The following is a 57,388-nucleotide window of genomic DNA, read 5'->3' on the forward strand; positions in this document are numbered from 1 at the left end:
GCCGGCCGCGCCGAGGTGGGCGACCGCCAGCTCGCAGGCCAGCGCGGCCGCCTCCGCCGGCCGCACGTCGTCGCGTATCCGTGCGGCGAGTAATCGCAACGCGGCCTGGGGGCCCGGCTCGGGGCGCTCCTCCACCGCGGCATGGGTCTCCACCGTGTCACCATCGCTTCCCCCCCGTCGCCTGTGCGTGTCTCCGTTCCCCGGGCTCAGGGTCCCGGCACGCCCCACCGGACTCCGTCTCCGGGCGCCGGCTCGTACGGCAGCCGGGCCCTCACCCGGTAGCCGCCGACGGCCGTCGGGCCCGCGTCGAGTACGCCGCCGTACATGGCGGCGCGTTCGCGCATGCCGACGAGTCCGTGGCCGCCGCCCGTCCGCGCACGCCGGTCGGGTGCGGCGCGGCCGTCGTCGGTCACCTCGATCCGTACGTCCTTCCCGTCGGCCTCGACGTCGACGCGGCACGTCGCCACCCCGGCGTGCTTGACGACGTTGGTCAGCGACTCCTGCGCGATGCGGTAGACCGACAGGCCCACGCCCGCGGGCACGTCGCCGAGCCCGCTGGTCGTCAGCTCCACCGCGACGCCCGCCTCCCGTACCCGGTCGGCGAGCGCGCCGAGGCCGCCGACGCTCGGCGTCGGGCCGAGGTCGGAGGAGTCCGGGAAGGGGTCGGTGTCGACCCGCAGCAGCCGCAGCATGCTGCGCAGTTCGGCCAGCGCCTCACGGCTGACGGACTCGATGGCCCGCAGCGCGTCGGCGACCTCGGCGGGCCGCTCGGCGGCCACGTGGTTGGCGACCGACGCCTTCACGGCGATGAGGCCGATGCTGTGGGTCACGACGTCGTGCAGTTCGCGGGCCACGCGCAGCCGTTCGCCGGCGACGGCCCGCAGCGCCAGCTCCTCCGCCGCCCGGGCCGCGGCCAGCCGCCGGTCCCGTATCAGGCGGCCGGCGATCCAGGCGGCGGCGGGCAGCAGCGCGGCGAAGCCGAGTGTCCGCGGGTGCGCGGGTGCGTCGCCCGGGAGCGCGGCGGCTCCCAGGCACAGCGGGCCGCCGGCGAGCGCTGCGGCCACGACGCCGGCGGGCACGTCGCGGCGCGGCCGGGTGAGCGCCACCGGGTAGAGGGTGTACGCGACGGCCGCGAACCCCGCCGCGCCCCAGCCGAGCGGCCATGCCGTCACCGCGACCGCCAGGCTCGCGCAGCAGGCGGGCAGCGGGTATAAGCGGCGCAGCGCGGGCGCGACGGCCGTGGCCGCGGCGACGGTGGCGACGAGCCAGACCGGTGCGTGCCCGCGTCCGGGCAGCGGCGCGAGCGCGGTGAGCACCGTCAGGCCCGCGAACCCGGTGGCGGCGATCAGATCCGGCGGCACCACCCGGCCGCGCCGCCGCGGTCGGTGGTGCCGTGCTGTGTCCCCGTCGCTTCCGTCGCTGCGCACGGGAGGACCATAGGGGGCACCGGGTGCCATGCGCCTCCTCCCCAAGTAGGTCATCCTCACGCACGATAGGCGCGGCAGCACGGTCGGTGACGTTGCCGGGCCTTGACAGTGCTCGCACCGAACCGTCAGCATTTCCGTTATCCAGAATGAGATTTCCGAAGTACGAAAGGGCCGCGCATCGCTCATGGGCTTCGGCAACCAGCGCTTCACCGTGAACCTCTCGATCCTGTTCACCGAGCTTCCGCTGCTCGAACGACCGGCCGCGGCGGCCGCCGCCGGGTTCGACGCGGTCGAGATGTGGTGGCCCTGGCCCGACGCGCCCGTCCCCGACCCTGCGGAGCTGGACGCCCTGCGGAAGGCTCTGGACGAGGCCGGTACCCGGCTGACCGGGCTCAACTTCTACGCCGGCCGGTTGCCGGGACCCGACCGCGGCGCGCTCTCCGTACCCGGCGCGGAGTCCGAGCGGTTCCGCGCCAACCTCGACGTGGCCGCCGGCTTTGCCGCCGCCACCGGCTGCACCGCGCTCAACGCCCTCTACGGCAACCGCGTCGAGGGCGTCACCGCCGCCGAACAGGACCTGCTGGCACTGCAGAACCTGGTGCGCGCCGCCCGCGCGGCCGACCGGGCCGGGGCGGTCCTGCTGATCGAGGCGCTCAACGCACCCGAGTCCCCGCACTACCCGCTGCTCGACGCGGCGGCGGCGGTCGCGGTGGCCGACAGGGTCGACGCCGCCTCCGGCCTCGGCAACGCCCGCTTCCTGATGGATCTTTACCACCTCTCGATGAACGGCGCGGACCTGGAGCAGGTCATCGACGACCACGCGGCCCGCACCGGCCACGTCCAGATCGCCGACAACCCCGGCCGCGGCGCCCCCGGCACCGGCACGCTGCCGCTGGCCGCGCTGCTGGACCGGCTTGCCGCGGCCGGGTACGACGGTCACGTGGGCCTGGAGTACAAGCCGGGCGACCGGCCGAGCGCCGAGACCTTCGGCTGGCTCCCCCGCTGACCCCCGTCCCCCCGTCCCCCCGTCCCCTGCCGTCCGTCGTCGGTCATCCCCCGAACGCGCCGTCCGCCCGGCCCCGCGCACTGCGGCCAGACCAGAAAGGCACGACCCCATGACCACCGATTCCCCTGCCCCCGGCGCCGGCCGGCCCGCGATCGCCTGGATCGGCCTCGGCATCATGGGCTCGCCCATGTCCGAGAACCTGATCGCGGCGGGCTACCAGGTCACCGGCTACACCCGGGAGCAGGACAAGCTCGACCGGCTGGCCGAGGCCGGCGGCACGGCCGCGGGCTCGATCGCCGAGGCCGTCGCCGACGCGGACGTGATCATCACGATGGTCCCCGCGTCGCCCCAGGTCGAAGCCGTCGCGTACGGGCCCGAAGGCATCCTGGCGCACGCCCGGCGCGGCGCGCTGCTCATCGACATGTCCTCGATCACCCCCCAGACCTCCGTGGACCTGGCGAAGAACGCGGCCGAACGCGGGATCCGGGTGCTCGACGCCCCGGTCTCGGGCGGCGAGGCTGGGGCGGTCGAGGCGGTGCTGTCCCTCATGGTCGGCGGCGAGCGGGACGACTTCGAGCGGGCCCGGCCCCTCTTCGAGGCGCTGGGCAGGACGATCGTGCACTGCGGCCCGCACGGCGCCGGCCAGACGGTCAAGGCCGCCAACCAGCTGATCGTCGCGGCCAACATCCAGGCCTGCGCCGAGGCCGTGGTCTTCCTGGAGAAGTCCGGCGTGGACCTGCGGGCGGCGCTCGAGGTCCTCGGCGGCGGCCTGGCCGGCTCCACCGTGCTGGCCCGCAAGAAGGACAACTTCCTCAACCGCGATTTCCGGCCCGGTTTCCGCATCGACCTGCACCACAAGGACATGGGCATCGTCACCGACGCCGCCCGGAACGTCGGCGCGGCGCTGCCGGTCGGCGCGGTCGTCGCCCAACTCGTCGCCGCCCTGCGCGCGCAGGGCGACGGCGGCCTGGACCACTCCGCGCTGCTGCGCGGCGTGGAGCGTCTCTCCGGCGGCGGGGTCTGACCCGTACGGCACGAAGACGGCGAGCGGAGGCCCCCGTCCCCGGGACGGGGGCCTCCTGGTGACGGGGGCGGCGACGGCGGCGACGGCGACGGCCTGGAAATCCTCCTTCGTGAGGATCTCCACCGCCGTCTCGGAAGTGTGATTTCGCTCTTCGGAAGCAACCCAGAAGCGGGGCGAGTCGGCGTCAAGAGCCGGATGCGTGAGGGATGCTGGAGTGCGGAACCCACCACGCGGCCCCGAACCAGGAGCATGTCCCATGCCAGAGAGCGTGCCGGTGCGCTGCCCGGCCTGCCGGCGCGAGCACGCGTACACCCCGGGCACGTTCCCCTGCGCCTGCGGCGCCCCGCTGACGCTGCCGCTGCTGCGCGGCGGGGTGCCGGTGGAGCTGAAGCACCGCACGTGGCGCGACTCATGGGTGACCGTGTGCTGTCCCGTCTGCGACCGGCGCGACGAGTGGCCGCGGCCGGAACTGTCGTGCGACTGCGGCGCGGTGGTACGGCTGCCGGTGGCCGCCGCGCGGTCCCGCCGCCCCCGCCCTTCGCCACCCGCACCGCCGGCCCCGCCCGCACCGGCGACCGCGCCGGCCGCGCCCGGCCCTCCCCGCCCGGCGGCGGCGCCCCGGCGGCCGGCGTTCCGGCCGGTGACGATCCGCAACACCGGCGACGCGGTCACGGCCGCCGCGCAGTACCTGCGCTGGCTGGGCTTCACCGACCTGGTGAAGAACGAGGACCGGCCCGCCTCCGGCGTCGACGTGCGCGGCGCGGGCGTGGTCGCCCACGTCGACCCGACCACGACGCCCACGGCGCTGCGGGACGTCGAGTGTGTGTGGCTCAGCGGCATGAACGCCTCGGCGCTCGCCGTCTTCTTCTCCCTCGCCGGCTACACCCGCGAAGCCCGCACCCGGGCCGACGAACTGCGCCTGCCGCTCTATGTGATGGACCTCACGGGCACCCCGCAGCCGGTCAACGACCCGGGGGACGAGCTGATCCGCACGGGCGCCGCGCCGCGGGGCTGAGGGAACGGCCCGCGGCGGGCGACCAAAGTATGCGGCCGGGCCGCCGCGGTCGTCCGAAGGTCTCGGCGCCGCCCGCGCGGGTCCGGCCGCGGGCGGGCGGACGTAGATTGGCCGGTATGCCCCGTGCCGCCCCCGAGCCCCGCGCCGGCAGCTCCCGGCGGGCCCGGCTCACCGACGCCGGCCTCGTCCTCCTCGCCGGGGCCTTCTCGTTGCTGTCCGCCGACTCGACGCTGCCCCAGGACGGCCAGGGTGTTTCGGGGAACGTGCTCGTCGCCGAGGCCGTGGCCGCCGGCGCGGCCTGCCTGGCGCTGCCGCTGCGCCACCGGTGGCCCGTGCCCCTCGCGGTGACGATGCTCGTCGCCGACTCCTTCGGCCACTTCTTCATCGGCCCGACGCTGGTGGCTCTCTTCACCGTCGCGGCCCACCGCCCGCTGCGTACCACCGGCTGGATCGCGGCCCTCGTCCTCGTCCGGCTCGTCGGATTCCTCGCCACCACCCCGGACCCGGAGGATCCGCGGACGACCGCGGGGGTGGCGTACTTCTCCCTGGTCACGGCGGCCATGGCCTGGGGACTCTACCGGCGCTCGCGCCACCAGCTCATCGCCTCGCTGCGGGAGCGCGCCGAGCAGGCGGAGGCCGACGCGGCTCTGCGCGCGGAGCAGGCGCAGCGGCGGGCGCGGGAGGAGATCGCGCGGGAGATGCACGATGTGCTGGCGCACCGGCTGTCGCTGCTGAGCGTGCACGCGGGGGCGCTGGAGTTCCATCCGGGCGCCCCGCCCGCGGAGGTCGCCCGCGCGGCGGGGGTGATCCGGGACAGCGCGCACGAGGCGCTGCAGGATCTGCGGGACGTGATCGGCGTGCTGCGCGCCCCCACGGGTGCGGGCTCCGGTCCGGCCGCCGGGCGCCCGCAGCCGACGCTGCGGGACGTGGACCGGCTGGTGGCCGAGGCCCGTGAGTCGGGCATGCGCATCGCGTACGCGGCGGACGCCGCCGCACCGGAGTCGGTCGCGGCGGCGACCGGGCGCACCGCCTACCGCATCGTGCAGGAGGGGCTGACGAACGCCCGCAAGCACGCGGCGGGCACGGAGGTGACGGTGACGCTGACCGGTGGCCCGGAGTCGGGGCTGACGGTGGAGGTGAGCAACGCGCTGCCGCCCGGAAGCGGGGAAACGGGGCCGGACGGGCGCGGCGCACGCGCCGCGACGGCCGGACAGCCGTGGCCGGGCCCGGGTGCCGCCGCGTACGGCGGGCGCGGGGCGAGCGGCCGGCGCCCGGCCCCGCCCCGGAACGGCCGGCCCCCGGCCGGCGGACAACCGGCCGGACGACGGGGCCCCGAGGCCGGCGGGAGCAGCCGGCCGGCCGGGGACGGCACGCCCGGCGCCGGCCGGCCCGCGGTGTCCGCCCTCGCGGCGAAACCGCGGAGCGCGGGCGGCCACGCAGACGCGCCGGGCGCGGTGCCGGGGCCCGGCGACCCGGTCGGCGGCTCCGGCCCCATTCCCGGGGCCGGTCAAGGGCTCGTCGGGCTCGCCGAGCGCGCCGCGCTGGCCGGGGGACGACTCGCGCACACGGCCGGGGCGGACGGTTTCCGCCTGCGCGCCTGGCTTCCCTGGGACCGCCCGGCCCCTGCGGAGTGAGGCCCCGGCCCGGCGGGGCCGGTCCCGACGGCACACGGCACCGTCGCTACCCCGGACGGTGATGCGGCGCCCGGCGCGGGCGATCCCCGGGGAGGAGCCGTCCCCGCGGGGGCCCGGCCGGTCGGGCCCGGCAATGCGGCGGGGACCCGTACGGACTCCCCCACAGCGCGCGGCTCGCGCGTGCGGTACCCGGGGACGCGGGCACCATGTGCCGGACAGGGCCTAGGGTGGGCGCGTGCCCGACCAGACCGCCGATCCCGCCGCCCGCATCAGCGTCCTTCTCGTCGACGACGACCCCCTGGTCCGGTCCGGGCTGCGGCTCATGCTCGGCGGGGCCGGCGACATCGACGTCGTGGGCGAGGCGGCGGACGGCAGCGAGGTGGCGGCGCTCGTGGCCGCGCACGAGCCCGGCGTCGTGCTCATGGACATCCGCATGCCGCGGGTCGACGGCCTCGCCGCCACGGAGGCGCTGCGGCGGCGCGCGGAGCCGCCGGAGGTGCTGGTGCTGACGACGTTCCACACCGACGCGCACGTGCTGCGCGCCCTGCGCGCGGGCGCCGCGGGGTTCGTGCTCAAGGACACCCCGCCGCGGGAGATCGTCGCCGCCGTACGCAAGGTCGCCGCCGGCGAGCCCGCGCTGTCGCCGGCGGTGCTCCAGCAGCTCATCGCCCAGGTCTCCGGTGCCGACACCGGCGGGCCGGGGGCGGCCCGGGAACGCGCCCGCGACCGCCTCGCCGCGCTCGGTGAACGGGAGCGGGAGGTCGCCCTCGCGGTCGGCCGCGGCCTGTCGAACGCGGAGATCGCCGCCGAGCTGTACATGAGCGTGCCCACCGTGAAGACCCATGTGTCGCGGATCCTCACCAAGCTCGACCTCAACAACCGCGTGCAGATCGCCCTTCTCGTCCACGACGCCGGGGAGTCGGCCCGGGAATCCTGAGCCGGCCACGGTGTTGTACGGATCATGGACATCCCTCTCTCCGTGCTGGACCGGTCGCTGCGGCGCAAGGGCCAGGACCCGGCGGACGCGCTGCGCGGCACCGTGCGCTTCGCGCGGCGGGCGGAGGGGTTCGGCTTCCGCCGCTTCTGGGTCTCCGAGCATCACAGCGTCCCGGGCGTCGCCGGCTCCGCGCCGACCGTGCTCGCCGCCGCCGTCGCCGCGGCCACGTCCACCATCCGGGTCGGCACCGGCGGCGTGATGCTGCCCAACCACCGGCCGCTGGTGGTCGCCGAGCAGTTCGGGGTGCTGGGGTCGCTGTTCCCGGAGCGGATCGACATGGGCCTCGGCCGCTCGCTGGGGTTCACCGACGGCATCCGGCGGGCGCTGGGCCACGGCGTGGCGGACGCGGAGGACTTCGGGGCGGCGCTGGCGGAGCTGCTGGGGTGGTTCGCGGGCGCGCAGCCGTCGTATCCGGGAGTGCACGCCGTACCCGCGGAGGGGCTGCGCGTGCCGGCATACGTGCTGGCGGTCGACGGCGGCGCCGACATCGCCGCCGCATACGGGCTGCCGCTGGTGATCGGCGCGGGCCGGCGCCCGGAGAAGATGCTGCGGGCCGTCGAGCGCTACCGCGAGGCGTTCACGCCCTCGGCGCAGGAGGCCCGGCCGTACGTGATCGTGGCGCTCGCCGCCGCGGTGGCCGACTCCGCCGACCGGGCCGCCGACCTGCTGCTGCCGGAGGCGTGGGCGACGGTCTGGTCGCGCACCCGCGGGGAGTTCCCGCCACTGGAGCACGCGGCGGAGATACGGGCCCGCACGCTCACCGAACGCGAGGCCCGCTATCTGGACGAGGCCCGCATGTCGCAGGTGTCCGGCACCGGCGCACAGGTCGCCGCCGCCCTCGGCGACCTGGTCGCCCGCAGCGGCGCCGACGAACTGCTGGTCTCCCTGCACACCCCTGACGAGGACGCCAGGCTGGAGTCCTTCCGGCGGCTGGCGGAGCTGAAGATTCCGGCGCCCGCGGCGGGTTGACGCCGGGTTCGCCTCAGAGTTCCACCGCTTCGCCCGGCCGCGGCAGCCGCAGCCGGTGCCCGAGGCCCGCCGCCTCGAAGGCGGCCACCAGCGAGTCGGCGCCCTGCGTGAAGTGCCCCCAGTGCTCGAAGTGCAGCGGCACCACGTCGTGCGCCCCGAGCGCCGCCGCCGCGGCGGCGGCGTGTTCGCTGGTCAGCGTGGCGTGCGCGGAGCCGAGCAGCGGGGTTTGCGCGGCGCCGGCGAAGAGCACGGCGATGTCCACCGGGCCGAGCCGGGCGGCGATCGTACGGACCACGTCGAGCGAGGCGTTGTCGCCGCTGACGTAGACCGTGGGCAGCGCCTCGCCGGTGAGCACGAAGCCGGTGACCTCGCCCGTCACGTGCTCGCTGCCCGGCGGGCCGGGCAGCGCGGGCACGGCGGTGACGCGGACGGGCCCGATCTCGTACGACTCCCACGCCGGCAACGCCCGCACCGGCCCGCCCAGCCGCTCCGCCGCGGACCCCGTGGACAGCACCAGCGGTGCCGCGGCGGCACACGCGCGCCCGGCCCGGTCGAAGTTGTCGGGGTGCTGGTCGTGCGAGAGCAGCACCGCGTCGACCGGGCCGAGGTCGGCCGCCGCCAGCGCCGGGCCCGCGGTCTTCACCAGCCGCCGGCCGCCGGCGAGGTACTCGCCGGGCGGGTCGAACGTCGGGTCCGTCAGCAGCCGGACCCCACCGAGCCGGAGCAGCGCGGTGGGGCCGCCGACGTAGTGCAAGATCGTCATGGCAGTGCCAAGGACCCGCGGGCCACCGCTATTCCGCAGCACTGAACTGCTCCCGCAGCTCGACCTTCCGCACCTTCCCGCTGACGGTCATCGGGAACTCCTCCATGATCTGCACATGCCGCGGGATCTTGTAGTGCGCGAGCCGGTTCTCGCAGTAATGGGCGAGTTCGCGCCGGGAGAGCCCGTGCTGCGGATCGCTGAGGATCACGCAGGCGAGGATCTCCTCGCCGTACTTCTCGTCCGGCACGCCCACCACCTGCACGTCGGCGATCTTGGGGTGGGTGTGCAGGAACTCCTCGATCTCGCGCGGGTAGACGTTCTCACCGCCCCTTATGATCATGTCCTTGATCCGGCCGACGATCTCCACGCAGCCGTCCGCGCGCATCCGCGCGAGGTCGCCGGTGTGCATCCAGCGGCCGGCGTCGATCACCTCGGCGGTGCGCTCGGGCTGCTCCCAGTAGCCCTGCATGACGCTGTAGCCGCGGGTGCACAGCTCGCCCGTGGCACCGCGGGGCATGGTCACGCCGGTGACGGGATCGACGACCTTGACCTCGATGTGCGGCAGAACGCGGCCGACGGTGGCGGTGCGGCGCTCCAGGTCGTCCTCGCGCCGGGTCTGCGTGGCGACGGGGGAGGTCTCGGTCATGCCGTAGCAGATCGTCACCTCCGCCATGTGCATCTCGCTGACCACCCGCTTCATCACCTCGACCGGGCACGGCGAGCCGGCCATGATGCCGGTGCGCAGCGACGTCAGGTCGTACAGGGCGAAGTCGGGCAGGGCCAGTTCGGCGACGAACATGGTGGGCACCCCGTACAGGGAGGTGCAGCGCTCCTGTTCGACGGCCGCGAGGGTGGCGGCGGGATCGAAGGAGGGGCCCGGGATGACCATGCACGCGGCGTGGCTGGTGGCCGCGAGATTGCCCATCACCATGCCGAAGCAGTGGTAGTACGGGACGGGGATGCAGACGCGGTCCTGCTCGGTGTAGCCCAGCGTCTCGCCCACGAAGAAGCCGTTGTTGAGGATGCTGTGGTGGGAGAGGGTCGCGCCCTTGGCGAAGCCGGTGGTGCCGGAGGTGTACTGGATGTTGACCGGGTCGTCGCAGGACAGCAGCGCCTCACGCTCACGGACCCGCTCCGGGGGCACCGTGCGGCCGGCCTCGATCAGCCGGCCCCAGCCCGCGTCACCGATGTAGAAGACGTTGCGCAGGGCCGGGCAACTGCCGCGTACCTGCTCGACCATCCGGCGGTAGTCGCTGGACTTGTGCGTCAGCGAGGCGACGAGCAGGGAGATGCCGGCCTGGTTGAGGACGTACTCCAGCTCGTGCACCCGGTAGGCGGGGTTGATGGTGACCATCACCGCGCCGATGCGGGCCGAGGCGTACTGCACGAGCACCCACTCCGGGCAGTTGACCGCCCAGATGCCGATCCGCTCGCCCTTGGCGACACCGCGGGCGAGCAGCCCGCGTGCCACCTCGTCGACGGCGGCGCCGAACTCCGCGTAGGTCCAGCGGCGCCCGGAGGGCACGTCGACCAGGGCCTCGCGGTCGGGGTGGGCGGCGATGGCGCGGTCCAGGTTGGCACCGATGGTGTCACCCAGCAGCGCTGTGGTGCCCGTGCCGCCGGTGTAGGACGGCTCTGCGGTCATGTGTGGTCCTCCTCGCGGTACTCGTCGGCGGATCCGGCCGCGGTCGCCTCGCGCAGTTGCACGCGGCGGATCTTGCCGGAGACGGTCTTGGGCAGATCGGCGAACTCCAGCCGCCGGACGCGCTTGTACGGGGCGAGCACCGCGCGGGAGTGGGCGAAGATCGCCTTCGCCGCGGCGGGGCCGGGCTGCCAGCCGGCGGCGAGCACGACGTACGCCTTGGGCACGGCGAGCCGCAGCGGGTCGGGGGCGGGCACGACGGCGGCCTCGGCGACCGCCTCGTGCTCCAGCAGCGCGCTCTCCAGTTCGAAAGGACTGATCTTGTAGTCGCTGGCCTTGAAGACATCGTCGCTGCGGCCGATGTACGTGACGTAGCCCTCGGCGTCGCGGGCGCCGATGTCGCCGGTGCGGTAGTAGCCGTCGGCCATGGCCTCGGCGGTGCGCGCCGGGTCGCCCTCGTAGCCCGTCATCAGGCCCACGGGGCGTGCGGTCAGGTCGAGGCAGATCTCGCCCTCGTCGGCGGGCTTGCCGCTGACGGGGTCCAGGAGCACGACGTCGTATCCGGGAGTGGGACGGCCCATGGAACCCAGCTTGACGGGCTGCCCGGGGGAATTGGCGATCTGCACCGCCGTTTCGGTCTGGCCGAAGCCGTCGCGGATGGTCAGGTTCCAGGCCCGCCGGACGGCCTCGATGACCTCCGGATTGAGGGGCTCACCTGCGGCGACGACTTCACGCGGCGGGGTGGTGAGACCGCTCAGGTCGGATTGGACGAGCATCCGCCAGACGGTGGGCGGGGCGCAGAAAGTTGTCACCCCTCCGCGGTCCATGGCGGCGAGCAGCGCGCCGGCGTCGAAGCGCGTGTAGTTGTACAGGAAGACGGTCGCCTCGGCGTTCCACGGCGCGAAGAGGTTGGACCAGGCGTGCTTGGCCCAGCCGGGTGAGGAGATGTTCAGGTGGACGTCGCCCGGGCGGATGCCGATCCAGTACATCGTCGCCAGATGGCCTACGGGGTACGAGACATGGGTGTGCTCGACGAGCTTGGGGAGGGCGGTGGTGCCGGAGGTGAAGTACAGCATCAGGGTGTCGTCGGCGGCCGTCGGGCCGTCGGGGGTGAAGTCCGCCGGGGCCTCGTAGGCGTCCTCGTACGCGAGCCATCCCGCCCCGCTTCCGCCCACGGAGATGCGGGTGTAGTCGCCGGGCACGTCGGCGAACTTGCCCTCGTCGGCGGCCCGTACGAGCACGTGGCGGGCCCGGCCGCGCTCGATGCGGTCGGTGAGGTCCGCCGGGCCGAGGAGCGGCGTGGCGGGGATGACGACGGCGCGGAGCTTCATCGCGGCGAGCGCGGTCTCCCACAACTCGGCCTGGTTGCCGAGCATGACGACGATCCGGTCACCGGCGCGCACGCCCCGCGCGCGCAGCCAGTTCGCCACCCGGTTCGACCGCTCGCTCATGCGAGTGAAGCTCAACCGGGTCTCGCTGCCGTCCTCCTCCACGATGTGGAGGGCCGTGCGCTCGTTGCCCGCGGCGATGGCGTCGAACCAGTCGAGTGCCCAGTTGAAGCGCTCCGGCCTGGGCCAGGAGAAGCCGGCGCGGGCGGCCTCGTAGTCCTCTCTCCGCCGCAGCAGAAAGTCCCGTGCGGACCGGAAGTCCGCGGTCGGATTCGATGCCGTCACATGTCCTCCTCGTACGGCGGCGGCTCGCTAGCATCGTGCTGCGAGTGACGTACGCCTCACTACCCCCATACGGGGGTGCCCTCCCGCCGGCCCGGGCCGGCGGTCCCCGTCGGCTTCAGGGAGCGAGCGACAATGCCGGAGACCGTGGACGCAGCGGAGGTGCGCGGCGCGCTGGCGCGGCTGCGCCGGGGCGGCGGCGTGCCCGTCGCGTTCGGCGGGCTGCTCACGGACGGCGGCCGAAAGCTGCGGATCAGCGAGCTGAGCGGGACGGTGACACTGTCCCTGCAGGGACTCGGGGTGGCCACGGGCAACGGCCTCGGCGGCAAGGCCATCGCCTTCTCCCGGCCCTGCGCGGTCACCGACTACACCACGTCCCGCGCCATCAGCCACGAGTACGACGGCCCGGTGGGCGCCGAGGGGCTGCGCTCGGTGCTGGCGGTGCCCGTCGTCGTACGCGGCCGGGTCCGTGCCGTGCTCTACGGCGCCCTGCGCGACTCCCTGCCGCTGGGCGACCGGACACTGACCGCGGCGGTGGAGACGGCGCGCCATCTGGAGCAGACCCTCGCGGTGCGCGACGAGGCCCGCCGGCTGCTCGCCGTCGCCACGCCCACGGCGCAGCGGGCGGCGGACCCCGCGGCCTGGGAGAACGTCCGCACCGCGCACCGCGACCTGCGCACGCTGGTGCCGCGTATAACCGACGAAGGGCTCCGCGCGGAACTGCTGTCGCTCTGCGACCGGCTGGCCGCCGCGGCCGTCACCGTCGCCCCGCCCGCCACGGCCGGACCGGACCGGGCCGTCCTGGCGCCGCGGGAACTGGACGTGCTGGCGTGCGTGGCGACCGGTGCGACGAACGCCGCTGCGGGCGAGCGGCTGGGGCTGCGGCCGGAGACGGTGAAGAGCTACCTGCGCTCGGCGATGCGCAAGCTCGGCGCGCACACCCGGCTGGAGGCGGTCACCTCCGCACGCCGGGCGGGGCTGCTCCCGTAGCCGCGGACGTCCTGCCGGGGGCGCCGTCACCGGTGCGCGACGACGTTGACCACCTGCCCGTTGGGGTCGCGGACGAAGAACCGCCGCACACCCCACTCCTCCTCGCTCAGCGGGTGCACGATCTCCGCACCCGCGGCACGCATCGTCTCGTAAGCCCCGTCGACGTCCGTGACCTCGATGCTCATGTCCGGCTCCACCGGCGCGGAGGCGTCCCGGTCCATGAAGATCAACTGCGCGGTGGGGTTGCCGGGCGCGGCCAGCGCCATCACCCACCCCAGGTTCATCACCTCCTCGAAGCCGAGCTGCCGGTAGAACTCGCGGCTGGCCTCGAAGGACTCGGTCTTGATGTCGGGTACGACCCTCCTGATGCCCATGCCGCGGAGGCTACCCGCCGCCGGTGACAACGCCACCGCGCGCGGGCGGGGCGCGCGCGTCGCCGGACGCGCGCCGGGAGCGCCGGGGGGCGTCGGGGGCGCACATGTCCGGCATGCCGCGCACCGCCGCGCAGGCGCGGCCGTCCGCGCGCGTCCGGGGGCGCATGGCAGCACGCACCTCCCCGAGGGAGACGTCACGGCGGGCACGCGGGAAAATGGAACCGTGGCAGAACATCCCCACCTGACCTGGATCGCGGACGGGCGCGCGCGGACCGCCCGCTGGTACGCCGCGGGCGGCACCCCGCCGCCGCGGCGAGTGGTGCCCGCGGACGACCGGATGTGCGCCGATATCGCGTACCGGCTGGTGTGCGAGGGCACGGCGGTCCTGTGGCAGGGCGACTACCACGGCGGACGCCAGCTCCTCGCCGCGCTCGGCCGCCGCATCGACCGCCGCTCGGCCCGCCGGGGCCGGCGGCCGGCCGCGCCGGCGGGCGGCCGGGCGACCGGCCCGGCGGACGCCTTTCACCGGCACCGGCAGGCCCAGGGCCACCGGGCCCGCGTCCTCGGCATGCTGCTCGTCCCCCTCGAACCGGGCCCGAAGGGCCCGGCCGTGCCGCTGCGGCGGGCGCCCGACGTGGGCGGGGCGGTGGCCGGGGCGTACGGTCCGGTGACCGAGCCCGGTGCGGTGGCGCTGCGCGAACTGCTCGGCGCGGTGGGAGCGCACGAGTGGCGCCGCAAGGGCGTGGACATACCGGCGCTGGGCGCCCGGGTGCACCCGCACTACGGGGTGTTCTCCCCGGTGCGCGGCGAGTACGTCGACCTGGTGGCCGAGGCGCCGCTGCCGTCGAAGTCGCTCGCGTTCGACGTGGGCACCGGGACCGGGGTGCTCGCGGCGGTGCTGGCGCGCCGCGGGGTGGAGCGGGTGGTCGCCACGGACACGGACCCGCGCGCGCTGGCGTGCGCGCGCGACAACGTCGGGCGGCTGGGGCTGGCCGAGCAGGTGGAGGTGGTGGAGGGGAACCTCTTCCCGCCGGGGCAGGCGCCGCTGATCGTCTGCAACCCGCCCTGGCTGCCCGCCAAGCCGACCTCCGCGCTGGAGCACGCCGTCTACGACCCCGGCGGCGGGATGCTCCGCGGCTTTCTCACCGGTCTCGCGGCCCGTCTGGAGCCGGGCGGCGAGGGCTGGCTCGTCCTGTCCGACCTGGCCGAGCACCTGGGCCTGCGCAGCCGCGCGGAGCTGCTGGCGGAGATCGAGGCGGCGGGCCTGCGGGTGGCGGCCCGGCACGACACGCGTCCGCGCCATCGCCGGGCGACCGACCCGTCCGACCCGCTGCACGCGGCGCGGGCGGCGGAGGTGACGTCGCTGTGGCGGCTGACGGCGGCGGCATGAGGCGCACGCCGGCCGCGAACGGGCCGCCGTGCCGGGTCGCCTGGCATACGGACCGACGGCCCCGGGCGTGCGGGCGGCCCTGAGGTGAACGGATGGCGCACGCCGGGCGCGGTGGCCTGGAATCAGGGCTCCTGTCCGGAATGTGGACCCTGTGCGCCCCTTCCGGCCACCGCCCCGGCCAGGCTGACCAGCCGCTGTTCCAGGTGGTTCCCGTGGGGTCGTCTCGCATGACGGAACGCAGGTGCCGCCGGGGGCGGGGCCCCGTACCGTCATCATGTGGACACCTCCGGACACGCCCTCACGCCCCGTCAGCACGCTCAGTTGTACGTTCCCGTGCGGGACGGAGGGAGCGGAGTGCGGCTGCGGATGTTCCGCACGCCGCTGGGCACGCGCACGGCGGTGGCCTTCACCAGCCGGGCGGCGTTGGTCCGCGCGCTCGGTCCCGAGCACAAGTGGGTCCGCATCGGGGAGCCGGCGCTGCGCGCGCTGACCGCGCCGCTGGGCATATTCCGGATCACCGTCGACCCCCTGCTCACCGCACGCCGGCCCTACGTCCACCACCACGCGGATCCGCGGCCGGAATGCACGCCGCGGTCCCCGGCTCCCCCGCAGCCGGCGGCCCGCTGACGGGCCCTCGTCTCCGCCCCGCGCGCCGCGTCGCCCCGTAGCTCCTGACGGCCGCCCGCGCCGGCATCTCCGGTACCCCCGCCGCCTCCGCTCGGTCTGCGTCCGCTCGCCGCGCGTCGGCGGCACGTACGTCTCCAGGTCCGTCGTCGCCGGACCACGGCACCGGTAAGGGAGTCGGCGCCGCGGTCGAGCAGCAGTCGCCGGGCCGGGAGAGCACGGATGAGGCAGCGGGTGGGGAGGGTGGCGGGTCCGCAGGTCGTCGTCATGCCGGCCACGCCACGGGCCGTTGCGAACAGTTCCTGTCCTCAGGACGGGGACACCGACGGGCTGAGAGGATCGGGCGGGTACGGAGACGACAGGGGACGACGGTGGCGACGCTCGACGGACGACGCGGGAGCGCCGGCGGCGGAGGCGGGGACGCGCAGGCGGCGTCCGGCCGCGACGCCCGCGCGGACGCGGGGAGCGCCCGGCGCGGGAACACGGCCGGTGCCGCGGACCGGACGGACTCGCGAGGAAGCGGTGACCTGCGGGCGCCTGCGGAGCGCAACGGTCACGCGGCTGCCGCGGCCCCACCGCACACCGCCGCCGGGGCCCCCGGCACGGACGGCGGCACCGGCGGCCGGGCGGCCGGCGTTGCCCGGCCCGCCGGGGATACGGCCGCACCCGTGGAGACCGGAGATCCGCACGGCGCGACGGAGTCCGCGGGGCCCGCCGATGCCAAGGACACCGAGGACCCCGCCCCCGCGCGACGCGGTGACGTCCCCGTCCGGCGGCGGGCGACGCGTCGCCTGCGCGTCGTGCTCGGCGTCACCGGAGGGCTGCCCCTGCTCGTCGTCTCCTGCGTACTCGCGTTCCGGGCCGGCGGCGGTGACGGTGTGACGCCCCTGCCGCAGCTTGCCGCCTTTCTGCCCTGGCTGCTCGTGCCCGGCGGTACCGGGCTGCTGCTCATGGCGCTCGCCCGCAGTCGCGCCGGCATCGTGTGGGCGCTCGTCGTGCTCGGCGCGACCGCGTGGTTCGTACGGCCCTACGAGTCCGCCGCCGATCCGCCGTCCTCGCCGCCCGTGGCCGAGTTCCGGCTCCTCACCGCCAATCTCAGGTTCGGCGACGCCACCCCCGCCCTGCGGGACGCGCTGCTCAGGTACGAGCCGGACGTCGCGCTGGTGCAGGAGTGCGACGCGCGCTGCGTCGATGCCCTGCGCGCTCCGGCGCTGCGGGCCGCGTACCCGTACCGCGTCGTCGACGCCGGCGATCCCGCCGAGGGCTCCGCCGTTCTCAGCAGGTACCCGCTGACCGAGGAGCCCGGCGTGCGCGGCACGTTGTCGATGCCCGCGGCCACCGCGCGGATCGCCGGTGAGCGGGTGCTGCTGCAGGTCGTGCATCCGATGCCGCCGACGCCCGGGTCCATGGACGCCTGGCGCACCGAACTCGGGCGCCTCCGCGACGCCGCCGCCGCGCGCGGCATCGTGCCCACCGTCTTCGGGGGCGACTTCAACGCCTCGCAGGACCACGAGGCGTTCCGCGACATCCTCGACACGGGCCTGCGCGACAGCGCGATGCTGCTCGGCCGCTCCCGCACCCCCACCTGGCCCGCGTCGACGGCGCCCCTCTTCGGCGCCCAGATCGACCACGTCCTGGTGAGCGACCGGCTGAGCCCGGCGGGCATCGCGTTCCCGGAGCTGGCCGGCACCGACCACCGCGCGGTGCTCGTGGAACTGCAGGTGCGCTGAGCCGTGGCCGGCACCGGTCCGCGTGGACCGTGACGCCCGGGCCACGGGGGCGCCTTCCCTACGGCCCGACGGCCCGACCGGTTCAGGCCACGTCCCCCATCCGACCCGGCGCCCGTGGCTCCGGGTGGATCGGCGTGTGCGCCCCCGTCAGCGGCACCCCCGTGCCGCCCCGGCGGGCCGCGACGATCTCGCCGGCGATGGAGACCGCGACCTCTTCCGGGGAGCGGGCGCCGAGGTCGAGGCCGATCGGCGAGCGCAGCCGGGCGAGTTCGAGGTCGGTCACGCCCGCCTCGCGCAACCGCCGCTTGCGGTCCAGGTGCGTACGGCGCGAACCCATCGCGCCGACGTAGGCCACGGGCAGCCGCAGCGCGGCCGTCAGCAGCGGGACGTCGAACTTGGCGTCGTGCGTGAGCACGCAGAGCACCGTGCGCCCGTCCAGCTCCCCCGCGGCCAGCGCGTCGGCCAGGTATTCGTGCGGCCAGCGCACCGCCACCTCGTCCGCCTCCGGGAACCGGCGGGCGGTGGCGAAGACCGGGCGGGCGTCGCAGAGGGTGACGTGGTAGCCGAGGAACTTGCCCATGCGCACGAGCGCGTGGGCGAAGTCGATCGCGCCGAAGACCACCATCCGCGGCGCCGGCACGCTCACCTCCACCAGCAGCGTCACCGGCTCCCCACAGCGCGCGCCCTCGGCGCCGACCTCCACCGTGTCCGTACGCCCGGCGTCGAGCAGGGCGGTGGCCTCGGCGGCGGCGGTGCGCTCCAGCGCGGCGCCGTCCCAGTCGGGCAGGTCCGGCAGCGGGCCCGCGAAGCGGCCCTCGTACGTGCCGTCGGGGCGCACCAGCAGCGCCTGGCCGAGCAGCGCGTCCGGGCCCCGGACCACCCGGGCGACCGCCGCCGTCCCGCCGTCGGCGGCGGCGGTCAGCGCGGCACGGAGCACGCCTCCGGCCGGGACCGGCGTGACGAGGATGTCGATCTCGCCGCCGCAGGTGAGGCCCACCGCGAAGGCGTCCTCGTCGGAGTAGCCGAACCTCTCCAGCACCACCTCACCGGTCTCGACGACCTCCCGGCACAGCTCGTACACCGCGCCCTCGACGCACCCGCCAGACACGCTGCCGACCGCCGTGCCCTCGGCGTCCACCGCCAGCGCGGCGCCCGGGCCGCGCGGCGCGGAGCCGCTGGTGCCCACGACGGTGGCGACGGCGAAGGGTCGGTCCTCCGCGCACCACCGGACGAGGTCGGCAGCGATGTCCAGCATGCTGATCAGCTCCTCCCAAGGCCGCTGGTCCTATTTGACACCCCTCCGCTGCTCGATCGGGTGAAGCGCGAAGAAGACGATGAAGACGGCGGTCAGAACCCACGGGAAGGGACCCGGTTCACGCCACTTCTCCTGCGCGGCCCCGATCGCCGTGTACGAGACGACGCCGGCGGCGACGTCCGCCGTGAGGGAGTACGCGAACGGCATCAGCACGACCGTGAGGAGGACCGGCACGGCCACGCCCCGGTCCGCCCAGTCCACGTGCCGGGCGTTCGCCGTCCTCATGGCGCCGACGACGACAGCGTGGTGGCCGCGGCGGCCAGCGCCGTGGCGGTGATCGGACCGGACGGGTCACGTAGGTGGCCCGCCGCGTCCTCGCCGCCCGGGGTCAGCGGGTTGAGCATCAGGTGCAGGCCATCGCCATGAATCGGTGAGGTGTTCCGGCCGTACCGGAGCCTTGGTCAGGGCCAGGCCGGTGGCCTGGCGGATGGCGGCGAGCACCGCCGGGGTCGCCGAGAGCGTCGACGCCTCGCCCACGCCCCGCAGGCCGTACGGGGCGTGCGGATCGGCCAGTTCGAGCACGTCGACGGGGATGGCCGGGGTGTCGAGGATCGTCGGGATCAGATAGTCGGTGAACGAGGGGTTGCGCACCCGCGCCGTCACCGGGTCGATCACGATCTCCTCCATCACCGCCATGCCCAGGCCCTGGGTGGTGCCGCCCTGGATCTGCCCGACGACGGACAGCGGGTTGAGCGCCTTGCCGACGTCCTGGGCGCAGGCCAGCTCGACGACCTTGACCAGGCCGAGTTCGGTGTCGACCTCGACGACCGCGCGGTGCGCGGCGAAGGAGTACTGCACGTGCCCGAAGCCCTGCCCCGTCTCGATGTCGAAGGGCTCGGTGGGCCGGTGCCGGAAGGGCAGTTCGACGTCGACGGGCTGCTCGCCGTCGAGCACCTCGGCCAGATCGGCGAGGACCTCACCACCGTCCGTGACGACCTTGCCGCCCTCCAGCAGCAGTTCGGCCGTCCCCCACGCGGGATGGTGCGTGCCGAGCTTGCGCCGGCCGAGGGTGAGGACCTGCTCGCGCACGGCCCGGCAGGCGTTCCGTACCGCGCCGCCGGTCATGTAGGTCTGCCGGGAGGCCGAGGTCGAGCCGGCGGAGCCGACCCGGGTGTCGGCCGGGGCGATGACCACCTGGGCGACGCCCAGTTCGGTGCGGGCGATCTGTGCCTGTACGGTGACGCCGCCCTGGCCGACCTCCGCCGCCGCGGTGTGCACGGTGACCACCGGCTCCCCGGCGACGGTCTCCAGCCGCACCCGGGCGGTGGAGAAGTCGTCGAAGCCCTCGGAGAAGCCGACGTTCTTGATGCCGACCGCGTAGCCGACGCCGCGTACGACGCCCTCGCCGTGCGTGGTGTTGGACAGCCCGCCCGGCAGCGCCCGCACGTCCGTGCCGGCACCGGCGCTCTCCCACTGCCGCTCCGGCGGCAGCGGCCGTGCCTGCACGCGGCGCAGGATCTCCGCCACCGGGGCGGGGGAGTCGACCTGCTGCCCGGTGGGCAGCCGCGAGCCCTGCGACATGGCGTTCACCTGCCGGAACGCCACCGGGTCCATGCCGACGGCCGCCGCGAGCCGGTCCATCTGCGCCTCGTACGCGAAGCATGCCTGGACCGCGCCGAAGCCGCGCATCGCCCCGCAGGGCGGGTTGTTGGTGTAGAGACCGATCGCCTCGATCTCGACGTCCTCGACGACGTACGGGCCCACGGACAGCGACGCGGCGTTGCCGACGACGGCCGGGGTGGACGAGGCGTACGCGCCGCCGTCGAGGACGATGCGGCAGCGGGCGTGGGTGATCCGGCCGTCCGCGGTGACGCCGTGCTCGTAGCGGATCCTGGCGGGGTGGCGGTGCACGTGGCCGAAGAAGGACTCGAAGCGGTCGTAGACCATCTTCACCGGCCTGCCGGTGCGCAGCGCCAGCAGGCAGGCGTGGATCTGCATCGACAGATCCTCGCGCCCTCCGAAGGCGCCGCCCACGCCGGAGAGCGTCATGCGCACCTTCTCCTCCGGCAGCCCGAGCACGGGCGCGATCTGCCGCCGGTCGGCGTGCAGCCACTGGGTGGCGACGTACAGGTCGACGCCGCCGTCGTCCGCGGGCACCGCGAGGCCGGACTCCGGGCCCAGGAACGCCTGGTCCTGCATGCCGAACTCGTACTCGCCGGTGACGATGTGGTCGGCCCGGCGGGCCGCGGCGGCGACGTCACCGCGGACGATCGGCTGGCGGTGGACGACGTTGGGGTGCGGTACGTGCCGCGCGTGGGCGTCGGCGCGATCGGGGTGGAGCACCGGCGCGCCGGGGGCGAGCGCCGACTCCTCGTCGGTGACGAGCGGCAGCTCCCGCCACTCGACGCGGATCTTCGCCGCGGCCCGGCGGGCGGTCTCGGGGTGGTCGGCCGCGACCAGCGCGACCGGCTCGCCGTGGTGGCGCACCCGGCCGGCGGCGAGCGCGGGGGTGTCGGCGATCTCCAGGCCGTAGTTCTTCTGCGCGGCGGGCAGGTCGTCGTGGGTGAGCACGGCGTAGACCCCGGCCTGGGCGAGGGCGGCGGAGGTGTCGACCGAGACGATCTCGGCATGCGCGTGCGGGGAGCGCAGCGTGTGGCCCCAGATCATGTCTTCGTGCCACAGGTCGGAGGAGTAGGCGAACTCCCCGGTGACCTTCAGCGTGCCGTCCGGGCGCAGCTCGGACTCGCCGATGCCTCCGGCGGTCCCGGAGCCCCGGCCGAGGGCGGCCGGGAGACGGGTGACGTCGGACATCAGGCCCCCTCGCCCCGGCGGGCGGCGGCGAGCCGGACCGCGTCGAGGATCTTCTCGTAGCCCGTGCAGCGGCACAGGTTGCCGGACAGGGCCTCGCGGATGTCGGCGTCCGACGGCGCCGCCGGCCAGGGGCAGCGCTGGAGCAGGTCGTCCGCGGCGACCAGCAGACCCGGGGTGCAGAAGCCGCACTGCACGGCGCCGGCGTCCACGAACGCCTGCTGGACCGTGGACAGGCCGTCCTCGGCCAGGCCCTCCACCGTGACGACCTCGCGGCCCTCGGCCTGCCCGGCGGCGACCAGGCAGGCGCAGACCGGCACGCCGTCCAGACGTACCGTGCAGGAGCCGCACTCGCCCTGCTCGCAGGCGTTCTTCGAGCCCGGCAGGCCCATCCGCTCGCGCAGCACATAGAGCAGGCTCTCGCCCTCCCAGACGTCGTCGGCCTGCTCTTCGCGGCCGTTGACGGTGAACGTCACCCGCATCACGCGGCTCCTTTCCCCGAGGTGGGTCCTGCCGTGCCCCGGCGGTACGACTCCCAGGTCCAGCCGAGCGTGCGGCGCGCCATCACGCCGACCGCGTGGCGGCGGTAGCCCGCGCTGCCGCGCACGTCGTCGATGGGGTTGCAGGCACCGGCCGCCAGCTCGGCGAACTGCCGGGCGAGGGCGGGCGGCAGGGTCCGGCCGCTGTCCCAGTGGCCGCCCTCGGCCAGCGCCGCATTCAGGAACTCCTCGGCGGCGGTGGCGCGCACGGGCGTGGGCGCGGCCGAGCCGATTCCGGTGCGCACGGTGCGGGTGTCGGGGTGCAGCGCGATGCCGAACGCGCACACGGCGATGACCATCGCGTTGCGGGTGCCGACCTTGGAGAACTCCTGGGGTCCGGTGGCCTTCTTGATGTGCACCCACTTGATCAGCTCGTCGGGCGCGAGCGCGTTGCGCTTGACGCCGGTGAAGAACTCCTCGACGGGGATCCGCCTGCTGCCCCGTACGGACTCCACCTCGACCTCCGCGCCCGCGGCCAGCAGCGCCGGGTGCGCGTCGCCCGCCGGGGAGGCGGTGCCGAGGTTGCCGCCGACGCCGCCGCGGTTGCGGATCTGCGGGGACGCCACGGTGTGTGCCGCCCGCGCCAGACCCGGCAGCGCCCCGCCCAGCTCCGCCATGATGCGCGTGTACGGCACGGAGGCTCCCAGCCGCACGCTCCCGTCGGCCGTCTCCCACTCCCGCAGCTCCGCGATGCGGTTGAGGTCGAGCAGGTACTCCGGGCGGCGGTGGTCGAAGTTGATCTCGACCATGAGATCCGTGCCGCCCGCGATGGGTACGGCCGTGGGATGCTCGGCCTTGGCGGCGAGCGCTTCCGCCCAGCCGGCGGGGCGCAGGAATTCCATGGGTCCTCTCGGCCTTCCCTCGAACGTGCGGGTGCGTTCTTGAGCTGTTGACGGAACCTGGCCCAAGTACACAGAAACGCCGCCGTCCGGGTGCAGTCACGGAAAACATGAAGCAAGGGGCAGGCCAGAACCCGCTTCTTGTAGATTCCGACGAAGTGCGGGGCATCCTTCCCCTGCGGGACTCCCCACGACGACCGCCCGGCGTCCTCCGCGCAGGGGCGGACGCACCGACGCACGAACCGACAGCAAGGGAACGCTCATGAGGTTGCGGGCACTCCTGGATTCCGAGGCGCTGGGCCTCACGCTGCTCGGCGGCGAGGACGAGCTGGACCGCCCGGTGCGGGGCGTGATGACCACCGACCTGACGGACCCGAGCCGCTATCTGTCGGGCGGTGAGCTGGTGCTCACCGGGCTCGCGTGGCGGCACGGCCCGCAGGACTCGGAGCCCTTCGTACGGATCCTGGCCGCGGCCGGCGTCGCCGGGCTCGCTGCGGGCGAGGCGGAGCTGGCGGGGGCGGGGGTGCCGGAGGACCTGGTGCGCGCGTGCGCACGGCACCGGCTGCCGCTGTTCGCGGTGGACGAGGACGTCGCGTTCGCCACCCTCACCGAGCACGTCGTACGGCAGGTCTCCGGTGAGCGGGCCGGCGATCTGGCGGCCGTGGTGGAGCGGCACCGCAGGCTGATGGCGTCCGGGCCCGCGGGCAGCGGCCCCGACGTCGTGCTCGACCTCCTCGGCTCCGATCTTGACCTGCGCGCCTGGGTGCTCTCCCCCACCGGCCGGCAGATCGCCGGCACCGCCTCCGGCGCGGCCGGGGGCCGGCTGCCCGCGCAGGTGCGGGCTCATCTGGCGGGCGAGCACCTCGGGGCGCTGCGCGGCGGCAGGCCGGGGCCGCACCGGGTCACGCTGCCGGCGACGGGGGGAGCCGTGACGTACTCGCTGTTCCCCGTCGGCGGCGGGCGGGACCTGCGCGAGACCGTGCTGTCCGACTGGCTGCTGGCCGTGGAGGCGGACGCCGGGGAGTGGCCGCCGGAGCGGCTGGATCTGGTGCACGGCGTCGCGCAGTTGATCGCCGTCGAGCGGGAACGGCGGGACGCCGCACGGTCGGTGCGGCGGCGGCTGGCGCAGGAGGTGCTGGAGCTGGTGCAGGCCGGAGCGCAGCCCGGGGAGATCGCCGCGCGGCTGCGGGTGGCGGCGCCGGTGCTGCTGCCGGGGGCCGGGGCGGCGCCGCGGTGGCAGGTGGTGGTGGCGCGGGTCGAGTGGGAGGTCCCGCCCGGGCGGCCGGGGATCGCAGGCGGGCCGGTGGCGCAGGCGATGCTGGAGGAACTGCTCGCGGGCGGGGACCGGGACCCGGCCGGCCGGATCGCGGTCGCGCACACCGGCGACGAGGCGGTGGCGCTGCTCCCGCTGCCGGCGCTCACGGCGCGCACGGGGGCGGACGGTGCACCGGAGGCCGGAGGTGCGGACCTTGGCACCGCGGCCGTACGCCCCCGCAAGGGCGCCGCCGAGAACGCCGGGCCCGGCCGCGCGCGCGAGGACGGCCGGGGGACGGCCGCGGACGACGGCGGGCTGCGTGCCGCGGCGCTGCTGGCGGCCGTACGGGAGCCGCTGGCCCGCGGACTCGGCGACGACGGCCGCCTCACGCTCGGCGTCAGCGCCGCTGTGGACTCCTCGGAAGGGCTGCGCGGCGCCCTGGAGGAGGCCCGGCACGCGCGCCGGGTCGCCGCCGCCCGGCCGGGCAGCGTGTGCGCCGCGGGCCACGAGGAGCTGGCCTCGCACGTGCTGCTGCTGCCCTTCGTCCCCGACGACGTACGCCGCGCGTTCACCGCCCGGCTGCTGGACCCGCTGCGCGCCTACGACACCCGCCACCGGGCCGGACTGGTGGAGACACTGGAGGCGTTCCTCGCCTGCGACGGCTCCTGGACCCGCTGCGCGGCCCGCCTCCACCTGCACGTCAACACCCTGCGCTACCGGGTGGGCCGGATCGAGCAGCTCACCGGCCGCGACCTGGCGCGGCTGGAGGACAAGCTGGACTTCTTCCTCGCGCTGCGCATGCGCTGAACCCGACGGCGGCAGCCGCCCCCCATCGAGGTAAATCGAAGACGTGTGCGTGCGCCGTCACGGCCCTGCCTCGGGCAATCGGTTGGCCAAGATCTTGTGAAGTCGTTCACGCGAGCCCTTGGCCCAGGGCAGACTTCGTGCTGAGATGCGACTCACAGTGGGCTGCGTTGTTCCTTGGCTCGACGGCGCGTTGGGGAGGCAAAAGTGGCGGATACCGCCATGGCACGGCCGGAATCGGTGATGTCGGAGGATCCGCTGGAGCGGGCGATCTGGCGGCTGCGCTCGCGCGGCTGCTGGAACGACGCCGCGGCGCTTCTCGACGACGCCGCCAGGACCGACGCCGAGGCGGCGTGGCGGCGCGCGGTGCTCCTCGTCGAGCAGTGCATGTTCACGGCGGCCGGCTGGGAACGTGCCGAGGACGCGGTGCGCAATGCGGAGGCGGTGTCGACGGACGGGGAGAACCGCGGCGTCACAGCGTGCGAGCGGGGCTATCTCGCGTACGCCTCCACCCTGTTCCAGGAGCGCGACCGCTCCGACGAGGCCCGGGCGGCGCTCGGCCGGGCCGCCGCCCTGCTGGCGCCGACGTCGCCGCACCGGCCGATGCTGGACTTCCGGCGCGGTCTCGTCGCCCAGCATCTGACGAAGAACGCGACCGCGGCGCTGGCGGCCTTCCGCCGTGCCCACGCGGGCGCGCTGGAGCAGGGCGACCTGCTGCTGACGTCGTTCACCTGGCGCCATCTGGCCTCGCTCGCACACGACGCCGGTGACCTCGCGGAGGCGCGGCACGGCTTCCGCGAGTCGCTGCGGCTGCGCGAGGAAGTGGGCTATCTGATCGGGACGGCGCCGGCGCTGATGGCGCTGGCCGACGTCGAGCCGGAGCCCGAGGCGGGCCGGCTGCGGGCGGAGGCGACGCGGCTGGTGCGGCTGCTGGACGGGGTGCCGACGTGGCTGGCGGAGCAGTTGGGCGAGGAGCCACGGCGGGTTCCCGCGGCGGAGGGCTGAGCGGCAGGGGCAGGTTCGCAGTTCGGAGAACAGTCGTTTTCCGGCCGTCTTCCGCCGCCTGTACGGGTGGCTACGCGCCCGCCGCCGCGGCCCGCTCACGGTGCAGGGCGACGCCCGCGACGACCAGCGCGATGCCCGCCGCCTCGGCGGCGCCCGGCACCTGACCGAGGACGGCCACGCCCATCAGCGCGGCGGTCGCCGGCAGCAGCGACAGCATCAGTGCGAAGGTCGCCCGCGGCACCCGCGCCATGGCGAGCTGGTCGCACACGTACGGGATCACCGACGAGCACACCCCCACCCCGAACGCCGCCGCCAGCAGCACCGGCGATGTCACGACCGCCGCCGCGTCCTTGACCCCGACGGGCGCCGCGGCCACCGCTGCCACCAGCATCGCGACCCCGAGCCCGGCCACGCCGGACACGCCGCCGTCCGCCGCGAGCCGGTGGCCGAGGACGACGTAGAGCACGAACAGCGCGCAGTTGCCGAACGCCAGCGCGAGACCGAGCGGCTCCGCGACCAGATGCACGTCGGTCAGCAGCGCGACACCGGCGAGCACCAGCGCCAGCGCGGCGAGGTTCCGCCGGGTCCGTACCCCCGCCGCGGCCAGCGCCACGGGCCCCAGGAACTCCACCGCCCCGACCGTCCCCAGCGGCAACCGCTCCAGGGCGAGATAGAACGTGCAGTTCATGGTGGCGAGCACGGCGCCCATCGCCACCAGCAGCCGCCGCCGGCGGGGCGTCGCGGCCCGCCAGTCGCGCCACGGCCGTCGCCACAGGGCGAAGACCAGCGCCGCGGAGGCGATCCGCAGCCAGGCGACGCCGAGGACGTCGACGCGGGCGAAGAGCAGGACGGCGCACGCCGGACCGAGGTAGTGGAAGACCGCGGAGGAGACGAGGAACGCCGGCGGCGGCACACGCTCGGCGGCCAGGGCGAGTCGGCCGGCGGAGGCGCCGGCGGGGCTGCGGGACAGGGAGTCGGCCACGGAGAAATCGTCGCAACGCCCGCCTCCGCGGGCCATGACGAACCGGAAAGCCGAAGTGCCGATCGCTTTTCGCTTCGAACTACGAAACGGGCCGCATCCGTGCGAAAGTGAATCGATGGATGCACTGGACCGCTCGATCCTCACCGAACTCGACGCCGACCCCCGGCTCTCGATGGCCGGGCTGGCCCGGCGCACGGGCGTCTCCGTGCCCACCGCCCGGGAGCGGGTGCGGCGGCTGGAGGAGTCCGGGGTGATCCGCGGCTACCGTCTCGACATCGACCCGGCCGCCCTGGGCTACCCCGTGGCGGCGTTCGTCCGGGTGCGGCCGGGACCGGGGCAGTTGCCGCGAATCGCCGCGCTGGCGCGGAGCCTGCCGCAGGTCAGCGAGTGCCACCGGATCACCGGCGAGGACTGCTTCCTGCTCAAGGTGCACGCGACGGACCTCGACACCTTCGAGGAGGTGCTCGACCGTTTCCTGCTGCACGGCCAGACGACGACGTCGATCGTCCAGTCCACGGCGGTGCCGCCGCGGACGCCGGGGCTGCACGCGTACGCGGACGAGGACGGCGGCGGGACCTGAGGCGGGACCCGGGGGCGGAGCGGGGGGCCGGGTCCCGCAGCGTCTAGGGTTGCCGGCCGTGGACCTCGATGCCGTACGCACCTTCGTCGCCGCCGCCGACACCGGCCAGTTCCGGGAGGCGGCGGCCGAGCTGATGCTCACCCAGCAGGCCGTCTCCAAGCGCATCGCCGGGCTGGAGAAGAGCCTCGGGGTGCGGCTGTTCACCCGTACCGCGCGCGGGGCGAAGCTCACCATCGACGGCCAGGCGTTCCTGCCCCACGCCCGCGCCCTGCTCCGGGCCGCGGAGCGCGCCGCGGCCTCCGTCATGCCGGGGAGCCGGGCACTGCGCATCGACGTGGTCGGGCGGCGCGTCGCCACGGCCGGGCTGCTGCGCGACTTCCATCGCGCGCACCCCGAGGTCGAGCTGGACGTCGTCACCATCTACGGCGGCGCCCCGGCGGTGGCCGCCGTGTGCGACGGCGAGATCGACGCGACGTTCCGCGCCCTGCCCCCGCCCGGCCGCCGGCTGCCCGAGGACGTCGTCACCGAGCCCGTGCTCTACGAGCCGCTGCAACTCGTCATCGGACCCGCGCACGAGTTCGCCGGCGCCCGCTCCGTCACCCCCGCCCAGCTCGCCGGGCGCCGGATCTGGATGCCGGGCAACGCGCCGGGCACCGAGTGGGCCGCGTACTACGACGAGCTGGCCGCCCGCTTCGGCGTCGAGATCGACGCGGTCGGCCCCGACTTCGGCGTCGAGAGCCTGCTGGACACGATCGCCGAGTCCGCCACGGTGGGGACCTTCCTCAGCGAACGGACGCCGCTGGTCTGGCCCGTCGACCACGACCTGTGCCGCATCCCGCTGCTCGACCCGACCCCGGTCTACCCGCATCTGCTGCACTGGCACGCCGGCAACACCCACCCCGCGCTCACCCTGCTGCGCGACCATCTCGCCGCCCGCCGCGCGCGGCACGCGCCCGAGGACGTCGCCGGGACATGGGCGCCGGCCTGGTCCCGCTGAGAAAGCAGGACGGCCGCGGGCACGCGGGCATCACCTCGCCGGGACGCGCACCGGACCGCGGTCGCGGAGGCCGCCCCGGGCGGGAACGGCACCGGGTCCGGGCGCGGCTCCCCGGGGACGGCCGCGCCCGCGGATCACCGCCCGCCGGGAGCCGCTCCTAGCCGCCGGGTGTGAAGCGCACGGCGTCCGCGACCACGTAGCCGTCGGTGGCGTCGTTGCGTATCCGCACGCCCGCCGCCGTCCCCGCCGCGAACGTGTGCCGCCCCAGCACCACCCACTGCCCGCCGCCCGAGCGCTGGTCGACGGTGTACGTCCGGCTCCCCCCGGCGTGCTCCACGTCCACCGGCACGTTGGACGCCCGGTTGGCGTCGGCGGTCCACCACACCGCGACGTCCCACTCGCCGGCGTCCGGCAGCTCCGGCCGGAAGCGCATCCAGGCCGTGCCCTTGCCGGTGTTGTCGTCGTGCACGTAGTCCGAGCCGTAGTAGTTCGAGATCGAGGTGCTGCTCAGCCAGGTGCCCGCGGAGGTGACGCCGGTGGCGGAGACGTTGTCGACGACGATCTCGCCCGGCTCGGTCGGCGGCCACTGCAGCAACTGCCCGTCTGCGCGCAGCCGCGCCTGCAGCGCGGCGACGGGCACCTCCTGCACCACGCCGCCGCGGTCGAGCGCCATGCGCGCGGCGGTCGCCGCGGACTGCGCGAGGATCATGAAGACCGGTTCCATCCGGATCGACCCGTAGGCGATGTGCGAGGCGGAGAGCGCGACCGGCACCAGCAGGTTGGTGCACTGCGAGCGCTTCGGCGTCAGCGAGCGGTAGCTGATGCCGTACGGCGCCCGCACCCCGACCTGCACGTCGCCCTCGTTGCGCGCGACGCCGTCCACGACGAGGCGGCGGCAGTTGTGCGAGTCCATCGTGTACGAGGCGAGCCCGACGGAGTCGGTGGCGCTCACCGTGCCGCGGCAGTCGTGCTCGGTCATGACGTATGCGGAGACCATGCGGCGCGCCTCGCGGATGTACAGCAGCGGCGGCCAGCCGCCGGAGCCGGTGAACTCGTCGCGCGGCAGGCCCCACGCGGCCGTCTGGGCGCGCACGGACTCCGGCAGCCGCGGGTCGTTGGCCAGGAACCACATCAGGCCCTGCTGGTAGTCGACGTGTTCCGCGTGGATGCGGGCGCGCTCGGCGTGGGTGCCGGTCGGGTAGCCGTGGTTGAAGCCGATGTTGTCGGTGGAGAACGCGCCGTTGTTGTTGGAATCGGTCTTGCCACCGCCCATCTGGTGGGTGGTGTAGAACGGGCCGCGCCAGCCGGCCTGGACGTAGCGCAGGAGCAGTTCGTAGCGCATCGGGTCGTAGCCGGACGGCTTCGGGAAGGGGATGCGGTCCTCGGCCTGGGTCAGGCACATGCGGAAGCAGTACGCCTGGATCGCGTCGTCGGCGGTGCCGTCCGGCGCGAGCTCGCCGGCCGAGACGCCGGGCAGCAGGCCGCTGGCGGGGCTGCCGGGGGTGACGTAGGGGTCGACGGGGTGGACGAACTGGTGCTTGTCGCGGTGCTGGACGCCGTTGAGCGTTTCGTCGTACGCGGCGTTGCCCTCGCGTCCGGTGGTGAAGTCGACCCCGGCGCGCGCCATCAGGTCGCCTTCGTAGGTCGCGTCCAGGAACACCCCGCCCGCGTACGCCCGGCCGTCGTCGGTGACGAGCGCGCGGATGCGACCGCCGCGGCGGTCGACGGAGCGCAGCCGGGCGTCCGTGACCACGGGCACGTCGTGCTCGGCGAGCAGGTCGGCGAAGACCTCGGAGGCGACGTGCGGTTCGAAGGTGTAGCGGGCCGGGGAGTCGTCGGTGACGGGCGTGCCGTGGTACTTGGCGTACACCCGGCGGTAGAACTCCAGCGCCAGGCCGCCGATGGCGGAGGTGTTGCCGGTGTCGGTGGCTCCGAGGCCGCTGGTGGTGAGGCCGCCGAGGTGCCGGGTGGGCTCCAGCACCACGGCGGTGCCGCCCATCCGGCGCATCTGCACGGCGGCGATCAGGCCGGCGGAGGTGCCGCCGTAGACCACCAGGTCGGCCCGGGCGGGACCGCGGCCCGCGGCGGCGTACGCCCCCGGGCCCAGGGCGGGCAGCGCGAGACCCGCGCCGCCCGCAGCGAGCAAACCACGTCTAGAAAGCGCTTTCTCTGCCATGGTTCCGGAGTGTGCCCGCGCCCCGGTGGGACGTCAACGCATCCGTACGCCCGGATCCCAGTCGGCCGGCAGCGCCGCCGGCACGGCGAACCCGGGGCCCCCGACGGAGACGAATGCCCCGTCGCGCGCGGACCGCTCGACCGCCGCCATGGTCTCCAGCACGTGCTGCGCCAGCTCGCCGGAGGCACGGTGCGGCTCGCCTGCGGCCAGCGCACGGGCCATGTCGAGCGCGCCCATGCCGCGCCCGGCGGTCGCGCCGACCGCCTCGATCTCCGTCCACTCCGCCGAACCCGTCGGGCGCAGCCGCAGGGTGCCGTCGAAGTGGTTGGGGTCGGGCAGCGCGAGGGTGGCCTCGGTGCCGGTGATCTCCACGAAGCCCTGCCGGTTCAGCGGGGAGTCGAAGCTGACCACCAGCGACGCGGTCTGGCCGGAGGCGTAGTCGACGAGCGCCGCGACATGCGTGGGCACCTCGACCGGGAACTCGGTTCCGGCCTTCGGGCCGGAGCCGATCACCCGCTTGTCGCGCCCCCGGCGGGCCACCGCCGCGACCCGCTCGGCCGGGCCGAAGAGCGTCGCCAGACACGTCAGGTAGTACGGGCCCATGTCGAACAGCGGCCCGCCGCCGCGGCGGAAGTAGAACTCGGGGCTGGGGTGCCACGACTCCGGGCCGGGGGTCTGCATCAGCGCGAGGCCGCTCAGCGGCGTGCCTATCGCCCCCTCGTCGACCAGCCGGCGCGCCGTCTGCAGCCCGGCGCCGAGGAACGTGTCCGGGGCGCAGCCGAGGCGTACACCGGCCCCGGCGGCGCGGGCGACCAGTTCGGCGCCCGAGGCGGGGTCGAGGGTCAGCGGCTTTTCGTTCCACACGTGCTTGCCGGCGTCTATCACCGCGGTGGCCACCTCGTGGTGGGCGGCGGGGACGGTGAGGTTGACGACCAGGTCGACGCCGGGGTGGGCCAGGGCGTCCTCGGTGGTGCCGTGCGCCGGTACGCCGTAGGCGGCGGCCTGCGCGGCGGCGCGCCCGGTGTCGAGGTCCGCGCAGAACAGCACGCGCAGGTCGGGAAAGGCGGTGAGGTTCGTCAGGTACTGGTCGCTGATCGTGCCGCAGCCGACCACGGCGACGCCGAGGGGCTCCCCGGAGGTCATCGGCGCTTCCCTTCCAGCCAGTCGTGGCTCTCGCGGACGGCGGTGAGCATGTCGGTGGCGCAGCGGTCGAGTTCGACGATGTGCCGGCGGGCGTGCGCACCGGCGGCGAGCACCGCCTCGACGGGCATCCGGCCGGCGCCGACCGCGGTCATCGGGTCGTCCTTGGTGACGGGCCCGTCCTTGATGTGCAGGTGCGTGACACGGTCGCCGAGGCGGCCGAGCAGCGCGGGCACGTCCTGGCCGCCGACCGCCGCCCAGTAGGTGTCCACCTCGAACTGCACCGGGGCGTCGAGTCCGGCGAGCAGGTCGGCCAGCACCTCCAGCGCGGGAGCGCCGCCGACGTGCTGGGCCAGCTCGAACTCGTGGTTGTGGTAGCCGAGCGCGAGGCCGTGTCCGGCGGCGCCCTTCGCGGCCTCGGCCAGTTCGCCGGCGACGGCGCGCACCCCGTCGGCGTCGGCGAACCGCTCCGGCGGCAGATACGGCACGAAGACGGTGTCGGCGCCGACCGTGCGTGCGCCCTTGAACGCGGCCTCGGCCTGCTCGGGCCCGGCCAGCACGTGTGCGTGGACGGAGCCGGCCGCGAGGCCCGCCGCGTCGAGGTCCGCCCGCAGCGCTTCGGGGTCGGTCAGCACGTCGTGGCACTCGACCTCGCGATAGCCGAAGCCGGCCAGCGCGGCGAACGTGCCGGGGCGGTCGGCGGCGATCTCGTCGCGAACGGTGTAGAGCTGCACGCCCAGGGACGGGCTCATGGTCTCCTCCGTCTTTTCGACAATTTTTCGCTCGCCGGATGACGCTAGAAGCCATGCCGATCCCCGTCAACACTCTTGACAGGGTCGGATGTCGACAGCCAGGCTGGCCGAAGTTTTCGAAAAGGACACCATCCATGCCGCCCGAACAAGCCACCCTCAGCGACATCGCCGCCCGCGCCGGCGTCTCGGTGTCGACCGTCTCCAAGGTCCTGCACGCCCGCACCGACGTGGCCCCCGCGACCCGTGAGCGGGTCGCCCGGCTGCTCGCCGACCACGGCTACCGGCCGTCCCGCGGCGCCGGCGTCGTGGACCTCGTCATCGGCAGCCTCAACAGCCCGTGGGCGGACGCGCTGGTCACCGGCGCGGTCGAGGCCGGCGCGGAGGCCGACTGCCGGATCGTCATCGACAGCGTGCCCGACAGCGCCGACGTCCTGCGGCACACCCTGGAGCGCATCATGGCGCGCGGCAGCGACGGCGTCCTGCTCGTCCACCAGGTGCCGGCGCCCGAGACCCGCGCGAAGCTGGCCGCCAAGCGCATCCCGCTGGTCGTCATCGACCCGCCGGCCGAGCCGGGTGCGGGCGTCCGCTCCGTGGGCTGCACGAACTGGCAGGGCGGCCTCGCCGCCACCCGCCACCTCATCGAGCTGGGCCATCGCCGCATCGCCACGATCACCGGGCCGCAGGCGACCTGGTCCGCCCGCGCCCGGTTCGACGGCTACCGCGCCGCGCTGCTGGAGGCCGGGCTGCCGGTCGAAGGGGCGCTGGTCCACCATGCCGACTTCTTCGCGGCCGACGGCCGCGCCGGGGCGCTGGCGCTGCTCGACCTGCCCGAGCCGCCGACGGCGATGGTCGCGGCGAACGACGGGCAGGCGTTCGGCGTGCTCCAGGCGCTGGCCGAACGGGGGCTGCGGGCGCCGGCGGACGTGAGCGTCACCGGCTTCGACGACACCCCGGTCGCCGCGTGGGCGGCGCCGCCGCTGACCACCGTCGTCCAGCCGCTGGAGGCGATGGCGGCCACGGCGTTCCGGCTCCTCCGGCTGCACGGGGAGGGCGGGGCGGCGCAGCCCGAGCAGGTGGAGCTGGCGACCACGCTGACGGTGCGCGCGTCCACGGGTCCGCCGCCGGCCCGCTGAGCACGGGGACGCGCCCCGCCTCCGGAGACGTTCCGTACGCTCGGACACCGGCGTTCCGTACACGCCCCACCCCTTGCCCGGCGTCCCCTCCCCCGGCATCCGCACCGCCGTCACGACCGACTGGAGCATCCCGATGGCCCTGTTCGACCTGCCCCTGGCCGAGCTGCGCGACTACCGCCCCGAGCGCGAGGAGCCCGCCGACTTCGATGACTTCTGGAGCCGGACCCTCGCCGAGGCCGAGGGCGCGGCGAGCGGCGCGGCGGCGGAGTTCCGGCCGTACCCCACGGGCCTGACGGCCGTCGACGTGTACGACGTGTCGTTCGCCGGCTGGGGCGGCCACCGGATCTCCGCCTGGCTCGTCCTGCCGCGCGGCGCCGGAGGGCCCGTGCCGTGCGTCATGCACTACATCGGCTACGGCGGCGGGCGCGGGCTGCCGCACGACCACCTGTTCTGGCCCGCCTCCGGCCGCGCGGTCTTCGTCGTCGACACCCGCGGCCAGGGCGCCGCCCACCGCGACAACGCCGGATCCACCCCCGACCCGTACGGCACCGGCAACGCGCAGACGCCCGGCTTCATGACGCGCGGCGTGCTCGACCCGGAGGAGTACTACTACCGCCGCGTCTTCACCGACGCCGTACGCGCCGTGGACGCCGCCGCCGCGCACCCGGCGGTGGACGGCGAGCGGATCGCGGTCAGCGGCGGCAGCCAGGGCGGCGCGATCGCCACCGCGGTCGCAGGGCTGCACCCGGCGGTGCGGGCGGCGATGATCGACGTGCCGTTCCTCAACCACTTCCGCCGGGCGGTGACCCTCACCGACAAGCACCCGTACCAGGAGCTGGTCCTGTTCCTGGCGACCCAGCGGGGCGCGGACGAGCGGGTGTTCCGGACACTGTCGTACTTCGACGGGCTCAACTTCGCGGCCAGGGCGCGGATCCCGGCTCTGTACTCGGTCGCGCTGATGGACGAGGTGTGCCCGCCGTCGACGGTCTTCGCCTCGTACAACCACTGGGCCGGGCCGAAGGACATCGAGGTCTACCGGTGGAACGGCCACGAGGGCGGCGGCAACGACCACCGGGTGACCTCGCTGGCCTGGCTGCAGGTGTAGGAGCAGCGGGCGTACGGCGCGGCGCCCGCGGCCGTACGCCCCTCAGGGCCGCTCCGGGGCGTCCAGCAGCTCGTGCAGCACCGTCTCGGCCGCCGCCGTGTCCCCCGACGCAAGCGCGTCGACCAGCGCCTGCCGCCGCGCCTGCGGCGGCACCGGGGGCCGCGCCCTGTCCCGCAGTTCGCCCGCGACGCGCACCAACTGGCGGTTGCCGGAGAGCGCCACCAGCGCCTCGTGGAACTCCGCGTCGTCCGTCACCAGCCGGCTCAGCGCCACCCAGCGCTCCGGCGGCAGCCCGGCCGCCAGCCGGTGCAGCAGCGGCACCAGGAGCAGCGCACGCACCTCCGCCAGCTCGGCCAGGTCGCGCGCGCTGGGCGCGAGAACCCGGAAGCCGCGGTTCGGCAGTATCTCCACCGCACCCTCCGCGGCAAGTTGCTGCATGGCCTCGCGCACCGGGGTCGCCGAGACACCGAACCGCTCGCCGAGCGCGGGCGCGGAGTACACCTCGCCGGGCCGCAGTTCACCGTCGTGCACCGCGGCGCGCAGCGCGTCGAGCACCTGGCCGCGTACGGACTGCCTGCGCACCCGTGCCGGGTCCCGGGCCCGGCCCGGTGCCGCCGGCGTGTGCGGCGCCTGCTCCACAGTTTCTCCCGATCCACGACGGAGTGACGCCCGCCGGGCGACGCTCGCGCCCCACGGTAACCCCTCGCCCCTTGCCTGTTCCCCGATCAATCGGGTTAAGGTTAGGCTTACCTCAACCCGTCGACGGGTCGAGGTACCGTCACGTCCCGCCGAGCCCAGGGTGGTCACCGCACCGATGTCCGCACCCGCAGTGCCCCAGCCGCTGGACACCGCCGACGCTCCGCCGGCCCGGTACACCGGCACCCCGGTCACCGCGGCGTACGCACGGCTCACCGAGGTGCTGCCCTTCCTGGCCGTCACCGAACTCGGCCCCGCGGACCCGCTGCCCACCGGCCCCGGCTGGGTGGCCGCCGCCGACCTCGCCGCCGGCGGCCCCGCGCTCGACGACTTCCTCGCCTGGGACGCCGAGCAGGTCCGCCGCACGTACGGGCAGGAGGCCCGCCCCGACGTGGTCGCCAGCTTCGGCCTGCACCGCTACGCCTGGTCGGCCTGCCTGCTGGTCACCCTCCCCTGGTTCCTGCTGCGCCGCGTCCCCCGCGTCCCGCTGGACGCCGTGGCGGTGCACTGCAACGACGACGGCAGCCGCACCCGCGTCGCCGTCCGGGGCGGCGCGTTCGCCTGCCTGCCCGACGACCCCGCCGCCGGCCTGCCCGGCGCCCGCGTCGTCCCCGGCGAGGAGGCGCTGCGCGCCGAGGTGCGGTCGGCCGTGGCCGGGCATCTGGAGCCGGTGCTCGATGCGTTCGGGCCGCGGATGCGCCGCGGGCCGCGGGCGCTGTGGGGGACGGCGACGGACGAGATCGTCGAGGGTCTGTGGTATCTGGGCAACCTGCTGGGCGAGGAGGAGCGGGCGATGGCCGAGGCCGCGCTGCTCCTGCCGGGCACGGGAGCGGCCACGGCCCCGTACGCCGGCGGGGCGTCCTTCCGTACCCTCACCGGTCCCGAGGGGCAGCCCCTGGCCACCCGGGACCGGGCGAGCTGCTGCATGTACTACACGCTGCGCCCCGAGGACACCTGCGTCACCTGCCCGCGCACCTGCGACACGGAGCGCGTCGCCCGTCTCGTCGCAACCTCTTAGCACGGAAGCCACCCCTTTGAGTGGCTGCTTTCGTTTCCTCCGGAAACACACGGGATTTCCGCGAGTATCAGTGCCCGAGTCACCCGTCATCCGGCGAGGCAAGGGACTGCCATGGAATTCAACGGGATACCGCTGAGCTGGGCGCTCCCGGCCGCCGTGCTGCTGCTCGGCGTGCTCGCGGCCGTCGCCGTCGTGGTGCGCGGCAGGCAGAGGGCCGACGAGCCCGCGGACTCCCGGGAGGCCGGCGAGCAGCGCCGCCGCCGCAGGGAGGCGATGTACGGCACGCTCGCGTACCTCCTGCTCTTCTGCTGCGCCGCGGTCGCCGCCGCACTCTCCTTTCACGGCCTGGTCGGTTTCGGCCGGCAGAACCTGGGCCTGTCCGACGGCTGGGAGTACCTGGTTCCCTTCGGGCTCGACGGCGCCGCGATGTTCTGCTCGGTCATCGCCGTGCGCGAGGCCAGCAACGGCGACGCGGCGCTCGGCTCCCGCCTGCTGGTGTGGACGTTCGCGGGCGCGGCGGCCTGGTTCAACTGGGTGCACGCGCCCCGCGGTACGGGCCACGCGGGCGCGCCGCAGTTCTTCGCGGGCATGTCGCTGTCGGCCGCGGTGCTCTTCGACCGGGCGCTGAAGCAGACCCGCCGGGCGGCGCTGCGCGAGCAGGGGCTCGTGCCGCGCCCGCTGCCGCAGATCCGGTTCGTCCGCTGGCTGCGGGCGCCGCGGGAGACGTTCCGGGCGTGGTCGCTGATGCTGCTCGAAGGCGTTCGCACACTGGACGACGCGGTCGACGAGGTGCGCCGGGACAGCAGGGACGAGGCTCGCCGGCGGGCGGAGGAGCGCGAGCACGCCCGGCTGGAGCGGGCCCGGCTCAAGGCCCTCGGCAAGCACCAGCGCGGGCTGGCCCCCGGTGAGCTGACCACGGCCCGCGCCGAGCCGTCGGTGGCGCTGCCACCGGAGCCGGTCACGGAGCCGGCGCACTTCCCGCCGCGGTCGCGTCCGGCGCGGGAGGGCAGACCCCCGGGCGGCGGCCGGCGGCCGGGCGGCCCGCCTCCCGCGAAGCCCGGCGCGGCGCCCGGGGGCCGGGACGAGGAGCTGTCGGCTCCGCTGGACACCCTGGAGCAGAGGCTCACGGCCATGGAGAACCAGCTCCGCTGACGGGGCTCCTCGGACGATCGAGGTGGTGGTGCCTCTTGCCCGGTCGGCCACGGGCAGGTTAGGCAGATCACAGCGACGACTGTGAGGAGCCGCGATGCACGACGACCGACTGCTGGCAGAGGGCCGGCTGGACCGCGCGCTGCGCCAGTTCATCCGCCCCGCCCAGTACACCGAGCGCGTCCCCCTGGAGCTGTCGGTGTGGCACCGCCCCGGCGAGCCGGTGCCGGCGGACGAGGCGCTGAAGGTCCCCCCGGAGGAGTACGAGCCCTTCGCCGTCGGCACCCCCTGGGGGCCGCCGTGGTCGACCAGTTGGTTCCGGTTGACCGGCACCGTGCCGGCGGCCTGGGCGGGACGCCGCGTCGAGGCGGTCATCGACCCCGGCTTCGGCACCGAGATGCCCGGCTTCCAGGCCGAAGGGCTCGTCTACGACGCGGCCGGGGCACCCGTCAAGGGCGTACACCCGCGCAACCGGCATGTGCCGATCGCGTCCCCCGCGGCCGGCGGCGAGCCCGTCCGGCTGCTGCTGGAGGCCGCCGCGAACCCCGCGGTCCTCCAGGACTTCACGCCCACCCTCCTCGGCGAGCTGCGCACCGCGGGTGACGCCCCGCTGTACACCTTCCGCTCCGCCGACCTCGCCGTGCTGAACGAGGAGGTGTGGCACCTGATCCTCGACATCGAGGTGCTGTCGGAGCTGATGCACGAGCTGCCGGTGGACCGCGGCCGCCGGCACGACATCCTGCACACGCTGGACCGCATGCTCGACGTACTCGACCTGCACGACGTGCCCGGCACGGCCGCGACCGCCCGCGAGGTGCTGGCCCCGGCGCTGGCGCAGCCCGCGTCGGCCAGCGCCCACCGGGCGTACGCCACCGGCCACGCGCACATCGACTCCGCCTGGCTGTGGCCGCTGCGCGAGACGGTGCGCAAGGCGTCGCGGACGTTCGCGAACGTCACCGAGCTGGCGCTGTCCGGGGACTACCCGGAGCTGGTCTTCTCCTGCTCGCAGGCGCAGCAGTACGCCTGGGTCAAGCAGAACCAGCCGAAGATCTACGAGCGCATCCGCGCCGCCGTGCAGACCGGCCAGTTCGTGCCGGTCGGCTCGATGTGGGTGGAATCGGACGCCAACATGCCGGGCGGCGAGGCGCTCGCGCGCCAGTTGATCCACGGCAAGCGGTTCTTCGCCGAGGAGTTCGGCGTGGACACCCGGGAGGTGTGGCTGCCGGACTCCTTCGGCTACACGGCGGCGTTCCCGCAGCTCGCGCGGCTGGCGGGAATCCGGTGGTTCCTCACCCAGAAGCTGTCGTGGAACCAGACCAACAAGATGCCGCACCACACCTTCTGGTGGGAGGGCATCGACGGCACCCGGGTCTTCACCCACTTCCCGCCGGTGGACACCTACAACGCGACCATGCACGCCGCGGAGCTGTCCCTCGCCGAACGCAACTTCGCCGACAAGGGGCGGGCCAGCATGTCGCTCGTGCCCTTCGGATACGGCGACGGGGGCGGCGGACCGACGCGGGAGATGCTGGAGAAGGCGCGCCGGCTGCGGTCGCTGGAGGGCTCGCCGCGGGTCCGGGTGGCCAAGGCCGCGGACTTCTTCGCGGCGGCGGAGGAGGAGTACGGGGCGGCGGCACCGGTGTGGTCCGGAGAGCTGTACCTGGAGTTCCACCGCGGTACGTACACCAGCCAGGCGGACACCAAGAGCGGCAACCGGCGCAGCGAGCACCTGCTGCGCGAGGCGGAGCTGTGGGCGACGGCGGCGGCGCTGGCGGATCCGGCGTACGCGTACCCGTACGAGGAGCTGGACCGGATCTGGAAGACGGTGCTGCTGCACCAGTTCCACGACATCCTGCCGGGCTCCTCGATCGCGTGGGTGCACCGGGAGGCGGCACAGACGTACGCCGCGGTGGCCGAGGAGCTGGCGGGGATCACCGCTGCGGCCGTGACCGCCCTCGGCGGGGACGGGCTCGCCGTGCTGAACGCGTCGCCGTACCACCGGGACGAGGTCGTGGAGCTGGCCGCCGACGAGTCGGCGGCGCTGCCGCCCGGGGCGGTGGCGCAGCCGCTGGGCGACGGACGGCGGCTGGCGCGGGTGAGCGCTCCGGGGCTGGGCGCGGGCACGGCGGGGACGGCCGCCGGCACCGAGGTGTCGGCGGTTGCGGAGGGCCAGGAGGTCGTCCTGGACAACGGGCTGCTGCGGGTCGTCGTCGACGGCGACGGGCTGCTGACCTCCGTCCGCGACCTGACCGCCGGCCGCGAGGTGCTGGCGCCGGGCGCCCGCGCCAACCTGCTGCAGCTCCACCCCGACCACCCCAACCAGTGGGATGCCTGGGACATCGACAAGTTCTACCGTCGTACCCGCACCGACCTCGTGGACGCGGAGTCGGTGGAGGTCACCGAGTCGGGGCCGCTGCGCGCCGCCGTGCGGGTGGTCCGTACCACCGGCAGGTCGCGGATCGTGCAGGACATCAGCCTGGCCGCGGACAGCGGGCGGGTGGACTTCACCACCGAGGTCGACTGGCGGGAGGAGGAGAAGGTACTCAAGGCCGCGTTCCCGCTGGACGTGCACGCGGACCGGTCCACGTCCGAGATCCAGTTCGGGCACGTGCACCGGCCGACGCACGCCAACACGAGCTGGGACGCGGCCAAGTTCGAGATCTGCGCGCACCGCTGGCTGCACGTGGGCGAGCCGGGGTACGGCGTGGCGGTGCTCAACGACGCCACGTACGGCCACGACGTGACGCGCGAGGAGCACGAGGCGGGTCTCGGCACGACGGTGCGGCTGACGCTCCTGCGGGCGCCGAAGTTCCCGGACCCGGAGACGGACCTCGGCGTCCACCGGTACCGCTACGCGCTGCTGCCGGGGGCGGACGTCGGCACCGCGGTGGAGCAGGGCCTGGCGCTGAACCTGCCGCTGCGCACGGCGCGCACGGCGGCGCGGGCACCGCTGGTGTCGGTGAGCGACCCGGCCGTCACAGTGGAGTCCGTCAAGGCCGCGGAGGACCGGAGCGGGGATGTGGTGGTCCGGGTGTACGAGTCGCGCGGGGGGCGGGCGTCGGGGACACTGACGACGTCGTTCCCCGTCGCCGGCGTACAGGTGACGGATCTGCTGGAGCGGCCGCTCGACTCGGCGGACGCGGCGGTGGAAGAGGACGGCGGGGTGGCGTTGCACCTGCGGCCGTTCCAGATCCTGACGCTGAGGATGCGGCCCGTACGGTGAGGCCGGAGGGGCCCGGCACCGCCGGGCCCCTCGCCTCAGCTCTCCCAGAGGGCCGCGGCGCCGCGGTCGTCGGCGAAGCCCTTGGCACGCATCTGGACGTCCGCCAGGAACGCCGCGAGCCCGGGCGGCGCCTCCTCGCCGCGCCACCGCTCCCCCAACTCGGCCGCCAGCCCGGGCGCGCCGCGCAGCGGCTCGGCGAACCCCGGGCTGCACAGCAGCAGCACGTCGCCGGGCCTGCCCTCGGTCGCCCGGAAGGCGAACGGGGCGGGCTCGCCGGGGTCGGGGGTGTCCACGAGCGCGCCGAAGCCGGGCGGCGGAGGGCCGGCCGGAGCGGTGCGCCGGGGCCGGCCGCCGAGATCGACGGTGAGCCGGGGATCGGCGGGCGGGGCCTCCTCCTGCACGGACTCCCCGTCGCGGGCGGTGGGCTCCAGGTCCTGCCACTCCGCCCCGCGCAGCCGGAAGAGGCCGCCGGGGCCGGTGCCGAAGAACACCCGGGTACGGCAGCCGGGGTCGGTGGACAGCAGCAGACAGCGCAGCCCGGCGGTGTAGCCGGCGGGATCCAGCCCGAACTCCTCGGCCTGCGCGCGCATCAGGCCGTACGTCCGCCCGGTCAGCCGGTGCAACCCGCCTTTCAGCGCGGCGCGCCGCCCGGTCCGGATGTCCTCCGACAGCCGCGCCCGGCTCCTGCCGACGGCCTCGCCCATCCACCGCACGAGCGAGTCGGCGGCCCGGTCGGTACGGGGCACGCCGCGGGCCCCGGTGGCGACGGCCACGAACACGAGCGCGTCGTCGCCGCCGCCGAAGCGGGCGGTGAGCACGGCGTCGCGCCGCTGCTCCCCGCGGTACCGGGGACTGTCGCCGCGGGTGGCGGCGGTCCGCAGCGTGAACGACCCGTACCGGGCCCCGTCGAGCACGGTGTCGGGCACCAGATCCCCGAGCGCCCCGGGCGCCACCTCCGGCAACGCGGTGGGCTCGGCCTCGTAGGCGGGCGGCCCGCCGCCGACGAACTTCCCGCCGCGGCGGGCCCATTCGGCGTCCGTGAGGGTGTCGGTGACGGACACCTGCCGCAGGCGCATGGTGGAGGGCGGGGGTTCGGAGTCGGCGGGCCCGCCGGCCGCGGGTGCGCTTGCCGCGGACGCGGCGGACGCGGGAGCGCCAGACACCGGTGCGCCAGACGCGGGAGCACCGGCCGGAGGGGGCGGGTCGGTGGTCTCGGCGGGGTCCGGCGACGACGGACGGGCGGAGGGCACCGGCGCGGAAGCCGCCGGGGGCGTCGGCCGAGCCGGGACGGGAGGTACGGATCCGGGCGACACGGGCCGCGCCGGGTCCGCTTGTGCCGCGCCCTCGTCGCCGGTCCCGACCGCCTCCGCAGGGGCGGGGGGCGGCACCGGACGGGCCGGGCCGGGCGGGACGTCGGAGGCGGGCCGGACCGGCGGGGGCGGCGCGGTCTCACCGGAACGGGGCCCGGCCGCCTCCGCCGGGCCGGGCGGCGCCGGCTGCCCGGAGAAAGGCGGTGCCGGTACGGGTGACTGTGGTGATCCGGGGGCCCCTTGGACCGGCGCGGCCCCGTCGGAACCGGCCTCAGCGGCCCTCTCGGTGACGGGCGGCGCGGCGTCCGCCGACGCGGGTGACTGTGGCGGTGTGCCGGCCGGAGCGGGCTCCCCGGCATCCCCGGGCCTGGCCGGCGCGGCGTCGTCCGGCGGGCCGGCGGACGCGGTGCCCTGCGGACCGGGTTCACCCGCCGCCGGTGACTCCGCGACGGCGGGCTCCGTCCGGCCGGGTAGCGCCGCGTCACGCGTGGTGCCGTCCGTCGCTTCCCGCGGGGCGCGGACCGCCGACTCCCACCACGGGCCGGGCTCTCCCGCGGCCGTCCCGGAGGGCTCCGCCGGCTCCGTACCCTCCGGCTCCGCAACCGCGGGCTCCGCAGCCGCGGGCTCCGCCGGTTCCGGGGCCGCGGGCCGCCGCCCGGGGGCCTGTCTCCCGTCCTCCCGCAGGCCGGCGAAGACGTCGTCCGTCCAGCCGCGGCCCGCCGCCGGGGCCTCCGACCGACGCTCCGTGAAGCCCGGGACGCCCGCCACCGACGGCGCCACGGCCCCGGTTGTCCCCAAGGCCCCGGAGGCAGTCGGCGGTGGGTAGTCGGGGTCCCGCATCTGGTCGTACGGTTCCGCCGCCGACCGCCGCGACGGCCGCGCCGATCCCGCGGGAGCCGGGTCCGTCTCCTCGTCCACCGTCCGTGCCACCGACGCGAAGCGGTCGTCGAGGGTGTCTCCCGCGCGCTGCGGACCCGCGTCCGGTACTCCCTCCTCGTACAGCTCGTGCCACCACTCGTCCTCGGTGCGGCGTTCCCCCGCCGTCTCCCCCTGGCGATCCATGCTCCTATTGTTCCCCGCCGTCCCCCGCCGCAACGGCAGGACCCGCAAGATCACCGCAAGGGCCTTCCACCCGACCCACCGGTGCGGTCAGGATGTGCAGGTGCTCGGAGCCATCGGACTCGACGACGTGCAGGAGTCGGCCTACCGCGCGCTGGTCGCACTCGGCGCCGCCGATGTCCCCGAGCTGGCGCGGCGGTTGACGCTGCCCGAGCCCGAGGCGGTGCGGACGCTGCGGCGGTTGGAGCAGCACGGGCTCGCGGCGCAGTCGTCGGCGCGGCCGGGGCGCTGGGTGGCGGCCCCGCCGTCGGTCGCGCTGGGGGCGCTGCTGATCCAGCAGCGGCACGAGCTGGAGCGCGCGGAACTGGCCGCCGCGCTGCTCGCGGAGGAGTATCGCGCGGAAGCCGGCGAGCCGGCCGACGTACACGACCTGGTCGAGGTGGTGACCGGTGCGGGCGCGGTGGCGCACCGGTTCCTGCAACTGCAGCTCGGCGCCGAGGAGGAGGTCTGCGCCCTGGTCACGCGGGAGCCGCTGGCCGTGCGCAGTCAGGACAACACCGCGGAGGAGAAGGCCGCGGGCCGCGGCGTACGGTTCCGGGTGGTGCTGGAGCGCTCCCGGCTGCTGGCCCCCGGTACGGTCGCCGAGGCAGCGGCGGCGCTGCGCCGGAACGAGGAGCTGCGGGTCGCGGACGAGGTGCCCACGAAGCTGGTGATCGCGGACGGCTCGACGGCGATGGTGCCGATGTTCGCCGGGGCGGGTGAGCCCGCCGCGCTCGTGGTGCACGCGAGCGGGCTGCTGGAGTCGCTGACGGGCCTCTTCGAGAGCCTGTGGCGCCAGGCGCTGCCGCTCCGGCTGACCGCGGGCGGCGCCGCGGTCGCGGAGCAGGCACCGGACGTGCCGGACACGGTGGACCTGCAGATCCTCGGCCTGTTGCTGGCCGGCCTCACGGACGCCAGCGCCGCCAAGCAACTGGACCTGGGGCTACGGACCGTACAGCGGCGGGTCAAGCGGCTGATGGAGATCGCCGGCGTACACACGCGGCTGCAACTGGGCTGGTACGCCCACCAGCGCGGCTGGTGCACGGACGAGGCGGACGGAAGCCGCTGACGTCCCGGGGCGGGCGCCGGGCGCGCCCACTGCCGCCGGCCCCGCCTCAGCCCCTGCCCTTGCGTACTCGCGTCTCGCGGTCCGCCGCGTCCCGGCGCTTGTACTCCCGCCGTCGCTCCGCCTGCACCCGCTGATCGGTGCGCGCCGCTATGCGGGCGTTCTCGCGCCGGAGCTTGCGGTAGCTGTCCAGGCGGCGCGGGTGCAGCTCGCCGTGCTCCAGCGCCGCGACGACCGCGCAGCCCGGCTCGGCGGTGTGCGTGCAGTCGTGGAAGCGGCAGCCCGCGGCCAGTTCCTCGATCTCCGCGAAGACCTGACCGAGGCCGTCGTCGGCCTCCCAGAGGCCGACGCCGCGCAGGCCGGGAGTGTCGATGAGGACGCCGCCGCCGGGCAGCGGCAGCAGGTCGCGGGAGACGGTGGTGTGCCGGCCCTTTCCGTCCGCGTCGCGTACCGCGTGGACCCGCTGCGCGTCCGCGCCGAGCAGGGCGTTGGCGAGCGTGGACTTCCCGGCGCCGGAGGCGCCGAGCAGCACGGAAGTGCCCGCGGACAGCGCCGCGGCCAGCCGGGGGACGCCGGCGCCGGTGGCGGCGCTGACCGCGAGGACGGGGGTGCCCGGCGCGACCTCCTCCGTGTCGGTGACGAGGTGGCCGAGGACGACGGGGTCCTCGACCAGGTCGGCCTTGGTGAGCGCGACCAGCGGCTGTGCACCGCTGGACCAGGCGAGGGACAACAGCCGCTCCAGCCGTGCCGGTTCGATGTCCGCGGCGCGCGTCGCCGCCAGCGAGACGGCGATCACGGCGTGGTCGACGTTGGCGGCGACGACCTGGCCCTCGGAGCGTTTGGACGACGCCGAGCGCAGGAAGGCGGTGCGGCGCGGCAGCAGGGCGCGTACGGCGAACCGCTCGCCCGGTTCGAGCGCCGCCCAGTCGCCGGTGCAGGGCAGCCGGGTGAGGTCGGCGGTGCGGCCCGCGGCACGGTCGGGGGCGGCGAGGGCGGCGGTGGTGGCGCGGACGGGGCCGGCGTCGGTGAGGGCGATGCAGGAGCCGCGGTCCACCCGGGCGATACGGCCGGGGATCAGTCCTTCGCACTCGTACGGCGCGAAGGCGTCGGCGGCGGCCTCATCCCAGCCGTAGGCGAGCAGGCGACGAGGTGCGGGGAGGTGTGTCAACAGAGTGACCCTTCAGAAAGGAGCGGGCGTACGGCGGTCCTGCGGGGACTGTGCCCCTGACGGCTTCGGTCATGGCCCTCACCTCCCTGGTCGATACCGGTCACGTGGTGCGCTGAAAGCGTATGCAGGCGCGCACGTATCCCGCCAGGGAATTTCCCCGCCGCCGGGACACCCGCCGCGCTCGGACGGCGGGGAGCGGCGATCGGCGGCATGCTTGTCGGCACGGGGGCGTCGCCGGGTGCCGGCTCCGCCTCCGTACCCCTGACCTCCCTCGACCTCCCCTTGCCCCCTTGCCCCCTTGCCCGCCTTCCCCCAGACCCCGCGACATGGACCGAGGTGACCGACGTGGCGTCCAACGAGGAGATCGCCGCGCTCCTGCAGGAGTACGCCGACCTGCTGTCCATCACCGGCGGCGACGCCTTCAAAGCGCGCGCCTACGAGCGCGCCGCCCGCGCGATCGCCGGCCACTCCGCCGACGTGGCCGGGCTCGACACCAAGGACCTGAAGGCCATCCCCGGGGTGGGCGCCTCCATCGCCGGCAAGGTCGTCGAGTACCTGCGTACGGGCCGGGTGGCGGCCATCGACGAGGCGCGCGCCCGGATCCCGGCCGGGGTCCGCGAGCTGATCGCGATCCCCGCCCTGGGTCCCAAGCGCGCGCTGCTCCTGTACCAGGAGCTCGGCGTGTCGTCCGTCGACGAGCTGGCCGCGGCCATCGCCGAGCACCGGCTGCGCGATCTGAAGGGCTTCGGGCCGAAGAGCGAGGAGAAGCTGCTCCACGGCATCGACCTGCTGCGCTCGTCCACCGGCCGGATCCCCGTCGACACGGCGCTGGCGCTCGCCGACGACATCGTCGCGCGGCTCTCCGCGGCGACGGGCTGCGAGCGCTGCGCGTACGCGGGCTCGCTGCGCCGGCGCCGCGGGACCGTCGGCGACCTCGACGTGCTCGCCGCCGCGAGCGACTCCGCGCCGCTGATGGCGGCGTTCACCGGGCTGCCGCTCGTCGCCGAGGTCATCGGCACCGGCGAGACGAAGACGAGCATCCGCACCACCAACGGCGTCCAGGTCGACCTGCGGGTCGTACCGCCGGGAGCGTGGGGCGCGGCGCTGCAGTACTTCACCGGGTCCAAGCAGCACAACATCCGCCTTCGTGAGATCGCCGTGCGCAAGAAGCTGAAGCTGTCGGAGTACGGCCTCTTCCACGCCCGCAGCGACCGCCGCATCCGGGTCACCACCGAGGAGGACGTGTACGCCCGCCTCGGCCTGCCCTGGATCCCGCCGCCGCTGCGCGAGGACCGCGGCGAGATCGAGGCCGCGACCGCCGGCGAGCTGCCGGAACTCCTCGCGGAGGACGACCTGCGCGGCGACCTGCACACCCACACCGACCTCACCGACGGCATCGACACGCTGGAGGCGATGGTGGAAGCCGCCCGGGAGCGCGGCTACGCCTACTACGCGATCACCGACCACGCGCCCGAGCTGCGCATGCAGCGCATGACGAAGGAGAAGATGCTCGCCCAGCGCGCGAGGGTGGCGGAGCTGGACGCACGCTACCGGCGTGGCAGGGGCGGGATGCGGCTGCTGCACGGCACGGAGCTGAACATCGCTCCGGACGGCTCGGTCGACTGGCCGGGCGGCTTTCTGGAGACGTTCGACCTGTGCGTGGCCTCGGTGCACTCGCACTTCACCCAGTCGAGGGACGAGATGACCCGCCGTTTCCTCGCGGCGGTGGAGAACCCGCACGTGCAGGTCATCGGGCACCCCACCACCCGTAAGGCGGGCAGACGGCCGGCGGTCGACGCCGACTGGGACGCGGTCTTCGCGGCCTGCGCCCGTACGGGGACGGCGCTGGAGGTCAACGCGCACCCGAACCGGCTCGACCTGCCGGACGAGCTGATCCTGCGGGCGCGGACCCACGGCGTGAAGTTCGCCGTGGACAGCGACGCGCACTCGGTGCCGGACCTGGCGAACATGCGCTACGGGGTGGGTATCGCGCAGCGCGGCTGGCTGACGAAGGAGGACGTGATCAACACGTGGCCGCTGGCGCGGCTGCGCCGCTTCCTGCGCGCGAAGTCTTCGTGAGGCGACAGCGGGACCGCTCACCTCACCCCGTGCCGCTTGCCCTCCTCGTGCGCCGCCGACTTCCCCGGCTCGGCCCGCTCCACCCACGGGTGCTGCCCCGGCCGGCCCGGGTCCTTCGCCCGGGCCCGGCGCTCCTCCTCCTGCGCCTCCTCCTCTTCCTCGGCGTGCTCCGGCTCCGGCTCGCGCGCCCGCTCCTCCGCCGAGGCGTCCCCGTCGAGCCCGCGAAGGCGCGCCTGCCGCTCCGCCGAGGCCGCCGCGACCACCCTGGCCGCCGCCTCCTCCCGGGCACGGGCCGTCTCGGCGCGGCCGGTGGCGGTGGCGACGGACGGCCAGACGCGGTCGAACGCGGCGTTGACCGCCGCGCCGACCAGCACCGCGAACGCCGACACGCCGAACCACAGCAGTACCGCGACGGGCGCGGCCAGCGACCCGTAGATCGTCGGGCCCTCCACCGCGTTCAGCAGGTAGAGCCGCAGCAGCACGCTGCCCAGCAGCCACATGCCGAGCGCCACCAGCGCCCCGGGCAGGTCCTCCCGCCACGGCGAACGCACGGGGACGGCCGCGTGGTAGAGCGTCGTCAGAAAGGCGACCGACAGCACGACGACGACCGGCCAGTACAGCACCCGTAGGGCCGTCTCGCTCCACGGCAGCATCTTCACCACCGCGTCCGGCCCCGCCACCGTCAGCGGCAGCGCGACCACGCCGATGACCAGCGCCACGAGGTACAGCCCGAAGGCGAGCAGCCGGGTCTTGACGATGCCGCGATGGCCTTCGAGCCCGTACATGATGGTGATGGTGTCGATGAAGACGTTCACGGCGCGCGAGCCCGACCACAGCGCGAGGGCGAAGCCGAACGAGATGAGGTCCGGGCGCCCGCCCCGGGTGACGTCGTCGAGCAGCGGGCGGACGATCTGGTCGACGCCCTTGGCGGTCAGGACCGTGTCGGAGGCGTCGATGATGTTGTGCCGGATGGTCTCCACGTCGATGAGCCACTGGTCGAAGTAGCCCAGCAGGCCCAGCAGGCCGAGGAGCAGCGGCGGCAGCGACAGCAGGCTGAAGAACGCGGCCTCGGCGGCGAGACCGATCACGCGGTACTGCATGCAGGTGTTGACGGTGTCCTTCAGCAGCAGCCACGCCACGCGGCGCTTGGGCAGGTTCTGGTACAGGGCGCGGGCGCGGCGCAGCCGGGCGCGGGGGCCACCGCTTCCGTCCTGTTCCGCACCCGTTTCCCGTTCTGCTCCCACCTGCCTACCGTAGCTGTCATGGCAGCAGGTACTCATACGGTGACGAATCAGGCACCTCCCCTGGTGGGCTACGACGTCTACGCCGCGGACGCGGCCCTTACCGAGGCCGTGGAGCGGCACGTCGCGCCCGAGCGGCACACCGAGGTGCGCGCGGAGCTGACCGCCCTCGGCCGCGCGGCAGGCTCCGCCGAGGTGCAGCGGTGGGGCGCCGAGGCGAACGCATCGCCTCCGGTGCTGCACACCCACGACCGCTACGGCCACCGCCTCGACGAGGTCGTCTTCCACCCCGCCTGGCACCGGCTGCTGGAGCGCGGCGTCGCCGCCGGGCTGACCGACGCATGGGGCCGGCCGGACGGGCACGTACGGCGGGCCGCCGGCTTTCTGGTGTGGACCCAGGCCGAGGCGGGGCACGGCTGTCCGCTGTCGATGACGCACGCCGCGGTCCCTGCGCTGCGCGCGCAGCCGGAGCTGGCGGCGGCGTGGGAGCCGCTGCTGACCTCGCGGGTGTACGAACCGGGCCCGGCGCCCGCCGCCGCGAAGGCGGGCGCGCTCGCCGGGATGGGCATGACGGAGAAGCAGGGCGGCTCGGACGTACGGGCCACCACCACCCGCGCGGAGCCGGCCGGGGACGGCATGTACGCGCTGACGGGCCACAAGTGGTTCTGCTCGGCGCCGATGTCGGACGCCTTCCTGGTGCTCGCCCAGGTACCGGCCGGCACCGGGCAGAGCAGGCCGACCTGCTTCCTGCTGCCGCGCGTGCTGCCGGACGGCAGCCGCAACACCTTCCTCCTCCAGCGGCTGAAGGACAAGCTCGGCAACCGCTCGAACGCCTCCGCGGAGGTCGAGTTCGACGGTACGACGCTCGCCTGGCGGGTCGGCGAGGAGGGCCGGGGCATCCCGGCGATCATCGAGATGGTCGCCGCCACCCGGGTCGACTGCGCCACGGCCGCCGCGGCCGTGATGCGCCGGGCGGTGGCGGAGGCCGTGCACCACTGCACGTACCGCACGGCGTTCGGCAAGGTGCTCACCGACCAGCCGCTGATGCGCAACGTGCTGGCGGACCTGGCGCTGGAGTCGGAGGCGGCGACGGCGCTGGCGCTGCGGCTGGCGGCGGCGTACGACGCGGACACGGACGAGGAGCGCGCCTTCGTGCGGCTGGCGGTGCCGGCGGCGAAGTACTGGGTGACGAAGCGGTGCACGCCGGTCGTGACGGAGGCACTGGAGTGCCTGGGCGGCAACGGGTACGTGGAGGAGTCGGGGATGCCGCGGCTGTTGCGCGAGGCGCCGCTGAACTCGATCTGGGAGGGCTCCGGCAACGTACAGGCGCTCGACCTGCTGCGCGCGCTGGGACGGGAGCCGGGTGCCCTCGACGCGGTGCTCACCGAGATCGGCCGGGCGCGCGGCGCGGACCACCGGCTGGACCGGGCGGTGAAGGACCTGCTGACGGAGCTGGCGGACCTGGAGGGCGTCGAGACGCGGGCACGCCGGCTGGCGGAACGGCTGGCGCTGGTGCTGCAGGGGACGCTGCTCGTACGGCACGCACCCGCCGCGGTCGCGGACGCCTTCTGCGCCTCGCGGCTGGGCGGCGAGTGGGGTGCCGCGCCGGGGACACTGCCGCACGGGCTGGATCTGCGTGCGGTGGTGGACCGGGCCCGGCCGGAGCCGAACGCCTAGCGGGTGCGGGACGCGACAGCGGAAGGCCCCCTCGCGCAGGGTGGAGAGGCGGCCTTCCGCGGTGCAGGGCGTCGGAAAGCGGTGCCGCGCCGACTCGGCACCCCCTCCGCTTGTCAACCCCGGTCCACTCAACTCCCCGCGCACACGCGGACGCAAAGGTTGCACACCGTTGCAGCTTGCTGCTGCGGCGCGCTCGGTTTGGTCCAAGAGGTGGGCGCGGGGCGGCGACGCGGGCACCATTGACCCCGGACCGGCTGAACGAACATGCCAGCAGGGAGTGTTGTGCCGGAAAGTGCGGATGCGGGCGGCGGCGGGCGGGGACACCGGCAAGCGGGCCGGATGCGCGGCCCACGGACCGGCTGGGGCCGTGCGCGGACCGGCCCCGGCGCAGTCACGGGCGGTCGTACCGGTGGGGAGCGTACCGGCAGGCGGGCCGCCGAGGCGTACGCCGTCCCCCTGCCCGGGCTGCCGCTGCCCGTTGACGGGCAGCGCGCGGTGATCATCGACTCGTGGCGCCGCGCGGAGGAGCGCGGCCTGGACCGCGAGGGCGGCCGGCCGCGGCGGCTGGGCGTCGCGGAGCTGGAGTGGCGGCGGCGTACGGCGGGGGTCGGCGTCCTGCGCGACGTGCTGCGCGAGGGGCTGATCCCGGCCGAGGACACCGTGCCCGAGCACGTCGTCGTGGTCACCGACGCCGACGGTGTGGTGCTGTGGCGCGACGGGGAGCGCGCGATGCTCAACGCGGTGAGCCGCATCGGGCTGGCGGAGGGCGCGAGTTGGAGCGAGGACTCCGTGGGCACCAACGGCATCGGCACGGCGCTGGCCACCGGCCACCCCGTGGGCGTCTACGGCGACGAGCACTTCCTGCGCCACTGCCGTACGTGGAGCTGCGCCGCCGCACCGCTGACCGACCCGCGCGACGGGCGGGTGCTGGGCGTGGTCAACGTCACCGGCCCGGCGCGCACGATGCCGACGATCTCGCTGGCGTTCGTCACCGCCGTCGGCCGGGTCGCGGAGGGCGAGCTGCGGGACCGCCACTGGACGGCGCTGGGACGGCTGCGGGCGGTCGCGGCGCCCGTCCTCGCCGGTATCGGCGGCCGGGCGCTGGCCGTGGACGAGCACGGCTGGGCGGCGGCAGCCACCGGCATGGTGCCGCCGGAGCGGGTGGCGCTGCCGGAGCCACCGGCGGCCGGCGCGTACGTGCTGCCGGGTCTCGGGCGGTGTGCGCTGGAGCCGCTGCCGGGCGGCGGGTGGCTGGTACGGGTCGAGCCGGAGGGCTCGGCGCCGGCGCCGACGCGGGTCGTGCTGGACCTGACCCGGCCGGCGTCGCCGAGCCTGGCGGTGCTGGGCGGCACGGGGCGGTGGTCGCAGCAGGTGAGCCCGCGACACGCGGAGTTGCTCTATCTGCTGGCGGTGCACCGCGACGGGTTCAGCTCCACGGCACTGGCCGACGCGCTCTTCGGCGACCCGGGGCGCACGGTGACCGTCCGGGCGGAGGTGTCCCGGCTGCGCCGGAAGGTCGGCGGGCTGCTCGCGCACCGGCCGTATCGTTTCTCCGACGACATCGACGTCCAGCTCCTGCTTCCCGCCCGCCCCGCGGACCTGCTGCCCCGGTCCACGGCCCCGGCGGTCCTGGCCGCCCGCCACTGAGCGGGGCCCGCGACCGGTGACACCGTACGCCGCGGTGGGCCCCGACCCGCCCCCGCCCCGCGAGCCGGTCAGCCTCCGCAACGGGCACCGGGTCTCCGGCCGACGGCGGCCGGGCACCGACGGCACCCGTCCCGGCCCCACGCGGCCGTGGCCGTCCGCCCGTGGTGATCGCCGAGTGGCCGGGAGTTCCGGCGGGCCCGGGCGTCCTACGCGGACAGCGGCAGCGGCTGGGCCGCGCACGCCTCGTCGTACCGGCGCGCCAGCAACTCCGCCAGCTCCGGCGCCGCACCCAGCACCGGGGCGAGCACGTCCGCCCGTGCCTCGGTGGCGCCGTGCACGATGCGGTCGGGCAGGAATCCCGGCGCGATGACGTACGGCGCGACCGCCACCCGCTCGGCGCCCGCCGCGCGCAGTGCGCGCACGGCGTCGGCCGTGCGGGGAAGCGCCGCGGAGGCGAACGCGGGCCGAACAGCGCACCATCCAGCGGTACGCCGCCACTCCCGCGCGGTCTCGGCGACACTCGCGATCGCCTCCGGGTCGGAGGAGCCCGCCGCGGCCAGCACGACGCCCGTGCGGGCCCGCTCGGCGGGCGAATACCGCCGGACCTGCGCCATCCGGCGGTCCAGCGCCGCCGTCAGCAGCGCATCCGGGCCCAGGACGCCGCCCTGGGTCACGCGCAGCCGCGGCAGCGCGGAGCGCACCTCATCCAGGACGGCGGGGATGTCGGACTTGGCGTGGAAGGCGCGGGCCAGCAGCAGCGGCAGCGCGACGACATCCCGTACCCCCTGGTCGTACAGCCTCCGCAGCGCCCCCGGCACACGCGAAGCGCAGTGGTCCAGATAGCAGGTCTCCACCCGCGCGTACGGCCGCACGGCCGCCACCCGCGCCGCGAGCGCGGCGACGGTGGCGGCGTGCCGCGGGTCGCGGCTGCCGTGGGCGACGATCAGCAGTACGGGATACATGACTCGTAACGCTAGGACGGTCCGGTCGGGGATCGGTCAGGTCGCGCCGGAGGGCTCAGACGTTGATGCCGCACTCGGTCTTGGCGAAGCCCGCCCAGCGGCCCGCGCGGGCGTCCTCGCCGGGGGCGACCCGGCGGGTGCACGGCGCGCACCCGATGGAGGGGTAGCCGTCGGTCAGCAGCGGGTTCGTCAGCACGCCGTGCTCGGCGACGTAGCTCTGCACGTCCGCCTCGGTCCAGCGGGCGATCGGCGAGACCTTCACCTTGCGCCGCTTGGCGTCCCAGCCGACGACGGGGGTGCCCGCGCGCGTCGGCGACTCGTCGCGGCGCAGCCCGGTGGCCCAGGAGTCGTACGCGGCGAGGCCGTCCTCCAGCGGCTGCATCTTGCGCAGCGCGCAGCACAGGTCGGGGTTGCGCTCGTACAGCCGCGGGCCGTACTCGGCGTCCTGCTCCGCGACCGTCAGCCGGGGGGTGAGCGAGACGACGTTCACGTCCATCACGGCGGCCACCGCGTCGCGGGTGCCGAGGGTCTCGGGGAAGTGGTAGCCGGTGTCGAGGAACAGGACGTCCACGCCCGGCATGACGCGGGACGCCAGATGCGCGACGACCATGTCCTGCATGGACGAGGTGACACAGAAGCGCTTGCCGAAGGTGTCCGCCGCCCAGCGCAGGATCTCCAGCGCCGGGGCGTCCTCCAGTTCACGGCCGGCCCGCTCGGCAAGCGCCGCGGTATCCGTATCCGCCTCTTCGATGACCGTCATCGGTTGTGGTTCCCTCCATCGCTGTCGGGACGCAGGCCGTCGGCCAGCAGCCCGAGGAACGAGAGTGTGAAAGCGCGGTTGCAGGACCTGCACTCCCACGCTGTGCCTCCTCCGCGGGAGGCCCCCTCCTCCGAGGGGCGCAGGTCCTCGTCTCCGCAGTACGGGCAGTAGAACGGCGCCGCCCGCCCGCTCACTTGAGGTCCTCCTCGCCGGCGCGTGCCACCCACTGGGCGAACCGCTCGCCCTCTTCGCGCCCGGCCGTGTAGCGGGTGAGCACGCGCTCGACGTACGCGGGGAGCTGCGCGGCGGTGACCTTCAGGCCGCGCACCTTGCGGCCGAAGCCCGGGTCCAGGCCGAGGCTGCCGCCGAGGTGGACCTGGTAGCCCTCGACCTGCTCGCCGTTGTCGTCGGTGACGAGCTGCCCCTTGAGACCGATGTCCGCCACCTGGATACGCGCACAGGAGTTGGGGCAGCCGTTGAGGTTGATGGTGATCGGCTCGTCGAAGTCGGGCAGCCGCCGCTCCAGCTCGTCGACGAGCGCCGCGCCGCGGGCCTTCGTCTCGACGATCGCCAGTTTGCAGAACTCGATGCCGGTGCAGGCCATCGTGCCGCGCCGGAACGCCGACGGCGTGACCTGGAGGTCCAGCGCCTCCAGCGCCTCGCGCAACGGGGCGACCCGGTCCTCCTCGACGTCGAGGATCAGCATCTTCTGTTCGACCGTGGTACGGAGCCGGTCGGAGCCGTGCTGCGCCGCCAGTTCGGCGATCTTCGTCAGCGTGCCGCCGTCGACGCGGCCGACGCGGGCGGCGAAGCCCAGGTAGTAGCGGCCGTCGTGCTGCCGGTGCACCCCGATGTGGTCGCGCCAGCGCTCGGCGGGCACCTCGGGGCCGGGGCCGTCGGCGAGCGTACGCAGCAGGTACTCGTCCTGGAGCACCTGGCGGAACTTCTCCGGGCCCCAGTCCGCGAGCAGGTACTTCAGCCGGGCCCGGTTGCGCAGCCGGCGGTAGCCGTAGTCGCGGAAGATGCCGACGACGCCCTCGAAGACGTCCGGCACCTCCTCCAGCGACACCCAGGCGCCGATCCGCACCCCCAGCTTGGGGTTGGTCGACAGACCGCCGCCGACCCAGACGTCGAACCCCGGGCCCAGCTCCGGATGTTCGACGCCGACGAAGGCGACGTCATTGATCTCGTGCACGATGTCGAGCTGCGGGGAGCCGGAGACCGCGCCCTTGAACTTCCGGGGGAGGTTCGAGTACGCGGGGTTGCCCACGATGCGCCGCTGAATCTCCTCCAGCGCCGGGGTGCCGTCGATGATCTCGTCCGCGGCGATGCCGGCGACCGGGGAGCCGAGGACGACGCGCGGGACGTCGCCGCACGCCTCGGTGGTGGACAGCCCCACGGACTCCAGCCTGCGCCAGATCTCCGGGACGTCCTCGATCCGGATCCAGTGCAACTGGATGTTCTGCCGGTCGGTGAGGTCCGCCGTGCCGCGGGCGAACTCCTGCGAGATCTCGCCGATCGTCCGCAACTGGGTGACCGTCAGCCGCCCGCCGTCGACGCGGACGCGGAGCATGAAGTACTCGTCGTCCAGCTCGTGCGGCTCCAGGACCGCCGTCTTGCCGCCGTCGATCCCGGGCTTGCGCTGGGTGTACAGCCCCCACCACCGCATCCGGCCGCGCAGGTCGGCGGGGTCGATGGAATCGAAGCCGCGCTTGGAGTAGATCGTCTCAATGCGTGTCCGCACATTGAGACCGTCGTCGTCCTTCTTGACTTGCTCGTTGGAGTTGAGCGGCGTGAAGTGGCCGGCGGCCCACTGGCCTTCGCCGCGGTGGCGGCCGGCCTTGCGGCGACCGGCCGCGGCGGGGCGCGAGGAGGAGTTAGCCATGACAGGAGTGTCCTTAGGGCAGGCGAAGGGGCCGGCCGTGGGCGCGCACGACCCTGATTGACCTGCGCAAACGGTTCTTCGGCAGGGCGGCGCTGCAGGGGCGCGCGCGGGCGTCCGCGACAGTGGGGACGGCTGGGCGGCGGCGGGAGGTCGGCGGTGCTGTGACTTTCAGCCCGCCGGACAGATGGCGCTGGACATGCGGCCGAGATCGACGTGACGCCGACTCACCAGGGCGACTCCAGCTCGATCCATGGAGAGAGCGTGGCATGGGGTGCCGTGGATCGTCCACAGTGATCCGCCATACGGACACTACCGTCTTGTTATATGGACAATGAGGGTGACGGGGCTACTTTCCCGCCCCGCCGGCGGCGACGTCCCCCGTCTGCACGTCGAAGATCCGGAAGCCGCGGCGCCGGTAGTTGTCCAGGGCGTACGGGCCGTCATCGCTGCAGGTGTGCACCCACACCCGGCGCGTGCGTGCCCGCCCGGGCCACCTCCCGGCCAGGTCCCAGGCGCGCGCGGTGCCGACGGAGAGCAGGTGCCCGCCGATGCGCCGGCCGCGGAACGCCGGCAGCAGCCCGAAGTAGGTGATCTCCACCACGCCGTCCGGCTGCCCCTCCAGTTCCAGATACCCGGCGGGCGTCCCGCTCTCGTACGCCACCCACGTCTCGGTCCCCGGCTGCTCGACGAAGGCGCGCCAGCGCTCCTCGTCCCACACCAGCCGGTCCGTCCACGACACGTCGGCCCCGACGGCGCCGTAGAGATAACGGCTGAACCCCGGCGACGGGATCCGGGCGCGCACCACGGTCAGCTCCCCGGCCGCGACGGCCGCCGGCACGGCCGCCGGACGGAGATCGTCTTCGGCGGTCTGCTCCAGTGACCAGGTGGTCAGGGCGGTGCTCTCCACAGGGGAATCAGACCATGGCGCACGGTGCCTTGCGGACCCGGGTGCGGTGCAGGAATCTGCCTCACGACCCCTTGCCCGCGGGCGGGCGCCGCCCGTAGCTTATGGCAAGCGCTTTCTGTGGCCTTGGCCACTGTCGCAGCACCGCACCAGGCACCACTCGGCACCACCTGGCACCACCTCACCGCACGACCGCAGGACGACCTTCGGAACAGGCCGCCACGGTCACCGCCCGGACGCCACCCGGGCGGGGGGCCGGGAGCCGTTCCGCCGTCCGCAAGAACTGCCCCGGCGACGGCCACGTGTTCAACCTCGATTGGATGCATCTCGAGTGACAACGGCACAGGACGACCTCAAGGCGCCCGCCGCCGTCCCGACCGCCCCCGAGCGGACGGGACGGCGCGGAGTGCGCCTCGGCAACCAGCTCGCCGCCTTCGGCTCCGCCGTGTGGCGGCCCCTCATCGTGCTCGCCGTGATCGGCCTCGTCTGGTGGTTCGTCACCGCGCGGGAGATGGTCGAGCGCTACCTCGTCCCCACCCCCGGCTCGGTCTTCGAGGTCATGTGGGAAGACCGCTCGATGCTGGCGGAGCACACCTATGTGACGCTGTACGAGACGGTCATCGGCTTCCTGCTGGCGGCCCTCATCGGCATCGCCGCCGCGGTGCTCATCGTCTACTCCAGGACCGCCGAGCGCTCGCTCTACCCGATCATCCTCTTCGCCCAGGTCATCCCGAAGATCGCCATCGCGCCGATCCTCATCGTGTGGTTCGGCACCGGGCTGTCGCCGAAGATCATCCTGGCGGTGCTGATCGCCTTCTTCCCCGTCGTCGTCTCCGGCGTCGCCGGGCTGCGCGACACCGACCCCGAACTGCTGGACCTC

The 57,388-nt window shown here is 74.9% G+C and carries 48 protein-coding genes and 1 pseudogene (2 of these 49 running past the window's edge); 24 read left to right on the forward strand and 25 right to left on the reverse strand.

What is annotated here, in order from left to right:
• Together I003_RS0104480 and I003_RS31450 are read right to left on the reverse strand one after the other, a co-directional pair.
• A protein-coding gene (locus I003_RS0104480) for a histidine kinase (protein WP_027770413.1) crosses the window boundary here: on the reverse strand, positions 1 to 153 show its 5' portion. 849 nt of this gene lie to the left of the window's left edge; 153 of the gene's 1,002 nt are visible here — the first part of the coding sequence; its start codon is at positions 151 to 153; its stop codon lies off the left edge, out of view.
• A 53-nt stretch (positions 154 to 206) separates the two neighbouring features.
• Positions 207 to 1,427, reverse strand: a complete 1,221-nt coding sequence (locus I003_RS31450; protein WP_486584082.1) for a sensor histidine kinase — start codon at positions 1,425 to 1,427, stop codon at positions 207 to 209.
• 184 nt (positions 1,428 to 1,611) lie between these two features.
• Between I003_RS31450 and I003_RS0104490 the strand changes: the two genes are divergently transcribed.
• From I003_RS0104490 to I003_RS0104515, 6 genes are all read left to right on the forward strand, one after another.
• Positions 1,612 to 2,433 (forward strand): TIM barrel protein, encoded by an 822-nt coding sequence (locus I003_RS0104490; protein ID WP_027770414.1) that lies wholly within the window; start codon positions 1,612 to 1,614, stop codon positions 2,431 to 2,433.
• 109 nt (positions 2,434 to 2,542) lie between these two features.
• The gene (locus I003_RS0104495; protein WP_027770415.1) at positions 2,543 to 3,457 is read left to right on the forward strand and encodes a 2-hydroxy-3-oxopropionate reductase; all 915 of its coding nucleotides are present in this window, start codon (positions 2,543 to 2,545) and stop codon (positions 3,455 to 3,457) included.
• Between the two features lie 256 nt (positions 3,458 to 3,713).
• Entirely contained in the window at positions 3,714 to 4,472 is a 759-nt protein-coding gene (locus tag I003_RS0104500) for a hypothetical protein (protein ID WP_027770416.1), read from the forward strand.
• A gap of 116 nt (positions 4,473 to 4,588) precedes the next feature.
• Positions 4,589 to 6,106 (forward strand): histidine kinase, encoded by a 1,518-nt coding sequence (locus I003_RS0104505; RefSeq protein WP_027770417.1) that lies wholly within the window; start codon positions 4,589 to 4,591, stop codon positions 6,104 to 6,106.
• Positions 6,107 to 6,341: 235 nt separating this feature from the next.
• Positions 6,342 to 7,043, forward strand: coding sequence for a response regulator transcription factor (locus I003_RS0104510; protein ID WP_078563731.1), 702 nt, complete (start codon positions 6,342 to 6,344; stop codon positions 7,041 to 7,043).
• Between the two features lie 24 nt (positions 7,044 to 7,067).
• Positions 7,068 to 8,072, forward strand: coding sequence for an MsnO8 family LLM class oxidoreductase (locus I003_RS0104515; protein ID WP_027770419.1), 1,005 nt, complete (start codon positions 7,068 to 7,070; stop codon positions 8,070 to 8,072).
• Between the two features lie 13 nt (positions 8,073 to 8,085).
• Here the strand turns inward: I003_RS0104515 and I003_RS0104520 are convergent, their stop codons facing one another.
• The 3 genes from I003_RS0104520 to I003_RS0104530 are packed head-to-tail and all read right to left on the reverse strand — an operon-like array spanning position 8,086 to position 12,150.
• Positions 8,086 to 8,835: an MBL fold metallo-hydrolase gene (locus I003_RS0104520; RefSeq protein ID WP_027770420.1), complete on the reverse strand. Its 750-nt coding sequence runs from the start codon at positions 8,833 to 8,835 to the stop codon at positions 8,086 to 8,088.
• Between the two features lie 28 nt (positions 8,836 to 8,863).
• On the reverse strand, positions 8,864 to 10,480 hold the full coding sequence (locus tag I003_RS0104525) for an AMP-binding protein (protein WP_027770421.1): 1,617 nt from the start codon (positions 10,478 to 10,480) through the stop codon (positions 8,864 to 8,866).
• A complete protein-coding gene (locus I003_RS0104530; protein WP_027770422.1) occupies positions 10,477 to 12,150 on the reverse strand; it encodes an AMP-binding protein in 1,674 nt (557 codons plus the stop codon). Before I003_RS0104530 ends, I003_RS0104525 begins: the two co-directional genes overlap by 4 nt.
• 132 nt (positions 12,151 to 12,282) lie before the next feature.
• Here I003_RS0104530 and I003_RS0104535 point away from each other — a divergent pair, with 132 nt between their 5' ends.
• Complete coding sequence (locus I003_RS0104535; protein ID WP_027770423.1) at positions 12,283 to 13,137, forward strand: helix-turn-helix domain-containing protein; 855 nt, start codon at positions 12,283 to 12,285, stop codon at positions 13,135 to 13,137.
• A 26-nt stretch (positions 13,138 to 13,163) separates the two neighbouring features.
• On the opposite strand, the gene I003_RS0104540 is transcribed toward I003_RS0104535, so the two are convergent.
• Entirely contained in the window at positions 13,164 to 13,511 is a 348-nt protein-coding gene (locus tag I003_RS0104540) for a VOC family protein (protein WP_027770424.1), read from the reverse strand.
• Between the two features lie 223 nt (positions 13,512 to 13,734).
• Between I003_RS0104540 and I003_RS0104550 the strand changes: the two genes are divergently transcribed.
• From I003_RS0104550 to I003_RS0104560, 3 genes are all read left to right on the forward strand, one after another.
• Positions 13,735 to 14,901: a N5-glutamine methyltransferase family protein gene (locus I003_RS0104550; RefSeq protein WP_027770425.1), complete on the forward strand. Its 1,167-nt coding sequence runs from the start codon at positions 13,735 to 13,737 to the stop codon at positions 14,899 to 14,901.
• 276 nt (positions 14,902 to 15,177) lie between these two features.
• Positions 15,178 to 15,528 (forward strand): SAV_915 family protein, encoded by a 351-nt coding sequence (locus tag I003_RS0104555; RefSeq protein WP_486584083.1) that lies wholly within the window; start codon positions 15,178 to 15,180, stop codon positions 15,526 to 15,528.
• A gap of 665 nt (positions 15,529 to 16,193) precedes the next feature.
• The gene (locus I003_RS0104560) at positions 16,194 to 17,255 is read left to right on the forward strand and encodes an endonuclease/exonuclease/phosphatase family protein (protein ID WP_486584084.1); all 1,062 of its coding nucleotides are present in this window, start codon (positions 16,194 to 16,196) and stop codon (positions 17,253 to 17,255) included.
• An 82-nt stretch (positions 17,256 to 17,337) separates the two neighbouring features.
• Here I003_RS0104560 and I003_RS0104565 read toward each other — a convergent pair whose 3' ends face one another.
• The 5 genes and pseudogenes from I003_RS0104565 to I003_RS0104585 form a co-directional block, all read right to left on the reverse strand.
• Positions 17,338 to 18,510, reverse strand: coding sequence for an XdhC/CoxI family protein (locus I003_RS0104565; RefSeq protein ID WP_027770428.1), 1,173 nt, complete (start codon positions 18,508 to 18,510; stop codon positions 17,338 to 17,340).
• A 30-nt stretch (positions 18,511 to 18,540) separates the two neighbouring features.
• Positions 18,541 to 18,810: pseudogene (locus I003_RS0104570) on the reverse strand (NCS2 family permease); the annotation flags it as partial.
• A 51-nt stretch (positions 18,811 to 18,861) separates the two neighbouring features.
• A complete protein-coding gene (pucD, locus tag I003_RS31455) occupies positions 18,862 to 21,321 on the reverse strand; it encodes a xanthine dehydrogenase subunit D (RefSeq protein WP_486584085.1) in 2,460 nt (819 codons plus the stop codon).
• A complete protein-coding gene (locus I003_RS0104580; RefSeq protein ID WP_027770430.1) occupies positions 21,321 to 21,800 on the reverse strand; it encodes a (2Fe-2S)-binding protein in 480 nt (159 codons plus the stop codon). Before I003_RS0104580 ends, pucD begins: the two co-directional genes overlap by 1 nt.
• A complete protein-coding gene (locus tag I003_RS0104585) occupies positions 21,800 to 22,699 on the reverse strand; it encodes an FAD binding domain-containing protein (RefSeq protein ID WP_027770431.1) in 900 nt (299 codons plus the stop codon). Before I003_RS0104585 ends, I003_RS0104580 begins: the two co-directional genes overlap by 1 nt.
• A gap of 259 nt (positions 22,700 to 22,958) precedes the next feature.
• On the opposite strand from I003_RS0104585, the gene I003_RS0104590 reads away from it, so the two are divergent.
• Both I003_RS0104590 and I003_RS0104595 read left to right on the forward strand, forming a co-directional pair.
• Positions 22,959 to 24,758 (forward strand): PucR family transcriptional regulator, encoded by a 1,800-nt coding sequence (locus I003_RS0104590; protein WP_027770432.1) that lies wholly within the window; start codon positions 22,959 to 22,961, stop codon positions 24,756 to 24,758.
• A 219-nt stretch (positions 24,759 to 24,977) separates the two neighbouring features.
• Positions 24,978 to 25,760 (forward strand): hypothetical protein, encoded by a 783-nt coding sequence (locus tag I003_RS0104595; protein ID WP_027770433.1) that lies wholly within the window; start codon positions 24,978 to 24,980, stop codon positions 25,758 to 25,760.
• Between the two features lie 70 nt (positions 25,761 to 25,830).
• Here the strand turns inward: I003_RS0104595 and I003_RS0104600 are convergent, their stop codons facing one another.
• Positions 25,831 to 26,742 carry an EamA family transporter gene (locus I003_RS0104600; protein ID WP_027770434.1) on the reverse strand — a complete coding sequence of 304 codons (912 nt, stop codon included), beginning with the start codon at positions 26,740 to 26,742 and terminating at the stop codon, positions 25,831 to 25,833.
• Positions 26,743 to 26,857: 115 nt separating this feature from the next.
• Between I003_RS0104600 and I003_RS31460 the strand changes: the two genes are divergently transcribed.
• Both I003_RS31460 and I003_RS0104610 read left to right on the forward strand, forming a co-directional pair.
• The gene (locus I003_RS31460) at positions 26,858 to 27,322 is read left to right on the forward strand and encodes an Lrp/AsnC family transcriptional regulator (RefSeq protein WP_051368085.1); all 465 of its coding nucleotides are present in this window, start codon (positions 26,858 to 26,860) and stop codon (positions 27,320 to 27,322) included.
• A gap of 58 nt (positions 27,323 to 27,380) precedes the next feature.
• A complete protein-coding gene (locus I003_RS0104610; protein WP_027770435.1) occupies positions 27,381 to 28,319 on the forward strand; it encodes a LysR family transcriptional regulator in 939 nt (312 codons plus the stop codon).
• A gap of 157 nt (positions 28,320 to 28,476) precedes the next feature.
• On the opposite strand, the gene I003_RS0104620 is transcribed toward I003_RS0104610, so the two are convergent.
• From I003_RS0104620 to I003_RS0104630, 3 genes are all read right to left on the reverse strand, one after another.
• Complete coding sequence (locus I003_RS0104620; protein ID WP_027770437.1) at positions 28,477 to 30,465, reverse strand: FAD-dependent oxidoreductase; 1,989 nt, start codon at positions 30,463 to 30,465, stop codon at positions 28,477 to 28,479.
• A 63-nt stretch (positions 30,466 to 30,528) separates the two neighbouring features.
• Positions 30,529 to 31,638 carry a Gfo/Idh/MocA family protein gene (locus I003_RS0104625; protein ID WP_027770438.1) on the reverse strand — a complete coding sequence of 370 codons (1,110 nt, stop codon included), beginning with the start codon at positions 31,636 to 31,638 and terminating at the stop codon, positions 30,529 to 30,531.
• Positions 31,635 to 32,387, reverse strand: a complete 753-nt coding sequence (locus I003_RS0104630; RefSeq protein WP_027770439.1) for a TIM barrel protein — start codon at positions 32,385 to 32,387, stop codon at positions 31,635 to 31,637. The genes I003_RS0104625 and I003_RS0104630 overlap by 4 nt, the downstream gene beginning before the upstream one ends.
• A 134-nt stretch (positions 32,388 to 32,521) precedes the next feature.
• Between I003_RS0104630 and I003_RS0104635 the strand changes: the two genes are divergently transcribed.
• Both I003_RS0104635 and I003_RS0104640 read left to right on the forward strand, forming a co-directional pair.
• Positions 32,522 to 33,520 carry a LacI family DNA-binding transcriptional regulator gene (locus I003_RS0104635; RefSeq protein ID WP_027770440.1) on the forward strand — a complete coding sequence of 333 codons (999 nt, stop codon included), beginning with the start codon at positions 32,522 to 32,524 and terminating at the stop codon, positions 33,518 to 33,520.
• 133 nt (positions 33,521 to 33,653) lie between these two features.
• Positions 33,654 to 34,625 (forward strand): acetylxylan esterase, encoded by a 972-nt coding sequence (locus I003_RS0104640; RefSeq protein WP_027770441.1) that lies wholly within the window; start codon positions 33,654 to 33,656, stop codon positions 34,623 to 34,625.
• Between the two features lie 42 nt (positions 34,626 to 34,667).
• Here the strand turns inward: I003_RS0104640 and I003_RS0104645 are convergent, their stop codons facing one another.
• Complete coding sequence (locus I003_RS0104645) at positions 34,668 to 35,264, reverse strand: GntR family transcriptional regulator (protein WP_027770442.1); 597 nt, start codon at positions 35,262 to 35,264, stop codon at positions 34,668 to 34,670.
• Between the two features lie 175 nt (positions 35,265 to 35,439).
• Here I003_RS0104645 and I003_RS0104650 point away from each other — a divergent pair, with 175 nt between their 5' ends.
• The 3 genes from I003_RS0104650 (at position 35,440) to I003_RS0104660 (ending at position 40,711) form a co-directional block, all read left to right on the forward strand.
• Positions 35,440 to 36,339 (forward strand): (2Fe-2S)-binding protein, encoded by a 900-nt coding sequence (locus I003_RS0104650; RefSeq protein ID WP_027770443.1) that lies wholly within the window; start codon positions 35,440 to 35,442, stop codon positions 36,337 to 36,339.
• 111 nt (positions 36,340 to 36,450) lie between these two features.
• A complete protein-coding gene (locus I003_RS0104655; protein ID WP_027770444.1) occupies positions 36,451 to 37,491 on the forward strand; it encodes a DUF2637 domain-containing protein in 1,041 nt (346 codons plus the stop codon).
• Positions 37,492 to 37,585: 94 nt separating this feature from the next.
• A complete protein-coding gene (locus I003_RS0104660) occupies positions 37,586 to 40,711 on the forward strand; it encodes a glycoside hydrolase family 38 N-terminal domain-containing protein (RefSeq protein ID WP_027770445.1) in 3,126 nt (1,041 codons plus the stop codon).
• 35 nt (positions 40,712 to 40,746) lie between these two features.
• Here the strand turns inward: I003_RS0104660 and I003_RS36680 are convergent, their stop codons facing one another.
• Entirely contained in the window at positions 40,747 to 41,787 is a 1,041-nt protein-coding gene (locus I003_RS36680) for a protein phosphatase 2C domain-containing protein (protein ID WP_486584086.1), read from the reverse strand.
• Positions 41,788 to 43,183: 1,396 nt separating this feature from the next.
• Here I003_RS36680 and I003_RS0104670 point away from each other — a divergent pair.
• Positions 43,184 to 44,188, forward strand: a complete 1,005-nt coding sequence (locus I003_RS0104670; RefSeq protein ID WP_027770447.1) for a helix-turn-helix transcriptional regulator — start codon at positions 43,184 to 43,186, stop codon at positions 44,186 to 44,188.
• Positions 44,189 to 44,234: 46 nt separating this feature from the next.
• Here I003_RS0104670 and rsgA read toward each other — a convergent pair whose 3' ends face one another.
• Positions 44,235 to 45,353, reverse strand: a complete 1,119-nt coding sequence (gene rsgA, locus I003_RS0104675; RefSeq protein WP_027770448.1) for a ribosome small subunit-dependent GTPase A — start codon at positions 45,351 to 45,353, stop codon at positions 44,235 to 44,237.
• Positions 45,354 to 45,689: 336 nt separating this feature from the next.
• Here rsgA and polX point away from each other — a divergent pair, with 336 nt between their 5' ends.
• Positions 45,690 to 47,432, forward strand: a complete 1,743-nt coding sequence (gene polX, locus I003_RS0104680) for a DNA polymerase/3'-5' exonuclease PolX (protein ID WP_027770449.1) — start codon at positions 45,690 to 45,692, stop codon at positions 47,430 to 47,432.
• A gap of 17 nt (positions 47,433 to 47,449) precedes the next feature.
• On the opposite strand, the gene I003_RS31465 is transcribed toward polX, so the two are convergent.
• Positions 47,450 to 48,712 carry a YihY/virulence factor BrkB family protein gene (locus I003_RS31465; protein WP_486584087.1) on the reverse strand — a complete coding sequence of 421 codons (1,263 nt, stop codon included), beginning with the start codon at positions 48,710 to 48,712 and terminating at the stop codon, positions 47,450 to 47,452.
• Between I003_RS31465 and I003_RS0104690 the strand changes: the two genes are divergently transcribed.
• Complete coding sequence (locus I003_RS0104690; RefSeq protein ID WP_037720058.1) at positions 48,695 to 50,350, forward strand: acyl-CoA dehydrogenase family protein; 1,656 nt, start codon at positions 48,695 to 48,697, stop codon at positions 50,348 to 50,350. The genes I003_RS31465 and I003_RS0104690 overlap by 18 nt on opposite strands.
• A gap of 339 nt (positions 50,351 to 50,689) precedes the next feature.
• Positions 50,690 to 51,997: a helix-turn-helix domain-containing protein gene (locus I003_RS0104695; protein WP_027770451.1), complete on the forward strand. Its 1,308-nt coding sequence runs from the start codon at positions 50,690 to 50,692 to the stop codon at positions 51,995 to 51,997.
• A 206-nt stretch (positions 51,998 to 52,203) separates the two neighbouring features.
• Here the strand turns inward: I003_RS0104695 and I003_RS0104700 are convergent, their stop codons facing one another.
• The 6 genes from I003_RS0104700 to I003_RS0104715 all read right to left on the reverse strand — a co-directional run bounded on the left by I003_RS0104700 (position 52,204) and on the right by I003_RS0104715 (position 56,511).
• A complete protein-coding gene (locus I003_RS0104700; protein ID WP_027770452.1) occupies positions 52,204 to 52,959 on the reverse strand; it encodes a sirohydrochlorin chelatase in 756 nt (251 codons plus the stop codon).
• A gap of 55 nt (positions 52,960 to 53,014) precedes the next feature.
• Positions 53,015 to 53,719 (reverse strand): phosphoadenylyl-sulfate reductase, encoded by a 705-nt coding sequence (locus I003_RS0104705; RefSeq protein WP_027770453.1) that lies wholly within the window; start codon positions 53,717 to 53,719, stop codon positions 53,015 to 53,017.
• Positions 53,716 to 53,913 carry a hypothetical protein gene (locus tag I003_RS36685; protein WP_078563735.1) on the reverse strand — a complete coding sequence of 66 codons (198 nt, stop codon included), beginning with the start codon at positions 53,911 to 53,913 and terminating at the stop codon, positions 53,716 to 53,718. The genes I003_RS0104705 and I003_RS36685 overlap by 4 nt, the downstream gene beginning before the upstream one ends.
• Positions 53,910 to 55,604, reverse strand: a complete 1,695-nt coding sequence (locus I003_RS0104710; protein WP_027770454.1) for a nitrite/sulfite reductase — start codon at positions 55,602 to 55,604, stop codon at positions 53,910 to 53,912. Before I003_RS0104710 ends, I003_RS36685 begins: the two co-directional genes overlap by 4 nt.
• 168 nt (positions 55,605 to 55,772) lie before the next feature.
• Positions 55,773 to 55,856, reverse strand: coding sequence for a putative leader peptide (locus I003_RS36690; protein ID WP_367648462.1), 84 nt, complete (start codon positions 55,854 to 55,856; stop codon positions 55,773 to 55,775).
• A gap of 94 nt (positions 55,857 to 55,950) precedes the next feature.
• Positions 55,951 to 56,511 (reverse strand): GNAT family N-acetyltransferase, encoded by a 561-nt coding sequence (locus tag I003_RS0104715; protein WP_027770455.1) that lies wholly within the window; start codon positions 56,509 to 56,511, stop codon positions 55,951 to 55,953.
• Between the two features lie 328 nt (positions 56,512 to 56,839).
• Between I003_RS0104715 and I003_RS0104720 the strand changes: the two genes are divergently transcribed.
• Positions 56,840 to 57,388 carry the 5' portion of an ABC transporter permease gene (locus I003_RS0104720; protein ID WP_027770456.1) on the forward strand. The gene runs 333 nt beyond the window's last position, so 549 of the gene's 882 nt are visible here — the first part of the coding sequence; the start codon lies at positions 56,840 to 56,842; the stop codon falls past the right edge of the window.

Source organism: Streptomyces sp. CNQ329, assembly GCF_000482585.1.

Coding starts and splice junctions, on each gene's coding strand:
- I003_RS0104490 (WP_027770414.1), top strand. CDS start 1,612: ATGGGCTTCGGCAACCAGCGCTTCACCGTGAACCTCTCGATCCTGTTC.
- I003_RS0104495 (WP_027770415.1), top strand. CDS start 2,543: ATGACCACCGATTCCCCTGCCCCCGGCGCCGGCCGGCCCGCGATCGCC.
- I003_RS0104500 (WP_027770416.1), top strand. CDS start 3,714: ATGCCAGAGAGCGTGCCGGTGCGCTGCCCGGCCTGCCGGCGCGAGCAC.
- I003_RS0104505 (WP_027770417.1), top strand. CDS start 4,589: ATGCCCCGTGCCGCCCCCGAGCCCCGCGCCGGCAGCTCCCGGCGGGCC.
- I003_RS0104515 (WP_027770419.1), top strand. CDS start 7,068: ATGGACATCCCTCTCTCCGTGCTGGACCGGTCGCTGCGGCGCAAGGGC.
- I003_RS0104520 (WP_027770420.1), bottom strand. CDS start 8,835: ATGACGATCTTGCACTACGTCGGCGGCCCCACCGCGCTGCTCCGGCTC.
- I003_RS0104525 (WP_027770421.1), bottom strand. CDS start 10,480: ATGACCGCAGAGCCGTCCTACACCGGCGGCACGGGCACCACAGCGCTG.
- I003_RS0104535 (WP_027770423.1), top strand. CDS start 12,283: ATGCCGGAGACCGTGGACGCAGCGGAGGTGCGCGGCGCGCTGGCGCGG.
- I003_RS0104540 (WP_027770424.1), bottom strand. CDS start 13,511: ATGGGCATCAGGAGGGTCGTACCCGACATCAAGACCGAGTCCTTCGAG.
- I003_RS0104565 (WP_027770428.1), bottom strand. CDS start 18,510: ATGCTGGACATCGCTGCCGACCTCGTCCGGTGGTGCGCGGAGGACCGA.
- pucD (WP_486584085.1), bottom strand. CDS start 21,321: ATGTCCGACGTCACCCGTCTCCCGGCCGCCCTCGGCCGGGGCTCCGGG.
- I003_RS0104580 (WP_027770430.1), bottom strand. CDS start 21,800: ATGCGGGTGACGTTCACCGTCAACGGCCGCGAAGAGCAGGCCGACGAC.
- I003_RS0104585 (WP_027770431.1), bottom strand. CDS start 22,699: ATGGAATTCCTGCGCCCCGCCGGCTGGGCGGAAGCGCTCGCCGCCAAG.
- I003_RS0104590 (WP_027770432.1), top strand. CDS start 22,959: ATGAGGTTGCGGGCACTCCTGGATTCCGAGGCGCTGGGCCTCACGCTG.
- I003_RS0104595 (WP_027770433.1), top strand. CDS start 24,978: ATGGCACGGCCGGAATCGGTGATGTCGGAGGATCCGCTGGAGCGGGCG.
- I003_RS31460 (WP_051368085.1), top strand. CDS start 26,858: ATGGATGCACTGGACCGCTCGATCCTCACCGAACTCGACGCCGACCCC.
- I003_RS0104625 (WP_027770438.1), bottom strand. CDS start 31,638: ATGACCTCCGGGGAGCCCCTCGGCGTCGCCGTGGTCGGCTGCGGCACG.
- I003_RS0104630 (WP_027770439.1), bottom strand. CDS start 32,387: ATGAGCCCGTCCCTGGGCGTGCAGCTCTACACCGTTCGCGACGAGATC.
- I003_RS0104635 (WP_027770440.1), top strand. CDS start 32,522: ATGCCGCCCGAACAAGCCACCCTCAGCGACATCGCCGCCCGCGCCGGC.
- I003_RS0104640 (WP_027770441.1), top strand. CDS start 33,654: ATGGCCCTGTTCGACCTGCCCCTGGCCGAGCTGCGCGACTACCGCCCC.
- I003_RS0104650 (WP_027770443.1), top strand. CDS start 35,440: ATGTCCGCACCCGCAGTGCCCCAGCCGCTGGACACCGCCGACGCTCCG.
- I003_RS0104655 (WP_027770444.1), top strand. CDS start 36,451: ATGGAATTCAACGGGATACCGCTGAGCTGGGCGCTCCCGGCCGCCGTG.
- I003_RS0104660 (WP_027770445.1), top strand. CDS start 37,586: ATGCACGACGACCGACTGCTGGCAGAGGGCCGGCTGGACCGCGCGCTG.
- I003_RS36680 (WP_486584086.1), bottom strand. CDS start 41,787: ATGCGCCTGCGGCAGGTGTCCGTCACCGACACCCTCACGGACGCCGAA.
- I003_RS0104690 (WP_037720058.1), top strand. CDS start 48,695: ATGGCAGCAGGTACTCATACGGTGACGAATCAGGCACCTCCCCTGGTG.
- I003_RS31465 (WP_486584087.1), bottom strand. CDS start 48,712: ATGAGTACCTGCTGCCATGACAGCTACGGTAGGCAGGTGGGAGCAGAA.
- I003_RS0104695 (WP_027770451.1), top strand. CDS start 50,690: ATGCGCGGCCCACGGACCGGCTGGGGCCGTGCGCGGACCGGCCCCGGC.
- I003_RS0104700 (WP_027770452.1), bottom strand. CDS start 52,959: ATGTATCCCGTACTGCTGATCGTCGCCCACGGCAGCCGCGACCCGCGG.
- I003_RS0104705 (WP_027770453.1), bottom strand. CDS start 53,719: ATGACGGTCATCGAAGAGGCGGATACGGATACCGCGGCGCTTGCCGAG.
- I003_RS0104710 (WP_027770454.1), bottom strand. CDS start 55,604: ATGGCTAACTCCTCCTCGCGCCCCGCCGCGGCCGGTCGCCGCAAGGCC.
- I003_RS36690 (WP_367648462.1), bottom strand. CDS start 55,856: ATGGATCGAGCTGGAGTCGCCCTGGTGAGTCGGCGTCACGTCGATCTC.